Origin of the sequence: Streptomyces sp. NPDC093225, assembly GCF_044753805.1 — a bacterium.
In the GTDB taxonomy this organism is placed as follows: domain Bacteria; phylum Actinomycetota; class Actinomycetes; order Streptomycetales; family Streptomycetaceae; genus Streptomyces.
In genome coordinates this window covers 1-57,671 of record NZ_JBIVNX010000046.1, presented here as the reverse complement: position 1 = coordinate 57,671, position 57,671 = coordinate 1, and the positions used below count along the sequence as shown (strand labels likewise).

33 protein-coding genes and 1 pseudogene (1 of these 34 running past the window's edge) are annotated in these 57,671 nt (G+C 74.7%); 22 read left to right on the top strand and 12 right to left on the bottom strand.

The features are described 5' to 3' along the window. The 15 genes and pseudogenes from ACIQCH_RS30735 to ACIQCH_RS30665 form a co-directional block, all read left to right on the top strand. Positions 1-593: the 3' portion of a 4'-phosphopantetheinyl transferase family protein gene (locus ACIQCH_RS30735; protein WP_402586263.1), read on the top strand. It extends 238 nt beyond the left edge of the window; the window shows 593 of its 831 coding nt (coding positions 239-831); its start codon lies off the left edge, out of view; the stop codon is at positions 591-593. Further along, on the top strand, positions 557-1,489 hold the full coding sequence (locus ACIQCH_RS30730; RefSeq protein ID WP_402586261.1) for an ornithine carbamoyltransferase: 933 nt from the start codon (positions 557-559) through the stop codon (positions 1,487-1,489). The genes ACIQCH_RS30735 and ACIQCH_RS30730 overlap by 37 nt, the downstream gene beginning before the upstream one ends. Then, positions 1,486-2,775 (top strand): MFS transporter, encoded by a 1,290-nt coding sequence (locus tag ACIQCH_RS30725; protein WP_402586259.1) that lies wholly within the window; start codon positions 1,486-1,488, stop codon positions 2,773-2,775. Before ACIQCH_RS30730 ends, ACIQCH_RS30725 begins: the two co-directional genes overlap by 4 nt. A 47-nt stretch (positions 2,776-2,822) precedes the next feature. Next, positions 2,823-3,773: a TauD/TfdA family dioxygenase gene (locus tag ACIQCH_RS30720; protein ID WP_402586257.1), complete on the top strand. Its 951-nt coding sequence runs from the start codon at positions 2,823-2,825 to the stop codon at positions 3,771-3,773. 148 nt (positions 3,774-3,921) lie between these two features. Further along, positions 3,922-4,149 (top strand): MbtH family protein, encoded by a 228-nt coding sequence (locus tag ACIQCH_RS30715; protein ID WP_402586255.1) that lies wholly within the window; start codon positions 3,922-3,924, stop codon positions 4,147-4,149. Between the two features lie 57 nt (positions 4,150-4,206). After that, positions 4,207-9,324, top strand: coding sequence for an amino acid adenylation domain-containing protein (locus ACIQCH_RS30710; RefSeq protein WP_402586253.1), 5,118 nt, complete (start codon positions 4,207-4,209; stop codon positions 9,322-9,324). After that, entirely contained in the window at positions 9,321-20,006 is a 10,686-nt protein-coding gene (locus ACIQCH_RS30705) for an amino acid adenylation domain-containing protein (protein ID WP_402586251.1), read from the top strand. The genes ACIQCH_RS30710 and ACIQCH_RS30705 overlap by 4 nt, the downstream gene beginning before the upstream one ends. 138 nt (positions 20,007-20,144) lie before the next feature. Continuing rightward, the gene (locus tag ACIQCH_RS30700) at positions 20,145-21,134 is read left to right on the top strand and encodes a TauD/TfdA family dioxygenase (protein ID WP_402586249.1); all 990 of its coding nucleotides are present in this window, start codon (positions 20,145-20,147) and stop codon (positions 21,132-21,134) included. Continuing rightward, positions 21,131-21,883 carry a thioesterase II family protein gene (locus ACIQCH_RS30695; protein ID WP_402586247.1) on the top strand — a complete coding sequence of 251 codons (753 nt, stop codon included), beginning with the start codon at positions 21,131-21,133 and terminating at the stop codon, positions 21,881-21,883. The genes ACIQCH_RS30700 and ACIQCH_RS30695 overlap by 4 nt, the downstream gene beginning before the upstream one ends. Positions 21,884-21,915: 32 nt before the next feature. Continuing rightward, on the top strand, positions 21,916-22,140 hold the full coding sequence (locus ACIQCH_RS30690; protein WP_402586245.1) for an MbtH family protein: 225 nt from the start codon (positions 21,916-21,918) through the stop codon (positions 22,138-22,140). Next, entirely contained in the window at positions 22,133-31,348 is a 9,216-nt protein-coding gene (locus tag ACIQCH_RS30685) for an amino acid adenylation domain-containing protein (RefSeq protein WP_402586243.1), read from the top strand. The genes ACIQCH_RS30690 and ACIQCH_RS30685 overlap by 8 nt, the downstream gene beginning before the upstream one ends. 62 nt (positions 31,349-31,410) lie before the next feature. Then, the gene (locus ACIQCH_RS30680) at positions 31,411-32,208 is read left to right on the top strand and encodes an ABC transporter ATP-binding protein (protein WP_402586241.1); all 798 of its coding nucleotides are present in this window, start codon (positions 31,411-31,413) and stop codon (positions 32,206-32,208) included. After that, positions 32,208-34,169, top strand: coding sequence for an ABC transporter permease (locus ACIQCH_RS30675; protein WP_402586239.1), 1,962 nt, complete (start codon positions 32,208-32,210; stop codon positions 34,167-34,169). Before ACIQCH_RS30680 ends, ACIQCH_RS30675 begins: the two co-directional genes overlap by 1 nt. A gap of 188 nt (positions 34,170-34,357) precedes the next feature. After that, a pseudogene (locus ACIQCH_RS30670) lies at positions 34,358-35,374 on the top strand (hydroxyacid dehydrogenase); the annotation flags it as partial. Positions 35,375-35,513: 139 nt separating this feature from the next. Continuing rightward, entirely contained in the window at positions 35,514-35,888 is a 375-nt protein-coding gene (locus ACIQCH_RS30665; protein WP_402586237.1) for a chorismate mutase, read from the top strand. Positions 35,889-35,914: 26 nt separating this feature from the next. Here the strand turns inward: ACIQCH_RS30665 and ACIQCH_RS30660 are convergent, their stop codons facing one another. Further along, positions 35,915-37,969: a BTAD domain-containing putative transcriptional regulator gene (locus tag ACIQCH_RS30660; protein ID WP_402586235.1), complete on the bottom strand. Its 2,055-nt coding sequence runs from the start codon at positions 37,967-37,969 to the stop codon at positions 35,915-35,917. A 213-nt stretch (positions 37,970-38,182) separates the two neighbouring features. On the opposite strand from ACIQCH_RS30660, the gene ACIQCH_RS30655 reads away from it, so the two are divergent. Next, the gene (locus ACIQCH_RS30655; protein WP_402586233.1) at positions 38,183-38,566 is read left to right on the top strand and encodes a hypothetical protein; all 384 of its coding nucleotides are present in this window, start codon (positions 38,183-38,185) and stop codon (positions 38,564-38,566) included. 78 nt (positions 38,567-38,644) lie between these two features. Here ACIQCH_RS30655 and ACIQCH_RS30650 read toward each other — a convergent pair whose 3' ends face one another. After that, on the bottom strand, positions 38,645-41,680 hold the full coding sequence (locus ACIQCH_RS30650; RefSeq protein ID WP_402586231.1) for a BTAD domain-containing putative transcriptional regulator: 3,036 nt from the start codon (positions 41,678-41,680) through the stop codon (positions 38,645-38,647). A gap of 189 nt (positions 41,681-41,869) precedes the next feature. On the opposite strand from ACIQCH_RS30650, the gene ACIQCH_RS30645 reads away from it, so the two are divergent. Then, complete coding sequence (locus ACIQCH_RS30645; RefSeq protein WP_402586229.1) at positions 41,870-42,346, top strand: phospholipase; 477 nt, start codon at positions 41,870-41,872, stop codon at positions 42,344-42,346. A gap of 67 nt (positions 42,347-42,413) precedes the next feature. On the opposite strand, the gene ACIQCH_RS30640 is transcribed toward ACIQCH_RS30645, so the two are convergent. Both ACIQCH_RS30640 and ACIQCH_RS30635 read right to left on the bottom strand, forming a co-directional pair. Continuing rightward, on the bottom strand, positions 42,414-44,690 hold the full coding sequence (locus ACIQCH_RS30640) for a DPP IV N-terminal domain-containing protein (protein WP_402586227.1): 2,277 nt from the start codon (positions 44,688-44,690) through the stop codon (positions 42,414-42,416). An 86-nt stretch (positions 44,691-44,776) separates the two neighbouring features. Next, positions 44,777-45,448: a DUF4097 family beta strand repeat-containing protein gene (locus ACIQCH_RS30635; RefSeq protein ID WP_402586225.1), complete on the bottom strand. Its 672-nt coding sequence runs from the start codon at positions 45,446-45,448 to the stop codon at positions 44,777-44,779. Between the two features lie 244 nt (positions 45,449-45,692). On the opposite strand from ACIQCH_RS30635, the gene ACIQCH_RS30630 reads away from it, so the two are divergent. Further along, positions 45,693-46,460: a helix-turn-helix domain-containing protein gene (locus ACIQCH_RS30630; protein ID WP_402586223.1), complete on the top strand. Its 768-nt coding sequence runs from the start codon at positions 45,693-45,695 to the stop codon at positions 46,458-46,460. A gap of 11 nt (positions 46,461-46,471) precedes the next feature. Beyond that, positions 46,472-47,059 carry a histidine phosphatase family protein gene (locus tag ACIQCH_RS30625; RefSeq protein ID WP_402586222.1) on the top strand — a complete coding sequence of 196 codons (588 nt, stop codon included), beginning with the start codon at positions 46,472-46,474 and terminating at the stop codon, positions 47,057-47,059. Positions 47,060-47,280: 221 nt separating this feature from the next. On the opposite strand, the gene ACIQCH_RS30620 is transcribed toward ACIQCH_RS30625, so the two are convergent. Next, positions 47,281-47,874 carry a hypothetical protein gene (locus ACIQCH_RS30620; protein WP_402586220.1) on the bottom strand — a complete coding sequence of 198 codons (594 nt, stop codon included), beginning with the start codon at positions 47,872-47,874 and terminating at the stop codon, positions 47,281-47,283. Between the two features lie 142 nt (positions 47,875-48,016). Then, on the bottom strand, positions 48,017-48,517 hold the full coding sequence (locus tag ACIQCH_RS30615; RefSeq protein WP_402586218.1) for a hypothetical protein: 501 nt from the start codon (positions 48,515-48,517) through the stop codon (positions 48,017-48,019). 277 nt (positions 48,518-48,794) lie between these two features. Between ACIQCH_RS30615 and ACIQCH_RS30610 the strand changes: the two genes are divergently transcribed. Beyond that, the gene (locus tag ACIQCH_RS30610; protein ID WP_402586216.1) at positions 48,795-49,622 is read left to right on the top strand and encodes an alpha/beta fold hydrolase; all 828 of its coding nucleotides are present in this window, start codon (positions 48,795-48,797) and stop codon (positions 49,620-49,622) included. A 162-nt stretch (positions 49,623-49,784) separates the two neighbouring features. After that, positions 49,785-50,318 (top strand): carboxymuconolactone decarboxylase family protein, encoded by a 534-nt coding sequence (locus tag ACIQCH_RS30605; protein WP_402586269.1) that lies wholly within the window; start codon positions 49,785-49,787, stop codon positions 50,316-50,318. A 39-nt stretch (positions 50,319-50,357) separates the two neighbouring features. Here ACIQCH_RS30605 and ACIQCH_RS30600 read toward each other — a convergent pair whose 3' ends face one another. From ACIQCH_RS30600 to ACIQCH_RS30590, 3 genes are all read right to left on the bottom strand, one after another. After that, positions 50,358-50,774, bottom strand: a complete 417-nt coding sequence (locus ACIQCH_RS30600) for a hypothetical protein (RefSeq protein ID WP_402586214.1) — start codon at positions 50,772-50,774, stop codon at positions 50,358-50,360. 83 nt (positions 50,775-50,857) lie between these two features. Continuing rightward, complete coding sequence (locus tag ACIQCH_RS30595) at positions 50,858-51,418, bottom strand: HAAS signaling domain-containing protein (protein ID WP_402586212.1); 561 nt, start codon at positions 51,416-51,418, stop codon at positions 50,858-50,860. Next, entirely contained in the window at positions 51,415-51,789 is a 375-nt protein-coding gene (locus ACIQCH_RS30590) for a PadR family transcriptional regulator (protein WP_402586210.1), read from the bottom strand. Before ACIQCH_RS30590 ends, ACIQCH_RS30595 begins: the two co-directional genes overlap by 4 nt. 142 nt (positions 51,790-51,931) lie before the next feature. Here ACIQCH_RS30590 and ACIQCH_RS30585 point away from each other — a divergent pair, with 142 nt between their 5' ends. Then, positions 51,932-53,290: a cytochrome P450 gene (locus tag ACIQCH_RS30585; protein ID WP_402586208.1), complete on the top strand. Its 1,359-nt coding sequence runs from the start codon at positions 51,932-51,934 to the stop codon at positions 53,288-53,290. 92 nt (positions 53,291-53,382) lie between these two features. Here the strand turns inward: ACIQCH_RS30585 and ACIQCH_RS30580 are convergent, their stop codons facing one another. The 3 genes from ACIQCH_RS30580 to ACIQCH_RS30570 form a co-directional block, all read right to left on the bottom strand. Further along, entirely contained in the window at positions 53,383-55,212 is a 1,830-nt protein-coding gene (locus tag ACIQCH_RS30580) for an FG-GAP-like repeat-containing protein (protein ID WP_402586206.1), read from the bottom strand. A gap of 316 nt (positions 55,213-55,528) precedes the next feature. After that, entirely contained in the window at positions 55,529-56,638 is a 1,110-nt protein-coding gene (locus ACIQCH_RS30575) for a selina-4(15),7(11)-diene synthase (RefSeq protein WP_402586204.1), read from the bottom strand. Between the two features lie 247 nt (positions 56,639-56,885). Beyond that, entirely contained in the window at positions 56,886-57,317 is a 432-nt protein-coding gene (locus ACIQCH_RS30570) for a VOC family protein (RefSeq protein WP_402586202.1), read from the bottom strand. Positions 57,318-57,671 lie beyond the last annotated feature (354 nt).

The window sequence follows — 57,671 nt, the reverse complement described above, 5'->3', positions numbered from 1 at the left end:
TGCGCTGCCCGGAGTGCGGCGACGCGACGCACGGCGCCCCGTGCGTCGAGTGGCCGCAGACGGAGCTGAGCTACAGCCTGTCCCGCTCGGGGCCGCACTGGCTGCTCGGCGTGACCGGGGGCGGCCGTCGGATCGGCGTCGACCTGGAGCAGGTGCTGGGCTTCGACACCGAGTCGGTGGCGCCGCTGGTGCTCTCCGACCGGGAGCTGGCGCACCTGGGCCGGGAGTCGGAGTCGGCGGCCCGGCTGGCGGTCTTCCTCCGCTACTGGACCAGGAAGGAGGCGGTGCTGAAGGCCAGCGGGATCGGCCTGGTGGCCGACGCCCGGGAGGTGGAGGTGCACGGGCCGCCCGACGGGGGTCCGCTGATCGTCCGTCACTCGGCGGCCGCCGGCCCGGACACGTGGCTGGTGGAGGACCTCGCGGTCGGTCCCGGCCGGTACGCCGCCATCGCCCGCGAGGCGGCGGCGGCCGGGCCGCTGCGGCTGATCGAGAAGCCGCCGCCGGCCGCCGCGGAGCCCGCCGGGCCTCCGCCCACCGACACGAACAGGAGTACGCCGTGGCCGTCCGCCACCTTGTCTCTCTCGATGACCTGACCGACGACGACCTGCGCGGCATCGTGGCGCGGGGTGCGGAGCTGTCCTCCGGGCGGGCCGCGCCCGGCGGGTCGCTGGACGGGACGGTCGCGGGGATCTACTTCCGCCGCACCTCGACCCGTACCCGTACGGCGTTCTCCGCGGGGGCGCTGCGCCTGGGGGCGCGGCTCGTCACCTTCTCCGGCTCCGACCTGCAGACCAACACGGGCGAGACCAGCGAGGACACCGGCCGGGTCTTCTCCCGGATGCTGGACGTGCTGGTCGCGCGGACCGCGGACGACCCGGCCGAGCTGCGGGCCTGGGCCGGCCAGTCGCGGATGTCGGTGGTCAACGCCATGACGGCCGACGAGCACCCGACCCAGGGGCTGACCGACCTGACCACGCTGCTGCGGCACTTCGGCCGGATCGAGGGCCTGCGGGTCCTCTACCTGGGCGAGGGCAACAACACCGCGGCCGCGTTGGCCCTCGGGCTGTCGCGCTTCGCCGGCACGGAGCTGGAGCTGCGTACGCCCGAGGGGTACGGGCTGCGCGGGGACGTGGCCGTACGGGCCGCGGCGAGCGCGGCGGCCCACGGGTCGGCGGTCGTCGAACGGCACGACACGGACGACCTGCCGCAGGACGTCGACGTCGTGTACACCACGCGCTGGCAGACCACCGGCACCAGCAAGCCGGACCCCGACTGGCGCGCCCGGTTCGAGCCGTTCCGGGTGACGCGGGCGCTGTGGCGTCGGAGCCCGAAGGCCGTGTTCCTGCACGACCTGCCGGCGCACCGCGGGGAGGAGGTGACGGCCGAGGTCCTCGACGGGGACCGGAGCATCGCCTTCGACCAGGCGGAGAACAAGATGCACAGCGCGATGGCGGTGCTGGAGTGGTGCCGCGGCGGTGTCCGGCCATGAGCCTCCTGGACGAGCCGCGTGCGACGGCGGTCGCGGCGCCCCCGCCCCTGCGCCGCAACCGGGACTTCCTGCTGCTGTGGACCGGCGCGGGGCTGTCGGCGCTGGGGCTGCGGGCGAGTGTGACCGCCTACCCGCTGCTGATGATCTTCTTCGGGGGCGGGCCGGCCGGTGCCGGCGTGGTGGGGTTCGCCGCCCTGCTGCCCCAGTTGGTGGTCCAGTTGCCGGCGGGGGCACTGATCGACCGGTGGGACCGCAGGCGGCTGCTCGTCCTGTGCGACGTGGCCGGGCTGTCGGCCATGGCGGCGGTGACCGCGATGCTGCTGGCGGGTCGGCTGTGGCTGCCCCTGGTGGCGGCGGCGGCCTTCGTCGACGGCACCGCCGGGCTCTGCTACCGGCTGGCCGAACGGGCGGCGATCGCCCACGTGGTGCACCCCGCGCACCTGACGGCGGCGCTCGGGCAGAACGAGGCGCGCGGGCAGGCGGCCGGGCTGCTCGGCCAGCCCGCGGGCAGCGGGCTGTTCCAGTTCGGCCGCTGGCTGCCGTTCGCGTTCACCGCGCTCACCCACCTAGTGGCGCTGGTGACCCTGCTGCTGATCCGCCGGGACCTGCAGGGGGAGCGGGCCGCACCGGGCACGAGCCTGCGCTCGGACGTGGCCGAGGGGCTGCGCTGGGTGTGGCGGCAGCGCTTCATGCGGGTGGCCGTGGTGCTGCTGTCCGGCAGCAACCTGCTCTTTCAGGTGCTGACGCTGACCCTGGCCCTGGCCGTGAAGGAGAACGGCGGATCGCCGTGGGCCATCGGCATGATCGGCCTGGTCGCGGGCGTCGGCGGGATCGCGGGGGCGCTCGCCGGATCCCGGGCGGCGGGGCGGCTGGCACCGCGGACCGTGCTGACCGGGGCGCTCGCGCTCTGGGCGGTGCTGATGGCACCGGTGGCCCTCACCTCGGACCCGGTCGTGCTCGGCGCGCTGCTCGGCGGGATGAGCTTCGCCGGGGCCCTGATGAACGTGGTCGCCGGCGTGCACCAGGTCCGGATCACGCCGGAGCCCCTGCAGGGGCGGGTGACCAGCGTCTTCGCGCTGCTGGGCTCCGGTACGGCCTCGGCGGGCGCGCTGGCCGGCGGGTTCCTGCTCGCCGCGGTCGGCACGTACCGCACGGCGCTGGGCATCGCGGCCGGCATGGGGCTGCTGGCCCTGGCGGCGCTGGTGTCGCCCGCGCTGCGGCTCGACCCCGATCCGGAACCCCTCGCGCCGGAGATCGCGGATACCGCACGTACCGAAGAAATATAGGCCCGCCTCCGAAGGTGGGACCCGGTTTCGCAAGGAGGAGAGAACGCATGGACAGCGTGGCGAACGGCGGCCCCTGGGCCCCGGCCGAGGTGACGCCGGCGGAGACCGGGACCGAGGCGAGCGCCCGGGGACTGGCCGACCACCTCGGCTCGATCGAGGACCTCGGCGGTCTGCTGGCCCGGGAGAAGGCCCTGGTCTTCCGCGGGTTCGGCGTCGAGCCGGGCGAGCTGGACGAGGTGATGGACCTGCTGCTGCCGAACCGGCTCGCCTACGTGCACGGCAACTCGCCGCGCACGAAGGTCGGGTCGAACGTCTACACCTCGACCGAGTACCCGGCCGAGTTCAGCATCTCGATGCACAACGAGATGAGCTACGCCCACCAGTGGCCGGCCCGACTGCTCTTCTTCTGCGAGACCGCTCCGCTCGCCGGCGGGGCCACCCCGGTCATCGACGGGCGCCGCTGGCTCGCCTGCCTCGACCCCGAGGTGCGCGAGGCGTTCGCCGGCGGGGTGCGCTACGCGCAGAACCTGCACGGCGGTGTGGGCCTCGGCAAGAGCTGGCAGGCGACCTTCGAGACGGAGGAGGCCGACCGGGTCGAGGAGTTCCTCGCCGCGTCGGGCGCGGACTGGACGTGGCAGCCGGACGGCTCGCTGCGGGTGAGCCAGCTGCGACCCGCGATCACCACCCACCCGGTCACCGGGGACGAGGTCTGGTTCAACCAGGCCGACCAGTGGCACCCTGCCTCGCTCGGCGACGACACGGCCAAGGCGCTGGCGTCGATCATGCCGGCCGAGGAGCTGCCGCAGTCCGTCACCTTCGCCGACGGCTCGCCCATCCCCGACGAGTACGTCGTGCAGATCCGGGACAGGGGCCTCGACAACGCCGTGGACGTGGACTGGCACCGCGGGGACCTGCTGCTCATCGACAACGTGCTGGTGGGCCACGGCCGCCGGCCGTTCACCGGACCGCGCCGGGTGCTCGTCGCGATGTCCGACTGACCCGGCCGTTCCGGGCGACCGCCACGCCCTCCCCTCCGCCACACCCCCCACACCCCCCACACGCACCGCCTCCCCCACCCATCCCCACCCCCCACATCCCCACCCCCCACACCCATCCATCGCACCCATCAGGACTGAGGAGACGACCGTGTCCGCTGAGAACACCGCCGAGCAGGCCTCCGCGCCGACCCACCGCGTGGTGCTCAACCACGAGGAGCAGTACTCGATCTGGTGGCTCGACCGCCCGCTGCCCGTCGGCTGGTCCCCCGAGGGCACCGAGGGCAGCCGCGAGGAGTGCCTGGCCCGCATCGGCGAGGTCTGGACGGACATGCGTCCGCTCAGCCTGCGCCGCCGCATGGACTCCCTCGCGGGCTGACGCGCCCCGCGCCCACCAGACCGATCACGCCGATCATCAACGAGGAGCTTGAGACACATGAATCCCGAGTCGCGTACGGGCGCCTCCCCCAGCGAGCCCCTCCTGGCTCACGAACTCGTAGCGGGCCGCGCCGCGGCGGCTCCGGACGCGATCGCCGTGGTCGAGGGTGCCCGGGAGATCAGCTACGCCGAGCTCGACGCCCGCGCCGAGCTGATCGCCCGCCGGCTGCGCGCCCGGGGCGTCGGCCCGGGCGCGGTGGTCGGCGTCTGCCTGCCGCGTTCCGTCGAACTGGTGTCCGCCCTGCTGGGCGTGTGGCGGTCCGGGGCCGGCTACCTTCCGCTGGACCCCGAGCAGCCCGCCGCGCGTTCTTCCTGGATGCTGGGGGCCGCCGGGGCCGGCTTCGTCGTCACCGGGCCCGGATCGGCGGCGGTGGCCGCCGGTTCGGGCGCCGAGCCGCTGCTCGTGTCCGAGCTGGGCGCCCCGGCCGTCCCGGGCGAGGAGGCTTCCCCGGCAGCCGCCGGGGCCCCGCGGGCCGATGCGGGCCCGCTCGACATCGCGTACGTCATCTACACCTCCGGCTCCACCGGCACCCCCAAGGGCGTCGTGGTCAGCCACGAGGGCATATCGAACCGCATCGCCTGGGCCACCGGGACGCACGGCCTCTCGCCGGCCGACCGGGTCCTGCACAAGACGGCGATCACCTTCGACGCGCACGTCTGGGAGGTGTTCGCCCCCCTGGTCAGCGGCGGCACGCTGGTGCTCGCCCCCGCGGGCGCCGAGCGCGACCCGGCGGAGCTGCTGCGCACCGTCGCCGACCGGCGGGTGACGGTCCTTCAGGTGGTGCCCTCCGTCCTGCGGCTGCTCGCCGAGGAGACGGGCTGGGAGCGCTGCGACGCGCTGCGACTGCTGTTCTCGGCCGGTGAGCCCCTGCACGCCGAGCTCGCGCAGCGGGTGCTGCGCCGGATCGGCGAGCCGGCCGCGGACGGCCGCTTCGAGCTCTGGAACACCTACGGCCCCACCGAGTGCGCCATCGACGTGACCGCGCACCGCTTCGAGCCCGGTCAGGCCACCGGCGCGGTGCCGATCGGGCGCCCGATCGGCGGGATGCGGGTGCTGGTCGCGGACGCCGACGGCCGCCCCGTCGGAGTCGGTGAACCGGGCGAGCTGTACGCGGGGGGCGTGGGCGTGGCCCGCGGCTACCTGGGCAGCCCCGCGCAGACCGCCGACCGCTTCGTACCGGACCCCTTCGCCCAGGACGGCTCCCGCCTCTACCGCACCGGCGACCAGGTGCGCCGGCGCGAGGACGGGGTGCTGGAGTACCTCGGCCGCATCGACCACCAGGTCAAGGTCAACGGTGTCCGGATCGAGCCCGGCGAGGTGGAGAGCGCCCTGAGCGCCCACCCCCGGATCACGGGTGCCGTCGTCACCGCCTTCACCGGGCCGGACGGCGCCAAGCGGCTCGCGGCGCACGTCCTCGCGGAATCGGACGACGTGCTGGGCGGGCTGCGCGGCTTCCTGCAGGAGCGGCTGCCCGACACCCACGTGCCCGCGGTCTTCCTGCGCCTGGACGCCTTCCCGCTGACCGTCAACGGCAAGGTGGACCGGGCCGCGCTGCCCGCCCCCGAGCTCGCCGCCGCGCCGTCGCGGCCGGATCGCCGGGAGCCGGGCACCGAGGCCGAGCGGCTGGTCGCCGCCGCCTGGCGGGAGCTGCTCAAGACCGACGACATCGGCCTCGACGACGACTTCTTCGCGCTCGGCGGCACCTCGCTGCAGCTGGCCCGGCTCGCCGGCAAGCTCCGTACCGCGTCGGGACGCCGGATCCAGCTGCGCGGGCTGTTCGCCGCGACCACGGTCGAGGCGCAGGCCCGACTGCTGGCCCCGGAGGACGCCGCGGCCGACGGACCGGACGCGCCCGCCGCGCCCGGTGCCCCCACCACGGCCGGCGGTTCCGCCGGCCCGGTGGCGGCCGGAGACGCCGAGCCGGCCGTCACCGCCGTACCGCGCGACGCCGGACCGCTGCCGCTGTCCTTCGGCCAGCGGCGGCTGTGGTTCCTGGACCGGATGAACCCGGGCAGCTCCGAGTGGGTGGCCGGGCTGTTCCTGAAGGTGCCCGACGGCACCCACGTCGCGCACGTCCAGCGCGCCCTGAACGCCCTGGTGGAGCGGCACGAGGCGCTGCGCACCCGGTACGCGGTGGTCGACGGCGAGTCCGTACAGGTCGTCGCCGCCCCGCACCGGGTCGACCTGCGCCATCTGCACGCGGACCGGGCGGAGTTCACCGAGGTCCTCAAGGAGGAGTTCGGCCGGGGCTTCGACCTGGAGAACGGGCCGCTGCTGCGGGCCGCCCTGGTGCGGCTGCGCGGTGGCGACCACGTGGTCACGGTGGCGATGCACCACATCGCCACCGACGGCTGGTCCTCGAACGTGCTGGAACGGGAGTTCCACCAGCTGCTCGACGCCTACCGGGCGGGCCGCGTGGACGCGGGCCTGCCGGTCAAGGAGCTGGACTACGCCGACTACGCGGTGTGGCAGCGGGCCCGGCTGACCGACGAGGTGATCGCCGGGGAGCTGGACCACTGGCGCGGCGTCCTGGCCGGCTCCACGCCCGTGGAGCTGCCCGCCGACCGGCCGCGGGCGGCGGTGCGCGACGGGCGCGGCTCGGTCGTCCACTTCTCGGTCCCCGAGCCGGTCGTGAGCCGGCTGACCGAGCTGGGCCGACGGCACGGCGCCACCCCCTTCACCACGCTGGTCACCGCCTACGCGACGCTGCTGGCGGCGCACACCGGCCGCTGGGACGTGCCGGTGGGGACGCCGGTGGCCGGGCGCGAGCGCGCCGAGACCGAGGGGATGGTCGGGTTCTTCCTCAACAGCGTGGTGCTGCGCTGCGGGCTGGACGCCCGGCTGACCTTCCGCGAGGCGCTGGATCGGGTCAAGGAGACCGCCCGGGACGCCTTCGCCCACCAGGACCTGCCCTTCGAGCGGCTGGTGGAGGAGCTGGCGCCGGAGCGGGACCTGTCCCGCACGCCGCTCTACCAGGTCGCCTTCGACCTGCACGACGAGTCCTTCAACGGGGCCGTGGAGGACGCCGAGGACGTCCGGACCCTGCAGGAGATGTGGGGCGTGGCGCACACCGACCTCACCCTCTACATGCGCCGCCACGACGACGGGACGATGTTCGCGAGCCTGGAGTTCGCGACCGCGCTGTACGACGCGGCCACCGTGGAGCGGCTGGCCGAGCGCTTCCAGCGGCTGCTGGCCGCCGTCGCCGCCGACCCGGAGGTGCGCCTCGGCGAGGTGGAGCTGCTGCCCGCGGACGAGCGGGAGCGGCTCACCTCCCGGTGGGCCACCGCGCCGGTGGGACCCGTCACCGCGGCCGCGCACGAGGTGTTCGCCGCGCAGGCCGCGCGGACGCCGGACGCGGTCGCCGTGCAGGAGCGCGCCCGGTCCGTCGGCTACGCGGAGCTCGACGCCCGCGCCAACCGGCTGGCGCACCGCCTGCGGGCGCTCGGCGTCGGCCCCGAGACGCGGGTGGGAGTGCTGCTCGACCGCGGCGCCGAGCTGACCGCGACCCTGCTGGCCGTGTGGAAGGCCGGCGGCGCCTACGTGCCGATGGACCCGTCCTGGCCGGCCGAGCGGGTGGCCTCGATGGCCGGGGACGCCGGAGCCCGCGTGGTGGTGACGGCCACCGACCACGCGGGGCGGTTCGCCGGGTACACCGGTGCGCTGGCGCTGGTCGACGCGGACGCCGGCGAGGCGGCGCTGGCCGCGCTGCCGGCCACCGCGCCCGAGGTGCCGGCGGACCTGGAGCGGCTGGCGTACCTGATCTACACCTCGGGTTCCACCGGCCGCCCCAAGGGGGTCGCGGTGTCCCACCGCGGACTGGCCAACCACCTGCGGTGGGCGGTGGACGAGCTGGTCTCCCGGGGGACGGGCGGCAGCGCGGTCTTCTCCTCGACGGCCTTCGACCTGGCCGTGCCGAACGTGTGGGCGCCGCTGCTGGCCGGCCAGCGGGTGGTGATGCTGCCGCAGGACACCGACCTGACGGAGCTGGGGGCGCGGCTGCTGGAGTCCGGGCCGTACAGCTTCCTGAAGCTGACCCCCGGTCACCTGGACATCCTCACGGGGCAGCTGACGCCCGAGCAGGCCGTCGGTCTGGCCGGAGTGGTCGTGGTCGCCGGCGAGGCGCTGCCGGGTCCGCTGGCCCGCGAGTGGGCGGACCGGCTCGGCGCCGGCCGGCTGGTCAACGAGTACGGGCCGACCGAGGCCTCCGTGGGTACCTGCACCAGTCCGGTGCCCGCGGGCGCGCTGCCGCCGGTGGTGCCGATCGGCAGGCCGCTGCCCGGCATGGCGATGTACGTCCTGGACGAGGCGATGCGCCCGGTGCCGACCGGCTCCGTGGGCGAGCTGTACGTGGGCGGTACGGGCGTGGCCCGCGGCTACGCGGACCTGCCGGTGCCCACCGCCGAGAAGTTCGTGCCCGACCCGTTCGGGGAGCCGGGCGCGCGGCTGTACCGCACCGGGGACCTGGCGCGCTGGCTGGCGGACGGGCAGGTGGAGTTCCTGGGCCGCACCGACCACCAGGTCAAGATCCGCGGCTACCGGGTGGAGCCGGGTGAGGCGCAGGCGGTGCTCGCCGACCACCCGGGGGTGCGGGAGGCCGTCGTGGTCGCCCGGACCGACGCGGGCGGGGCGGTGCGCCTGGCGGGGTACTTCGTACCGGCCGTCAACCCGGTCGAGGGGGGCGAGCTGGCGGAGTACTGCGCCGAGTTGCTGCCGGACTACCTGGTGCCCTCCTCGTTCACGGCGCTGGAGGCGATCCCGCTGAACGCCAACGGCAAGCTGGACCGGGCCGCGCTGCCCGACCCGACCCCGGCGGCGGCCGGTGGCGGGGACGAGCCGGACGGCCCCCTGCAGGAACGTATTTCCGAGATCTGGGCCGAGCTGCTGGGGACCCGGATCGGGGTGCACGACAACTTCTTCCGCTCCGGCGGCAACTCGATCCTCGCGATCCGGCTCATCGCGGCGATCCAGACCGAGTTCGAGGTCGCGCTGCCGGTCCGCGACATCTTCGAGCATCCGACCGTCGCCGGTCTGGCGAACGCGGTCGAGTCCCGTATCCGCGCCGAGATCGAGCAGTTGTCGGACGTCGAGCTGCTGGAGGAGCAGAGCGCATGAGCATCCAGGAATCCGCGCCCGTCCAGCGGGCCGACCGCAAGCCGTCCACCGAGGAGCTGAGGGCCGAGCTGCTGCGCAGCCGCCTCGCGGGCCGTCGCGGCCCGCGGGGCGGGTCCCGCCCGCTCTCCCCCGCCCCGGCGGGCATTCCCCGTGCCGACCGCGGCGCGCCCCTGCCGCTGTCCGCGGGCCAGCAGCAGATGTGGTTCCTGAGCCGGCTCGAGCCGGACAGCCCCGAGTACCTGGTGCCGCTCGTGCTGCGACTGCGCGGCGCCCTCGACACCGCGGCGCTGGCCGCCGCCTGGCAGGCGGTCACCGACCGGCACGAGGTCCTGCGCACCCGGTACGGCCTCGACGGCGTCGAGCCCGTACAGCTGGTCGACGAGCCGTCCGCGGTCGTCCTGGAGCTGGACGACCTCACCGGGGAGGACCCCGACGAGCGGGAGGCGCTGGCCGCCCGGATCGTGGAGCGGGAGGTGTCCACCCCGTTCGACCTGGCCGAGCAGTGGCCCGCCCGGGCCCGGCTGGTCCGGCTGGCCGCGGACGAGCACGTGCTGGCGGTCACCTTCCACCACATCGCCTGCGACGCCTGGTCCACCCGGATCTTCGCCGACGAGCTGAGCACCCTGTACACCCGTCGGACCACCGGCGACGGCACCCCGCTCGCCCCGCTCGAGGTGCAGTACGCCGACTACGCGGCCTGGCAGCGCGAGCAGTCGTCCGGCCCCCTGCTGGAGCGGCGGCTGGCGTACTGGCGGGAGCGGCTGGCCGGCGCCCTGCCGGTGGAGCTGCCGACGGACCGGCCGCGTCCGGCGGTGCGCGACACCACCGGCTCCGACGTCCGCATCACGTTCCCCGAGGGGCTGGCCGGGCGGGTGCGCGAGCTGGCCGCGGCCCACGGCACGACCCCCTTCGCGGTGCTCCTGACCGCCTTCCAGGTGCTGGTGGCCCGCTACACCGGGCAGAGCGACGTGCCGGTCGGCACCGTGGTCTCCGGGCGCGGCCGCCCCGAGCTGCAGCGGCTCATCGGCTACGGCATCAACACGCTGGTGATGCGCGGCAGCTGGGCGGACGACCCGGGCTTCGGCGAGCTGCTGACCCGCACCCGCGCCACGGTGCTCGACGCGTTCGACCACCAGGAGGTGCCCTTCGCCCGGCTGGTGGACGAGCTGCAGCCGGAGCGCGACATGTCGCGCACCCCGCTGCACCAGGTCGCCTTCACGATGCACGAGCAGCGGCTGGACGCCTTCAGCCTGCCGGGCCTGACCGTCGAGCAGTACGCCCGCCAGGACCGGATCGCCAAGTACGAGCTGACCCTCCAGATCGAGGAGGCCGCCGACGGCGCGCTGGGCGGCGCCCTCAACTACGCCACCGCCCTCTTCGACCGGGCCACCGCGGAGCGGATGGCCGGCCACCTGCTGAACCTGCTGGACGCCGCCACCGCCGACCCGGAGCTGCCGGTGTCCCGGCTGCGGCTGCTCGGCGACGCCGAACTCGCCGTCGTCACCGGCGCGCTCAGCGGGCACCGGCCCGGTGCGCCGGTGGAGTCCTGCGTGCACGAGGCCTTCGAGCGGCAGGCCGCGGCGACCCCCGACGCGGTCGCCGTGACGGCCGGGGGCACCCACCTCACGTACCGGGAGCTCAACGAGCGCGCCAACCGGGTGGCCCACCAGCTGCGCGCCATGGGTGCCGGCCCCGAGCAGCTCGTCGGGCTCTGCCTGGAGCGCGGCGCCGACCTGCTGCCCGCCCTGCTCGGCATCCTCAAGTCGGGCGCCGGCTACCTGCCGCTCGACCCCGCCAACCCGGCCGACCGACTCGCCTACGTCCTGGCCGACGCCGGGGCCCGGATCGCCGTCGCCTCCGGGGCGACCCTGCCGGCCCTCGCCGACGCGCAGGGCGTCGAGACGCTGCTGCTGGACCGGGACGCGGACCTGGTCGACGCCCGGCCGGTCACGAACCCCGAGCCGCTCGCCGGTCCCGACTCGACCGTGTACGTCATCTACACCTCCGGCTCCACCGGCCGTCCCAAGGGCGTCGTGCTGGAGCACGGCAACGTGCTGCGCCTGCTGACCACCGCCCACGAGCACTACGCCTTCGGCCCGAGCGACGTGTGGACGATGTTCCACAGCTACGCCTTCGACGTGTCGGTGTTCGAGATGTGGGGCGCCCTGCTGTACGGCGGCCGGGTGGTCGTGGTCGGCCAGGACGTGACCCGTTCGCCGTCGGACTTCCTCGACCTGCTGGTCGCCGAACGGGCCACCGTGCTCTCCCAGACCCCGACCGCGTTCCGCTCGCTGGTCGCCGCCGCCGGCTCGGGCGACCCGCGCGTCGACCGGCTGTCCCTGCGCGCCGTGGTGTTCGCCGGCGAGAAGCTCGAGGTGCCCGAGCTGCGGCCGTGGCTGGACCGGGTCGGTCCGGACGGTCCGGCGCTGGTCAACATGTACGGCATCACCGAGACCACCGTGCACACCACGTACTACCGGATCGGGGAGGCCGACTTTGAACCGCTTGCGGGCAACCGGGTGGGCCATCCGCTCAGCGACCTTTCGGTGTATCTGCTGGACGCGGCCGGCCAGCCGGCGCCCGTCGGGGTCCCGGGCGAGATCTTCGTCGGCGGTCCGGGAGTCGCCCGCGGCTACCTGGGCCGCCCGGAGCTGACCGCGGAGCGGTTCGTCCCCGACCCGTTCGGCCCGCCCGGCGCCCGGCTGTACCGCTCCGGCGACGCCGCGCGCCGACTGCCGGACGGCAGCCTGGAGTTCATCGGCCGGATCGACAACCAGGTCAAGATCCGCGGCTACCGGGTGGAGCTGGGCGAGATAGCCCACGCGCTGCTGGAACACCCGGGCGTCGGTGAGGCCGTGGTGCAGGTGCGCACCGATTCCGGCGAGAAGCAGCTGGTGGGCTACCTCGTCGCACAGGAGCCGGGCGGCCTGCCCGACCCGGGTGAGCTGCGCACCCTGCTGCGCCGGACCCTGCCCGAGTACATGCTGCCGGCCGCGTTCGTCCCGCTGGAGCGCATCCCGCTCACCGTCAACGGCAAGCTCGACCACCGCGCGCTGCCGGCCCCCGACACCGCGACGCTGCGCGGCGCGGGAGCGTACACGGCCCCGCGCACCCCGGTCGAGGAGCGGGTCGCGGCGGTGTGGGCCGAGGTGCTCGGTGTGGAGCGGGTCGGTGTCGAGGACTCCTTCTTCGACCTCGGCGGGGACTCGATCCGGGCGATCGCCCTGGTCGGCGCGTTGCGCGCGGCCGGGTACGACATCTCGGTGCGCGACGTGTTCGACTTCCGTACGGTCGCCCAGCTGTGCGAGTCGATCACCGGGCGGCCGGCGCTCGCACCGGGTACCGAGACCGTCGCCCCGTTCGCCCTCGTCGACGAGGCCGACCGGGCCGCCGTCCCCGACGGCGTGACCGACGCCTACCCGCTGTCGCAGATGCAGCTCGGCATGGTCGTCGAGATGCTCGCCGACCCCAGCCGGAACCTCTACCACAACGTCTCCACCTTCCGGATCCGCGACGACCGGCCGTTCGACCCGGCGGCCTTCCGCGAGGCGGGGCGGATCGTCACCGCCCGCCACGAAGTGCTGCGCACCTCGATCGCGCTGACCGGCTTCTCCCGGCCCATGCAGCTGGTCCACGCCGAGGCCGTGATGCCGCTCGGCTGGCAGGACCTGAGCGGTCTGGACGCCGACGCGGTGGACGCGGAGCTGCGCGCCTTCACGGCCCTGGAGCGCACCCGGGTCTTCGACCTGGCCGTGCCCTCCCTGATGCGGTTCCACGCGCACCTGACCGGCGACGGCGCGGGCTGGTGGATATCGGTGACCGAGTGCCACCCGATCCTGGAGGGCTGGGGCCACCACTCGCTCCTCATGGAGCTGATCGAGGTCTACCGGGCGGTCCGCGACGGCCGCGAGCCGGAGCCCTTCGACGCCCCGGCCGTGCGCTTCGCGGACTTCGTGGCCGGGGAGCTGCGCGCCGTGGACTCGGCCGAGGACCGCGCGTACTGGCGGTCGGTCGTCTCCGAGCACGCGCCGCTGCGGCTCCCGCAGGGTTGGGGCGACGACCCCGCCCTGCCCCGCGAGACCGTGCAGGCGGGCATCGTGTGGACCGATCTGGAGGAGGGACTGCGGCGGCTGGCCGCCCGTGCCAAGACCTCCCTCAAGAGCGTGATGGTCGCCGCGCACCTGGCGGTGATGAGCCGGCTGACGGACGAGGCGGCCTTCCACACCGGCCTGGTGTGCGACGCCCGGCCCGAGCTCCTGGGCGCCGACCGGGTGCTGGGCATGTACCTCAACACCCTCCCGTTCGCCCACGACCGCTCCGCCCGCACCTGGACGGACCTGGTCCGCCAGGTCTTCGCCCGCGAGGTCGGGCTGTGGGGCCACCGCCGCTACCCGATGGCCGCGATGCAGCGCGAGTGGGGCGGTTCGCGCCGGCTGCTCGACGTGTACTTCAACTACCAGGACTTCCGCCAGGTCGACGCCGGCGTGGTGGACCACGAGGGCGGCATCGACGACAGCCCCTCGGAGTTCCCGCTGACGGTGTCCTCCCGGGTCGGCCACGTCATCGTGACCTGCGAGTCCCATGCGGTGAACCGGGAGCACGCCGAGCGGCTGGTGGCGATGTACCGCCGGGTGCTGGAGGCGATGGCCGCCGATCCGGACGGGGACGCCACCGTCGACCTGCTCGGGCCGCAGGAGCGCCGGGAGCTGCTGGTCGGGGTCGACGACACCGCCGTGCCGCGCGGCGCGGCCACGGCCCTGGACCTGTTCACGGCCCGGGCCGCCGCCGAGCCCGGCGCGGTCGCGCTGCTGCGGGACGGCCGGGAGTACTCGTACGGCTGGCTGCTGGAGCGCAGCGAGCGGTACGCGCGGGCGCTGCGCGCGCTGGGTGCCGGCCCCGAGTCGGTGGTCGGGCTGCTGCTGGACCGTACGCCGGAGCTGGTCGCGGCGATGCTGGGGGCCTGGCGGACGGGCGCGTCGTACGTGCCGCTGGACCCGGCGTTCCCCGCGGACCGGATCGGCTACGTGCTCGCCGACGCGGGCGCCGGTCCGGTGGTCACCGAAGCGGCGTACGCGGACGTCCTCGACGGGGTGCACGACGGGCCCCGTCTCGTCCACGACCTGCCCTGGCCCGAAGTCCCGCAGGACGGGGGGCTGCCGGCGGCGGCCGGGGCCGGCCAGCTCGCGTACACCCTGTACACCTCGGGCTCGACCGGCCGTCCCAAGGGCGTCGGCATCGAGCACGCCGCGCTGGCCAACCTGCTGCTGGCGATGGCCGAGCAGCTGGGCTCCGGCGCCGCCGACACCTGGCTCTCGCTGACCTCGGTGTCCTTCGACATCTCGGGCCTGGAGCTGTTCCTGCCGCTGGTCACCGGCGGTCGGCTGGTCCTGCCGGACCACCTGGACACCAAGGACGGCGCCGCGCTGGCCGCCCTGGTCGAGCGGCACGGCATCACCCACGTCCAGGCCACCCCGTCGGGCTGGAACCTGCTGCTGCGCTCCGGTCTCGACCGGGCCCGCGTCACGGCCCTGACCGGCGGCGAGGCGCTGCCGGCCGAGCTGGCCGGGGAGCTGTGCTCCCGGGTGGACCGGCTGGTCAACGTGTACGGGCCCACCGAGACGACCATCTGGTCGACGAGCTGGGAGGTCCCCGGGGACGGGGGCCCGGTCGCCATCGGCCGCCCGATCGCCAACACGTCGGTGTACGTGCTCGACCGGGCGCTGCGGCCGGTGCCGGCCGGCGTCCCCGGTGAGCTGTACATCGGTGGCGCGGGCCTGGCCCGTGGCTACCGCAATCTGCCGGCGCGGACGGCCGCGGCCTTCGGTCCGGACCCGTTCTCCGAGGTGCCCGGCGCCCGCATGTACCGGACCGGTGACGTGGTGCGGATGCGGCCCGACGGCGCGCTGGCGTACGTCGGCCGGGCCGACGACCAGGTGAAGATCCGCGGGGTGCGGATCGAGCCGGGCGAGGTCGAGGCCGCGCTGATGACGCTGCCGGGCGTCGCGCAGGCGGCGGTGACGGTCCGCGAGGACACCCCCGGCGACAAGCGCCTGGTCGGCTACGTCGTCCCGGCGGACGGCGACCCGGCCGAACCGGGCGCGCTGCGCCGGCTGCTGGCCGCCCTGCTGCCGGAGCCGATGCTGCCCTCCGCGTTCGTCGCGCTGGCGGCGCTGCCGCTGAACGCGGCGGGGAAGGTGGACCGCCGGGCGCTGCCGGCGCCCGAGGGCGACGCCCTGGCGACCGCCGACCACGTGGCGCCGCGCACCCCGGCGGAGGCGCGGATCGCCGCGCTGTGGGCCGAGGTGCTCGGCGCGGACCGGGTCGGTGTCGAGGACTCGTTCTTCGACCTCGGCGGGGATTCGCTGCGCGCCGTCAACCTGGTCGGGGCGCTGCGGGAGGCCGGCTACGACATCGCGGTCCGCGACGTCTTCGAGCAGCGGACCGTGGCCGGGCTCACCGGGGTGGCGTCGGCGCGGCCGCCGCTGGCCGGCGGGATCGCCGCGGTGGCGCCGTTCGCCCTGATCGGCGCCGAGGACCGGGCGCTGGTGCCGGCCGGGGTGGCGGACGCCTACCCGGCCTCGCAGCTGCAGCTCGGCATGCTGGTGGAGATGCTCGCCGACACCGGCGGCTCCACGTACCACCAGTGCGTGTCCATCCGGGTCACCGACGACCGGCCCTTCGAGGAGGCGGCGCTGCGCGCGGCCGTGGCCCGGGTGACCGCCCGCCACGACGTGCTGCGGACCTCGTTCGACCTGACCGGGTTCTCGCAGCCGATGCAGCTGGTGCACGCGGCGGTCGAGGTGCCGGTGCGCGTGCACGACCTGCGCGGGCGGGACGGGGCGGCTCAGGAGGCGGCGCTGTCGGCCTTCCTCGCCGCCGAGCGGGCCGACCGCTTCGACCCGGCCCGGACCCCGCTGCTGCGGGTCGCGGTCCACCTGGAGGACGACGCCGCCTGGCGGGTCACCTTCAGCCAGCCGCACGCGATCACCCAGGGCTGGGGCCAGTTCGCGCTGGTCACCGAACTCGTGGACGTCTACCGGGAGGTCCGCGACGGCGGCGGCGACGGCGCCCCGTACCAGGCGCCCCCGATCCGGTACGCGGACTTCGTGGCCGGCGAGCTGGAGTCGCTGGCCTCCGGCACGGACGGCGCGTACTGGAAGGGCGTCACCGGCGGGTACGCCCCGCTGCGGCTGCCGGCCGGCTGGGGCGAGGAGGGCGGGCGGCGCACCCACGTGGTGCCGGTCGACCTCACCGACCTGGAGCAGCCGCTGCGGGCGTTCGCCTCGCGCGGCCGGGTCTCGCTCAAGAGCGTGCTGCTGGCGGCGCACCTGAAGGTGATGAGCCAGCTGACCGAGGAGGCGGCCTTCCACACCGGGCTGGTCGTCGACGTCCGGCCCGAACTGCCGGGTGCCGACCGGGTGCTGGGCATGTACCTCAACACCCTGCCGTTCGCCCACGACCGTACGGCCCGCAGCTGGGACGAGCTGGTCCAGCAGGTGTTCGCCCGCGAGGTGGACCTGTGGGGCCACCGCCGCTACCCGATGGCCGCGATCCAGCGGGAGGCGCCGGGCGCGCAGCGGCAGATCGACGTCCTGTTCAACTACCACGACCTGCGCGTCTTCAACAGCGACCGGATCGACGCGGCGTCGAGCGTCGGCGAGACCACCACCGAGTTCGCGCTGAGCGTCGCCACCGGCGGCCGGGGCCTGAACCTCACCGCGGACTCCCGGGTGCTGAGCCGGGCGAACGGGGAGCGGGTGGCCCGCATGTACCGGGCGGTGCTCGCCGCCATGGCGGACTCCCCCGACGGCGATCCGCGCCTGACGTACCTCGGTGACGCGGAGGAGGAGCTGCTGCGCTCCTGGACGCGGACCGGTCGGGAACCGGCCTGGGTGGCGGTGGAGGAGGAGCTGGAGCGGACCGCGGCCGCGGACCCGGGGCGGCCGGCGCTGACCGCCGACGGGGTGGCGCTGAGCTACGCCGAGGTGGCGGCGGAGTCCAACCGGCTCGCGCACCACCTGCGGTCGCTCGGCGTCGGCCCGGACACGGTCGTCGCCCTGCACGCCCGCCGCTCCCCCGCCACGGTCATCGCCGTGCTGGCGGTGCTCAAGGCGGGCGGTGCCTACCTGCCGCTGGACCCGGCGCTGCCGGCGGAGCGGCTGGCGTACATGGCCGGGGACGCGCACGCCGTCCTGCTGCTGGGCGGGGCGCTCGCGCAGGCGCCGGACCTGCCGGCGGTCGCACTGGACCGGCCCGCCGCGTGGGCCCACCACCCGGCGACCGCGCCCGCGCCGGTCGCCGACGCCGACCACCTCGCGTACGTCATCTACACCTCGGGCTCGACCGGCCGCCCCAAGGGCGTGCAGGTCACCCGGCGGGGCATGGCCAACCACCTGCTCGCGAAGGTCGAGGACCTGGAGCTGACGGCCGCCGACGCGCTGGTGCAGAACGCCTCGATGTCCTTCGACATCTCGGTGTGGCAGATGCTGGCCGCGTTCGTGGTCGGCGGCCGGGTGCGGGTGGTCGACGAGGCGGTGGCGGTGGACCCGGCGGCCCTGTTCGGCCGGACCGCCGACGAGCGGATCACGGTGCTGGAGGTCGTGCCGTCGCTGCTGCGCGCCGCGCTCGACGCCCGCGACGCGGGCCTGCTCGCCTGCGAACTGCCGCACCTGCGGTGGCTGGTGGTGACCGGGGAGGCGCTGCCGCCGGACCTGTGCCGCCGCTGGGCCGACCGGTTCCCGCACGTGCCGCTGGTCAACGCGTACGGGCCGACCGAGTGCTCCGACGACGTCACGCACGCCGTCATCCGGGCCGGCGACCCGGTCGGCGAGGCCCGGGTCACCATCGGCCGCCCGGTGCGCAACACCCGGCTGTACGTCCTGGACGCGGCGATGTCGCCGGTGCCCGTGGGCGTCCCCGGGGAGCTGTACGCGGGCGGCACCGGGGTCTCGCGCGGTTACGGGGGGCGCCCGGCGCTCACCGCCGAGCGGTTCCTGCCCGACCCGTTCGGCCCGGCCGGCTCCCGGCTGTACCGGACCGGTGACGTGGCCGCCTGGAACGAGGACGGCACCATCGAGTTCCTCGGCCGGGTCGACCACCAGGTCAAGGTGCGGGGGGTGCGCATCGAGCTCGGTGAGATCGAGGCCGCCCTGACCGCCCTGGACGCGGTCGCGGACGCGGCCGTCGCGGTCCGCCGGGGGCCGCTCGGCCACGAGCAGCTCATCGGCTACGTGGTGACCGCCGACGGCACCGCCCCGGACGCGGCGGCGCTGCGCGAGGAGCTGGCCAGGTCGCTGCCCGAGGCGATGGTCCCGGCGGCCTACGTACCGCTGGCCGCCCTGCCGTTGACGCCCAACGGCAAGGTGGACCGGGCCGCCCTCCCGGAGCCGGCCGCCTGGTCGGCCGGGGACCGCCCGTACACCGAGCCGGCCACCGCGACCGAGCGGCGGATCGCGGCCATCTGGTCGAAGGAGCTGGGGATCGCCCGGATCGGGCGGGAGGACGGCTTCTTCCGGCTCGGCGGCGACTCGATCCTGGTGATCCGGGTGATCGCGGCCGGGCGCAAGGCGGGGCTGGACATCTCCCTGTTCCTGCTCTACCAGCACGACACGCTCGCCGCCCTGGCGGCCGCCGTGGACGCGGCGGCCGTGACGGCGGCGGCCGCGGCCGGATCGGCCGGGGCGGGCTCCGGGGCGGCCACCGAGCGGGTCCTGGACCCGGAGGCGGTGCGCGGGGCGCTCGCCGCGAGCGGGGTGCCGGGCGCCTCGCTGGCCGTGATCGAGGGCGGCGAACTGGTCGCCCTGGAGGCCATCGGACGGCTCGACGCGGACGGCGACGCACCCGTCACGACCGACACCGTCTTCCAGACCGGATCCTGGGGCAAGCACGTCACGGCCGTCGCCGTGCTGCGCCTGGTCGACCAGGGCGTACTGGACCTGGACGCGCCCGCCGACGCGTACCTGCGCGACTGGCGGCTGCCGGCGGCCCCCCGGCCCATCACGGTGCGCCACCTGCTCAGCCACCTCGGCGGGCTCGCGGAGACCCCGCGCCAGGCCGTGCGCAGGGGCGAGCCGGTACCGGCGCTGCTGGACCTGCTGCGCGCCACGGCGGTGCCGGAGCGGCCCGCCGGGTCGGGATTCCACAAGTCCAACGCCCACTACTCCGTGCTGGAACGGCTGCTGACCGACGTCACCGGGGAACCCTTCGAGGCCCTGATGCGGCGGCTGGTGCTCGATCCGCTGGGGATGGCGGGCAGCAGCTTCGACCGGTCCTTCCCCGAGTACTGCGGGCGGCCCGTGGCCCTGGGCCACGACGAGCGGGGCAGGCCGCTGGAGGGGGGCTGGCTGGTCCATCCCGAGCTCGCCGCCGCCGGCCTGTGGAGCACCGCGGCCGACATGGCCCGGTTCGAACTGGAGGTGCGGCGCAGCTTCCTGGGCCGTCCGCTGGCCCTGCTCTCGCCCGCGAGCGCCGGGCAGCTGCTCACCCCGCACAGCTCCGGCTTCTACGGCCTGGGCACCATCGTCGACGACGGCGGGGCGGAGCTGGAGTTCGGCCACGGCGGCTCGCCCGGCGGCTACCAGGCCGTCTCGATCAACCGGTTGCACCGCGGCAGCGGGCTGGTCGTCCTGACCAACGGCGAGTTCGACGAGGGGGTCCTCAAGGCGGTCGGCATCGACCGCTGACCGGCCCGCCGGCGTCGCCCGACGCCGGATCAGAAGCGGTATCGAAGATGTATAGCCCCCGGTCGGAGACTGCTCCGGCCGGGGGTTCTTCGCGAGTCCGTGCCGGCGGCACTACGGGTCGAGACGAGGAGATGGAAGATGACCGCGCAGAGCCTTGCCTTCGTCGTGGAGCGCGAGAGCGGCAGCCCCGGCATCGTCGAGCTGATCGGGAAGGAGTCGGCGCAGCTGCGCGAGCGGCTGCGCGCTCACGGCGCGCTGCTGCTGCGCGGCTTCGACGTGGGCGGCGTGGACGGCTTCGCCGAGGTCGTACGGGCCCTGTCCGGGGAGCCGCTGAAGTACTCCGAGCGGTCCTCGCCGCGGTCCACGATCAAGGGCAACGTCTACACCTCGACCGACTACCCGCCGGACGAGGAGATCTTCCTGCACACCGAGAACTCCTACCAGGCGGCGTGGCCGCAGCTGCTGTACTTCCACTGCGTGCGCGAGCCCGAGACGCTGGGCGCCACCCCGCTGGCCGACACCCGCGAGGTGCTGCGGCGCATCGACCCGGCCGTCGTGGCGGAGTTCGAGCGGCGCGGCTGGACGGCGGTGCGCAACTTCCACGAGGGCTTCGGCGTGGACTGGCGGCACGTGTTCAACACCGAGGACCGTGCCGAGGTCGAGGCCAACTGCCGGGCCAAGAAGCTGCAGTACGAGTGGACCGAGGACGGCGGCCTGCGCACCCGCGGCATCCGCCGGGCCGTGCACGTCCACCCGGTGACCGGTGAGCGCGTGTGGTTCAACCACATCACCTTCTTCCACAACAGCACGCTGGCCCCGGACGTGCGCGCGGGCATGCTCGAGCTGTTCGACGAGGCGGACCTGCCGAGCAACACCTTCTACGGCGACGGCGGCACCATCCCGGACGAGGTCACCGCCCACCTGCGGGACTGCTACCGGGCCGCGTCCACCCGCTTCGACTACCGCGCCGACGACGTCCTGGTCGTGGACAACATGCTCGCCGCGCACGGCCGGGAGCCCTTCACCGGCCCGCGCCGCATCGCCGTCGCGATGGCCGAGCCGTACACCCCGGGCGAGTCGTACGCCCCCGGCGAGCCGTACGCCCCGGCGGCGCGGGTGGCGTCATGAGCGCCTGGTTCCGCACCTTCGCGCCGCGCCCGGCAGCGGCCCTGCGGCTGATCTGCTTCCCGCACGCCGGGGGCGCCGCCAGCGCCTACCGCGGCTGGGCCGAGCTGCTGCCGCCGTCGATCGAGGTGACGGCCGTGCAGTACCCGGGCCGGCAGGACCGCATCATGGTCGACCCGCCGGCCGACATGGACACCCTGGTCCGCGAGATCACCGCGGAGATCGGGCCGCTCCTCGACCGGCCGGTGGCCTTCTTCGGGCACAGCATGGGCGGCACGGTCGGCTACGAGGTGGCCCGCGCCCTGCCCCGCGAACTGCGGCCCGCCCTGGTCCACTTCTTCCCCTCGGCCCGCAAGGCCCCGCACGACTGCGCCCCGCTCGCGCCCGAGTACCGGGGCGACGACGGCATCCTGCGCTACGTCGCGGGACTCGGCGGGAACGCCGGCCTGCTCGTCGCCCACGAGGAGCTGCGCGAGCTCGCCCTGTACGTGCTGCGCGCCGACTTCCACCTCATCGACACCTACGCCCACCGGCCCGGCGCCCCGCTGGCCTGCCCCGTCACCGCCGTCACCGGCTCCTACGACGCCGCCTGCACGAGCGCCGACGCCGCGGCCTGGGCGACGTACACCACCGGCGCGTTCGACCGGCGCGAACTGCCCGGGGGCCACTTCTACCTCGAGAGCGCCCCCGAGGAGCTGCTGGCGCTGCTCGCCGACGCCCTCCTGCCCGTCACCGCCTCCGCCGCCCGCTGACGTCCACCCGCTATTCCCAAGGAGCTCTCCCCATGGCGAACAATCCCTTCGACGACCAGGACGGGACCTTCCACGTCCTGGTCAACGGCGAGGAGCAGTACTCCCTCTGGCCGGCGTTCGCCGAGGTTCCCGAGGGCTGGACGGTGGCGCTCGCCGAGGCCGGGCGGGCCGCGTGCGTGGAGTACGTGACCACCCACTGGACGGACCTGCGGCCGCTGAGCCTGCGCGGGCCGGTGGCGGGGCAGAACCGTGGCTGAGTCCGGCGGCCGCCTGCCGCTCTCGGCCGCCCAGCGCGGCATCTGGTTCGCCCACGACCTCGACCCGTCGGGCCGCCGCTACAACGTCGCCGAGTACAAGGAGGTCCACGGCCCCCTCGACCGGGAGCTGCTCGCCGCCTCCTGGTACCGGCTGGCGACGGAGGCGGACATCCTGCGCGTGGCCCGCATCGAGCGGGACGACGACGGCCTGTGGCAGGTGCTGGACGCCACCGCCGGCGCCCGGGAGCTGCGGTTCGTCGACCTGAGCGGCGAGGCCGACCCGTCGGCCGCCGCCCGGGCCCTGATGGACGAGGACCTCGCCACCCCGGTGGACCTCGCGGCGGGCGGGCTGTACACCGTCGCCGTGTTCCGGCTGGCGCCCGACCACCACCTGTACTACCAGCGCTACCACCACATCATCCTCGACGGGATGTCCGCCGCCCTGCTGGACGCCCGGCTGACCGAGCTGTACGCGCAGGCGCTGGCCGGTGCCCCCTGGGAGCCCGGCCCGTTCGGCCACCTGGCGGAGGTCCTCGACGAGGACGCCGCCTACCGCGCCTCGCAGGCCGCCGCCGACGACGGCGCCTACTGGGCCGAGCGGCTGGCCGGGCTCGGGGAGACCCCCCGGCTGGCCGAAGCCGCGGGCGTGCGCCCGGGTTCCGGCGACGTGCCGTTCGTACGGCGCAGCGTCCGCCTCGCCCCGGCCGAGGCCCAGCGGGTGCGCGAGGTGGCCCGGACCGCCCGGGCGCCCTGGTCGATGCTGATGATCTCGCTGGTCGCCGCGTACGTGCACCGGATCTCCGGGAAGGACGAGCTGGTGCTCGGCCTGCCGGTGACCGGTCGCACCACCGAACTGACCCGCCGTACGCCCGCCATGACCTCCAACATCGTGCCGCTGCGGCTCGCCGTGCGTCCGGGGCTGGCCCTCGCCGACCTGGTCGCCGCGGTGCGCGGCGAGGTGCGGGCCGCGCTGGCGCACCAGCTGCCGCGCTACGAGGACCTGTGCCGCGACCTGTCCGCGGGGTCTGCGGGGGAGTCCGCCCGCCGGATCGCCGCCCCCATGGTCAACATCATGGCGTTCGCGCCGGGCCTGGGGTTCCTGGGCCGGCCGGGCGTCCAGCACAACCTGAGCAACGGGCCCGTCGACGACCTGTCCATCGGCATCTACGACCTGGGCGAGGAGCACGGGCTGCGGATCGACTTCGACGCCGCGCCCGACGCGTGCGACATCGAGGCGGCCGCCGTCCACCAGGACCGCTTCCTGACCTTCGTGCACTCCGCCCTGCGCACGCCCGAGCTGCCGATCGGCCGGCTGGAGCTGCTGACCGCGCAGGAGCGCGCCCTGCTGCTCTCCGGCTTCGGCGCGCCCGACGCCGAGGTCCCCGTCGAGGACCGCACGCTCGCGGCGCTGTTCGAGGAGCAGGCCGCCCGGCACCCGGACCGGACGGCCGTCACCCACGACGGCACGTCGCTGACGTACGCGCAGTTGGAGGAGCGGGCCAACCGCCTGGCCCGGCTGCTCGCCGCCCGCGGCGCCGGCCCGGAGGGCTACGTGGCGGTCGCCCTGGAGCGCTCCGCCGACCTGGTGACCGCACTGCTGGCCGTCGTCAAGTCGGGCGCCGGCTACCTGCCGCTGGACCCGCACTACCCGGCCGACCGGCTCGCCTACATGCTGGGCGACGCCGCGCCCGTCCTGGTCGTGACCACCGGGGCGGACCGGGCCGGCCTGCCCGACACCGAGGTGCCGCTGCTCGTCCTCGACGACCCCGGTACGGTCGCGGCGCTCGCCGCCGCCGATCCGCGGCCGCTCACCGACGCCGACCGGACCGCCGCGCTGGCGCCCGCGAACCCGGCGTACGTGATCTACACGTCCGGTTCCACCGGCCGCCCCAAGGGGGTGGTGATCCCGCACCGCAACGTGGTCCGGCTGTTCACCGCGACCCGGCACTGGTTCGACTTCGGGCCCGCGGACGTGTGGACCCTCTTCCACAGCTACGCCTTCGACTTCTCGGTCTGGGAGCTGTGGGGTCCGCTGCTGTACGGGGGCCGGCTGGTCGTCGTCCCGCACGCGGTGAGCCGCTCGCCGCAGGAGTTCCTGGCCCTGCTCGCCGAGGAGCGGGTCACCGTCCTCAACCAGACCCCGTCGGCCTTCTACCAGCTGATGCGGGCCGACGCCGAGGCGCCCGTGGGCGAACTGGCCCTGCGCAGGGTGGTGTTCGGCGGCGAGGCCCTGGACCTGGGCCGGCTCGGCCCCTGGCAGCAGGCCCATCCCGAGGCCGTGCTGGTCAACATGTACGGCATCACCGAGACGACCGTGCACGTCAGCCACGTGGAGCTGGACCGGGCGGCGACGGCGGGCCAGACCCGCAGCCTCATCGGCCGTGCCATCCCCGACCTGCGGATCCACGTGCTGGACTCGGCGCTGCGCCCGACCCCGGTCGGCGAGCGCGGCGAGATGTACGTGGCGGGCGCCGGACTGGCCCGCGGCTACCTCGGCCGTCCCGACCTGTCCGCCGACCGGTTCGTGGCCGACCCGTTCGGGGAGCCGGGCTCGCGCATGTACCGCACCGGCGACCTCGCCCGGTGGCAGGCCGACGGCGGCCTGGAGTACCTGGGCCGCGCCGACCACCAGGTGAAGATCCGCGGCTTCCGCATCGAGCTCGGCGAGATCGAGAGCGTCCTGCTGGCCCTGGCGGAGGTGGCGGGCGGCGCCGTCGTCGTCCGCGAGGACCGTCCCGGCGACAAGCGCCTGGTCGCCTACGTCGTCCCCGCGCCCGGCGCCCCGTTCTCCGACGGGGAGCTGCGCGGCGCGCTCGGGGCGGCACTGCCGGCGCACATGGTGCCGGCCGCGTTCGTGCCGCTGGACGCCCTGCCGCTGACCGCCAACGGCAAGCTCGACACCCGGGCGCTGCCCGCGCCGTCCGTCACCGGGTCGGGGTCCGGTCGGGCCCCGGCCACCGCGCGCGAGGAACTGCTGTGCGCGCTGTTCGCCGAGGTCCTCGGGGTCGCGGGGACGGGCGCCGACGACTCGTTCTTCGACCTGGGCGGCGACAGCATCATGGCCATCCAGCTGGTGTCGCAGGCCCGCCGCGCGGGGCTGCTCATCAGCCCGCGCGAGGTGTTCCGGCTGCGCACCCCCGCCGCCCTCGCCGAGGCCGCGACCGAGGTGGGGACCGAACCGGTGGAGGCCGCGGACGCGGGCCTGGGCGAGCTGCCGCTGACGCCGGTGATGCGCTGGGCCGACGAGCGCGGCGGCCCGTCGGACGGCTACAACCAGTCGATGGTCCTGCGGGTCCCCGGCGGGCTGACGCTGCCCGGCCTGGTGGACACCCTGGGCGCGGTGCTCGACCGGCACGACGCGCTGCGCGCCCGCCGCACCGACCGGTCGCTGGTCGTCGGACCCGCCGGGTCCGTGGACGCGGCCGGCTGCGTGCGCCGGGTCGAGGCCGCCGGGCTGGACGGGGCGGCGCTGGACGCGCTGGCCGACGCCGAGGGCCGGATCGCGCTCGCCGCGCTCGCACCGCGCGAGCCCGGGGGCATGGTGCGCGTCGTCTGGTGCGACCGCGGTCCCGACCGGTCGGGCCTGCTGGTCCTGGTCATCCACCACCTGGTCGTCGACGGCGTGTCCTGGCGGGTGCTGGCCCCGGACCTGGAGCGGGCCTGGGCGGCCGTGGCACGGGGCGCCGGCCCGCTGCTCGACCCGGTGGGCACCTCGCTGCGCACCTGGTCCCGGGGGCTCGCCGAGGCCGCCCTGTCACCGGAGCGGGAGGCGGAGTTCCCGTACTGGAGCGAGGTCCTGGCCGGCGGCGGCGCGCCGCTGGGGGCGCGCGCCCTCGACCCGCGTACGGACACCCTGGGGACGGCCGGCCGGCTGACCCTGCGGCTGCCGGCCGAGGTGACCCGGGACCTGCTCACGGTCGTGCCCGCCGCGTTCCACGCCGAGGTCGACGACGTCCTGCTCACCGCGTTCGCGCTGGCGTACCGCCGCTGGCGGGGCGACGGGCCGGTGCTGCTCGACCTGGAGGGCCACGGCCGCGAGGAGTCGGCGGTGCCCGGCGCCGACCTGTCGCGCACCGTCGGCTGGTTCACCAGCGTGTACCCGGTACGCCTGGACGCCGGCCCGGCCGGCGGCCCCGACGCCGACCCGGGCGCCGCGCTGAAGTCCGTCAAGGAGCAGCTGCGCGCCGTCCCCGGCAAGGGCATCGGCTACGGCATGCTGCGCCACCTGCACCCGCGGGGCGCCGAACGGCTCGCCCCGCTGGGCGCGCCGCAGATCGGCTTCAACTACCTGGGCCGGTTCGCCGCGCCCGGCGGGTCCGCCGACTGGGCGGTCGTCCCGCGCCTGGGCACCGGCATCCCCGGCGGCTCCCCCGGCATGCCGCTGGCCCACTCCCTGGAGCTCGACGCCCTCACCCAGGACGGCCCGGACGGTCCGGAGCTGGTCGCGCGCTGGACGTGGGCGACGGGCGTCCTCGCCGAGCCCGAGGTGGCCGAGTTGGCCGCGTACTGGTTCGACGCGCTGCGGGACCTGGCCCGCCACTGCTCCCGGCCGGGCGCCGGCGGACGCTCCCCCTCGGACGTCGCCCCGGCCGGGCTCACCCAGTCCGAGATCGAGCTGCTGGAGCGGCGCCGGCCCGGACTGGCCGACCTCCTGCCGCTCTCCCCGCTGCAGGAGGGCCTGCTGTTCCACAGCCTCCAGGCGGGCGACGGCGACGTGTACACCGCCCAGCTGTGGCTCGACGTGACCGGGCCGCTCGAGGCGGGGCGGCTGCACGCGGCCGCCCGCGCCCTGCTGGAGCGCCACCCGCACCTCGGCGCCGAGTTCCACCACGAGGGCCTGCGGCGGCCGGTGCAGGTCGTGCCCGGCCGGGTGGAGCCGCCCTGGTACGAGGTGGATCTCACCGACCTGCCGGAGGAGGAGCGGCTGCCCGGGGCGGAGGCGCTGGCCGCCGCCGAGCGCACCGTCGCCTTCGCGCCGGACGCCGGGCCGCTGTTCCGGTTCACGCTGGTGCGCACCGGGCCGGACCGCCACCGGCTGCTGCTGACCAACCACCACCTGCTGCTCGACGGCTGGTCGATGCCGGTGCTGGTGCGCGAGCTGCTGGCCCTGTACGCGGCGGACGCGGACCGGTCGGCGCTCCCCCGGGTCCGTCCGTACCGCGAGTTCCTGACCCATCTGGCCGTCACCGACCGGCAGGCGGCCCGGGCCGCCTGGGGCGAGGCGCTGGCCGGGGTCGAGGAGCCCACGCTGGTGCGCCCGGCGGATCCCGGGCGCACGCCCCGGGTGCCCGAGCGGCTGGAGTTCACCCTGCCGGCGCCGGCCGCGGCCGCGCTCGCCGGGTGGGCCCGGTCGGCCGGGCTCACCATGAACACGGTGCTGCAGGGCGCCTGGGCGGTGGTCCTGGCCCGGCTCACCGGCCGCGACGACGTCGTCTTCGGCGCGACCGTCTCGGGCCGCCCGGCGGAGCTGCCCGGTGTGGAGTCCATGGTCGGCCTGTTCATCAACACCGTCCCGGTGCGGCTGCGGCTGGACGGCGGCGAATCCCTCGGGGCGCTGCTGGAGCGGATGCAGCGCGAGCAGTCCGCACTCCTGGGCCACCAGCACCTGGGGCTGGCCGAGATCCAGCAGCTCACCGGTGTGGGCGCGCTGTTCGACACCGCGATGGTGTTCGAGAACTACCCGCTGGACGTGGCCGCGCTGGCCGCCGCCACCGCCGGGTCGGGGCTCGTCCTGGACGGGGTGGACGGGCACGACGCCGTCCACTACACCCTCGGCCTGGTCGCCCGGCCCGGTGCCGCCGGCGGGCTGGACTTCCGACTGGACCACCAGGGCGACCTGCTGGACGCGGGGCAGGCCCGCGGCGTCGCGGAACGGCTGCTGGCCGTGCTCGGCGCCCTCGCCGAGCACCCGGACACCCCCGTCGGCCGGCTCGGGGTGCTGCCCCCGGCCGAGAGGGCGCGGCTGCTGACCGAGTGGAACGACAGCGACCTGCCCGGGGCGGCCCGCGACTTCACGATCCCCGGGCTGTTCGAGGCCCAGGTGGCGCGGACGCCCGACGCCGTCGCACTCGTGCACGGCGGCACGGAGCTGACGTACCGGGAGCTGAACACCCGCGCCAACCGGCTCGCGAGGCTGCTGGTGCGGCGCGGGGCCGGGCCCGAGCGGTTCGTGGCCATCGCGCTCCACCGGTCGGTGGAGCTGGTGGTGACGCAGCTGGCCGTGCTCAAGGCGGGGGCCGCGTTCGTGCCCCTGGACCCGGGCTACCCGGCCGACCGCCTCGCGTACATGCTCCGGGACTCCGATCCGGCGCTCGTCGTCACCAGCAGTGCGGTCGTGGCGGGCGGGCTGCCGGCCACCGGCACCCCGCTCCTGCTGATCGACCGTACGGACTGGGGCCGTTGCTCGGGCCGGGGGCTGGCGGTGGCCCGCGCGGCGGACCGCCCGGCCTACGTCATCTACACCTCGGGATCCACCGGGCGGCCCAAGGGCGTGGTCGTCACCCACCGCGGCATCGCCTCGATGGTCGCCGGGCAGCGGGCCGGTCTGGGCGTCACCCCGGAGAGCCGGGTGCTGCTCTTCGCCTCGCCGAGCTTCGACGCGGCGGTGTGGGAGCTGTGCATGGCGCTGCTCACGGGTGCCCGGGCCGTCCTGGGCGACGCGGAGCAGCTGATGCCGGGGCCGACCCTGGCCGCGCTGATCGCCGACCACGGGGTCACCCACGCGACGCTGCCGCCGTCGGCACTGCCGGTGCTGCCGGAGGACGGCCTGCCGCCGGGCGCCACCCTGGTGGTGGCGGGCGAGGCCACCGCCCCCGACCTGGTGGAGCGCTGGTCCCGCGGGCGCCGGATGGTCAACGCGTACGGGCCCACCGAGTCCACGGTCTGCGCCACCATGAGCGAACCGCTGTCCGGTCCCGTGCTCGCGCCGATCGGCCGCCCCGTCCCCAACACGCGGCTGTACGTGCTGGACCCGCACCTCCAGCCGGTCCCGGCCGGGGTGCCGGGCGAGCTGTACCTGGCCGGAGCGGGGCTGGCCCGCGGCTACCTGGGCCGCCCCGACCTGACGGCGGACCGGTTCGTGGCCAACCCCTTCGGGGCGCCCGGCTCGCGGATGTACCGCACCGGGGACCTCGCCCGGTGGCGGGACGACGGCACCCTCGACTACCTCGGGCGCACCGACCACCAGGTCAAGGTCCGCGGCTTCCGGATCGAGCCCGGCGAGATCGAGTCGGCGCTCACCGCCCACCCCGGCATCGAGCGGGCCTCCGTGGTGGTCCGCGAGGACGGCCCGGGCGGCAGGCGGCTGGTGGCGTACGTGGTCGGCGAGGACCTGGGGGCCCCGGCGCTGCGCGCGTTCCTCGGCGCCTCGCTGCCGGAGCACATGGTGCCCGCGGCGTTCGTGGTCCTGCCCGAACTCCCGCTGACCGCCAACGGGAAGGTGGACCGCAAGGCCCTGCCCGCTCCCCGGGCCGTGGCGGCGCAGGGCGGCGGCCGGGCTCCGGCCACCCCCCGCGAGGCGGTCCTGTGCGCCCTGTTCTCCGAGGTGCTGCGGATCCCGGAGACGGGGGCGGACGACTCGTTCTTCGACCTGGGCGGTGACAGCATCACCGCCGTCCAGCTGGTGTCCCGGGCCCGGGCGGCCGGGCTCGCGCTGGGCGTGCGGGACGTGTTCGTGCAGCGTACGCCCGCCGCGCTGGCGTGCGTGGCCGCGGAGGTCGACACGGAGCTGCGGCCGGCGGACACCCCGTACCTCGACGGGCCGTTCCCCGGCCTGGAGGAGGAGACGGAGCTGCTGATGCGGTCCGACCCCGACCTCATCGACGTCCTGCCGCTCACCCCGCTCCAGGAGGGCTTCCTCTTCCACGCGCTGCTGACCGGCGACGACGGGGACGGCCCGGACGTGTACACCACGCAGCTCGCCCTCGACCTGGAGGGGCCGCTGGACGCGGACGCCCTGCGGGCCGCGGCCGAACGGCTGGTGGCCCGGCAGCCGGCGCTGCGGGCCGCGTTCCGGTACGACACCGAGCACCCGGTCCAGGTGGTGCACGCGAAGGTGGCGCTGCCCTGGCTGCAGGTCGACCTGAGCGGGGCCGCGGACGCCGCCGACGCCGGGGGACGGGCCCGCGAACTGGCCCGTGCCGAGCGCCGGCGCGCCTTCGACCTGGCGGTCCCGCCGCTGCTGCGGGTCCTGCTGGTCGCCCTGCCGGGCGGCCGGCACCGGCTGGTCCTGACGGCCCACCACATCCTGTGGGACGGCTGGTCGGTACCGGTCCTGGTCGAGGAGCTGTTCACGCTCTACGCCGAACGCGGCGCGCAGGGCACCTCGCTGCCCGAACCCCCGCCGCTGCGCGCCTACCTCGCCTGGCTGGCCGGGCGGGACGCCGACGCTGCGCGGGCCGCCTGGCGGGACGCGCTGGCGGGGCCGGTGGCACCCACCCTGGTCTCCCCCGGGGTGGCCGAACAGGAGCCGCAGGCGCAGGAGTCGGTGCGCGTCGAGCTCTCCGCGGAGCTGACCGGCCGCCTCCACGCCGGGCTGCGGGAGGCCGGGCTGACGCTGGCCACCGCGGTCCAGGCGGCCTGGGCGCTGGTCCTGGCCGGGCACACCGGCCGCCGGGACGTGGTGTTCGGCTCGACGGTGTCCGGGCGCAGCCCGGAGGTCGAGGGCATCGAACGGATGGTCGGCAACTTCATCAACACCCTGCCGGTGCGCGTACGGCTGAACCCGCTGGAACCGCTCGGCGCCCTGCTCGCCCGCGTCCAGGAGGAGCAGGCGGCCCTGCTGCCCCACCACCACCTGGGGCTGGGCGAGGTCCAGCGGCTGACGGGCGGCGGGCCGCTGTTCGACACCACCACCGTGGTCAAGAACACCCCGCTGGACGCGGCCGCCCTGCTCGGCCGGGCCGCCGCGGCGGAGGGGCTGCGGCTGGCCGGCGGCGACAGCGAGGACGCCACGCACTACCCGCTGCGCATGCAGGCGGTGCCCGGTCTGGACGCCGACCGGCTGCAGCTGCACCTCGGCTACCTCCCCGACGTCTACCGGCAGGAGCAGGCACAGGAGCTGCTGGACCGGACGGCGGAGATCCTGCGGGCGGTCGCCGACGCACGCGAGACCCCGGTGGGCGGCCTCGGACGGCCGCCCGTCGAGGATGGACTCCGGAGGACCCGGACCGGTCAGCAGGACCTGCCGGCCTTCCGCGGTGGGTACTGATCCGGCTCGACACGATGTCGGCACGACCCGCCAGTACACGATCGATTCGATGGGTGTTGAGGATGCAGGACAACCAGTTAGTCAGGCTCGAACAGGTCAGCCGGTGCTACGCCGCCGGATCGGCGGCGCAGGTGCGCGCCCTCGACGGCATCACCGTCGGCTTCGCACCCGGAACCTTCACCGCGGTGATGGGCCCCTCCGGCTCCGGGAAGAGCACCCTGCTGCAGTGCGCGGCCGGCCTCGACCGCCCCGACTCGGGGCGGGTCGTGGTCGACGGCGTGGAACTCGGCCCGCTCGGCGAGAAGGCGCTCACCGAACTGCGCCGGGACCGGATCGGCTTCGTGTTCCAGGCGTTCAACCTGCTCGGCGCGCTCACCGCCGAGCAGAACGTGGGCCTGCCGCTGCGGCTGGCCGGCCGCCGGCCGGACCCCGCGCAGGTGCGGGCCGCGCTGGCGCAGGTGGGGCTGGGGGAACGCACCGGGCACCTGCCCTCGCAGATGTCCGGCGGCCAGCAGCAACGCGTGGCCATCGCCCGGGCCCTGATCACCCGTCCGAAGGTGCTGTTCGCGGACGAGCCGACCGGCGCGCTGGACAGCAGCTCCAGCCGGACCGTCCTGGCGCTGTTGCGCGGCCTGGTCGACGACCAGGGGCAGACCACCGTCATGGTCACCCACGATCCGGTGGCCGCCTCCTACGCGGACCGGGTGGTCTTCCTCGTCGACGGCCGGGTCACCGACGAGATGCACCGGCCGACCGCGCAGCGGGTCGCCGAGCACATGGCCCGGCTCGAAGCCGAGCCGGAGCCCGACCCCGACTCCCGGCCCGTGGCGGGGGCCCTGCGGACCGACGGGGGCCGGTGATGGGCACCGCGCTGCTGCTGCCCGTGGCCGTGGCCACCCTGCGCAAGCGGTGGCTCGGCTTCGTCGGCTCCTTCGTCGCCCTCGCCCTGGGCGTCGCCCTGATCTCCGCGACGGGGCTGCTGGTGAGCACCTCGGCCGGGCTGGAGAACGCCGATCCGTCGGCGCCGTCCCTGAAGAAGCTGCTCACGTTCATGGCCGGCATGTCCGGTTTCGTCTCGGTGTTCGTCGTCGCCTCGACGTTCGCGTTCGCGGTCGCGGGGCGGCGCCGGGAGACCGCCCTGCTGCGGGCGGTCGGCGCGACCCCCCGCCAGGTGCGGCTGCTGATCCTCGGTGAGGCGGCCGTCGTCTCGCTGGCCGCCTCCGGGTGCGGGGCGCTGCTCGGCCTGGTCGCGGCACAGCCGTTCGCGGACTGGCTGGTGGCGCGCGGCGCCGCCCCCGAGGGCTTCACCGTGGAACTCGGCCCCGGGCCGCTGCTGGTCGCGGCGGGCGTCGAGGTGGCGGTGGCGGTGGTCGGCGCCTACGCGGCGGCCCGCCGGGCCGGCCGGGTGCGGCCGGTGGAGGCCCTCGCGGACGCGGCCGTCGACCGCCGGGTGATGACCGCGGGGCGTTGGGTGTGGGCCCTGGGCTACCTCGCGGTGTTCGGGGCCGTGCTGGCCCTGTTCACCACCATGCCGCCCGGTACGGACGACCCGCAGCTGCGCGACCCGCAGAACCTGCCGGTCTGGTCGCTGCTGATCGACGTCATGGCCATCATGGCGGTCGCGCTGTTCGCACCGCTGCTGGTGCCCCCGCTGGTGCGGCTGCTGACGCTGCCGGTGCCGCTGGCGACCGGTGCGGTGGGCCTGCTGGCCCGGCAGAACGCGCTGGCGTCGGTGCGGCGCACGGTGTCCACCGCGACCCCGATGTTCCTGGTGATCGGGCTGACCGGCACCGTGGTCGGTTCGACGCTGACCTTCGGGGACGCCCGTACCGTCCAGTCGCGGGAGGCGCTCGGCGCACGGTACGTCGTCGAGCCCGCGGGCGGCTCCGCCCTCCCGCCCGGCACCGTGGAGCGGCTGCGCGCGCTGCCCGGCATCGGCACCACCACCGTCCGCACCACCTGGCTGGACGGCCTCGGCGGCGGGGCGGACGCCTCCTCGGCGACCGCCGGGACCATCGCCGCGACCGCCGTGGACGGGGACGCAGCCGCCACGTGGCGGCTGCCCGCCCGGGAGGGCTCGCTGACGGCCCTGCGCGGCGCCACCACGGCCGTCTCCGCCTCGCTGGCCGAGGCCAACGGCTGGCGGGTCGGGGACCGGCTGAGCACCGTGCTGGCCGACGGGACCCCCGTCGACCTCACCGTGGTCGCGGTGGTCGACACCCCGCTGAGCCTGGCCGAGGTCCTGCTCCCGTACTCCGTCGTGGCCGGGCACCTGACCGGCGACGCCGGGCCGTCCGCGGCCTTCCTGACCGCACCCCGGGCGGTGCCGGCACCGGCCGCGGACTCCGGGGTGAGGATCACCCCGGCGCACGCCTGGGGCGGGGACGGCGACGCGCGCTCCCGCTCGGACCGGATCGCGATGGTGGCCATCCTGGGGCCGGCCCTGCTCTACGCCCTGATCGCGATCGTCAACACGATGATGATGTCCACCGGCGACCGGCTGCGGGACTTCTCCACGCTCCGGCTCACCGGGGGCAACGACCGCCAGGTGCTCTCCATGGTGGGGGTCGAGGCGCTGCTGACCGCGGCGACGGCCACCGTACTGGCGCTGCTGGTCACCACCGGCACCCAGGCCGCCACCCTGATGCTCGTCGGGCACCGGATCCTGCGCTCCGGTCCCGAACTGCCGCTGAGCCTGCCCTGGTCGGCGATCGCCACCGCCGCGGTCGCGGGCCTCGGCCTCGCCCTCGTCTCCAGCCTCGTGCCGGCCCGGCTCGCGCTGCGCGCCCGGGCGCTGGACCTCGCCTCCGCCCGGCAGTGAGGCGGCTGCGGCGCCGTGCGCACCACCGCGCACGGCGCCGCGGGCGACAGGCGTCCCGTCTTCCCGACTTCTCGACTTCTCGACTTCTCTTCTTCTCTTCCTCTCCTCCTCTCGTCTTCTCGTCTTCTCGTCTTTCTGACGTCCCGTCTTCCCGTCCGCCCCCGGCCAGCCCCGAAAGAGGACCGACCATGAGCTCCGCCGTGCTCGCCCCGTCCGTCATCACCTCCGCAGCCACCTCCGCACCCGTCCCCGGCGCGCCCGCCGGCGTCCGGAGAGCCACCGTCCTGCTGGCCGAGGAGCTGTCCCCGGCCACCGTCGCCGTGCTCGGCGACGACGTCGACGTCCGCCGCTGCGACGGCACCGACCGGCCGGCGCTGCTCGCCGCGCTGGGCGACGCCGACGCGGTGATCGTCCGCTCCGCGACCACCATGGACGCCGAGGCCATCGCGGCGGCGCCGCGGCTGAAGGTGATCGCCCGGGCCGGCATCGGCCTGGACAACGTGGACGTACCGGCGGCCACCGCCGCCGGAGTCCTCGTCGTCAACGCGCCCACCTCGAACATCGTCAGCGCCGCGGAGCACGCGATCGCGCTCCTCCTCGCCGTCGCCCGGAACGTGGCCCCCGCCGACGCCTCGCTGCGGGCGGGCCGCTGGCAGCGGGCGCGCTTCACGGGCGTGGAGCTGTCCGAGAAGGTCCTCGGGATCGTCGGCCTCGGCCGGATCGGGTCCCTGGTCGCCTCCCGCATGGCCGCGTTCGGCATGGAGATCGTCGCGTACGACCCGTACGCGGACGCCGCGTCGGCGGCGCGCGCGGGGGTCCGGCTGGTGCCCCTCGAGACCCTGCTCGCGCTCAGCGACTTCGTCACGATCCACCTGCCGCGGACGGCCGAGACCCTGGGCCTGATCGACGCCGCCGCCATCGCCCGGACGAAGCCCGGCGTGCGGATCGTGAACGCCGCGCGCGGCGGCATCGTCGACGAGCGGGCGCTGTACGAGGCCCTCGTGGCGGGCCGGGTCGCGGGTGCCGGTCTCGACGTCTTCGCCACCGAACCCTGCACCGACTCGCCCCTGTTCGGACTGGAGAACGTGGTGGCGACCCCGCACCTGGGGGCCGGCACCGCCGAGGCCCAGGAGAAGGCGGGCGTGTCGGTCGCCGCCTCCGTGCTGCTCGCGCTGGCCGGTGAGCCGGTGCCGGACGCGGTCAACGGCTGACGTGCCGCGGCGCGCGCGTCGTCACCCGTCCGCACCCGGACGATCGTCCGTCGATACGCCCGTATGCCTGCATGCCCGTACGCCTGTATGCCAGTAGGCCCGTACGCCCGTACGCATTTATGTCGGTAAGTCCATGTGTCCGTACGTCCATACGTCGATACGTCCGTGCAGCCACGGACCGACCACGAACCGGGAGAACGCCGTGACCCCACAGCCCCTCGCCGCGCCCGCGCCCGCCGACGCGGAGACCGCCATCGACGGACTGCGCCGCTCCATCGACCACCTCGACGAGGAGGTCCTGCTCCTGCTCGAACGGCGCCGGGAGCTCTCCGAGGCCGTCCAGCACGCCCGGATCGAAGCGGGCGGCCGTCGCACGGAACTGAGCCGCGAGAACGTGGTCATCAAGCGCTACGCCGACCGGCTCGGCCGGCCGGGCGGAACGATGGCCATGGCCCTGCTGGAACTGTGCCGCGGCTCGCTGTACCGCCCGGCCGGCTCCCCGCGCTGACGGATCCGCGCGGAGAGCCGCCACGGTCAGCCGGCCGGTGCCAGGACGGCCCGTACGGGGCGCTGCACGGGCAGCGCCTGGACGTGCAGCAGCACCAGCGGGTGGAAGCGGAAGCTGCCCCCCGCCGGCGCTCCCACCGCCCCGGGCCCGCGCACCGGCTCCAGCAGGGAGCCGTCGACCAGTCGTTCCACCAGGTCCTCGGCCCGCCGCACCGGCAGGCCGAGGACCGTCGCCGCGGCGGCCGCGGTGAACGGCCGCCCGCCCAGGACGGACAGGCGGGTGAGCAGTTCCCGCTCCTCGGTGCCGGTGCGGCGCAGCCAGTCGGCGAGCGATCCGGCCACGTCCAGCTCGCCGAAGACCAGTTCCGCCAGCCGGGTCGGCTCGTCCGCGAGCCGCTGGGCCAGTCGGGCCACCGACCAGTGCGGGCGGGAGGCCAGTCGGGCTCCCGCGATGCGCAGCGCGAGCGCCATCCCGGCGCAGTGGTCCACGATCCGTTCGGCGGCGGCCGGTTCGGCGGCCGTGCGCGCCCGGCCCGCGGCCGCGGTGAGCAGGTCGAGGGACTCGGTGCGGTTCATCGGGCCCAGGGCGAGCGTGAAGGGGCCGGTGGCCACGGCGAGGTGGACGTGTCCGACGACCAGCGTCGCGCCGTGCGGCCCGGCCGGGAGCAGCGGGGCCAGCTCCGTGCCCCGGCCCGCGTTGTCGAGCAGGACCACGAGCCGGCGGCCCGCGGTACGGGTGCGGTAGATCCGCACGAGCTCCTCCAGGTCGGTCCGAGCGGACTCGGGCGGCTCCTGGCCGAGCGCGCGCAGGAAGCGGACCAGCACGCTCCGCGGGTCCTTCGGCGACCCGTCCGGCGCGGTCAGGTCGGCGTACAGCTGCCCGTCGGGGAAGTCCTCCCGGGCGGCGTGCACCGCGTGCACGGCGAGGGCCGTCTTGCCGACGCCCGCCATGCCGGTGATCAGCCCCCGGCGCGGTTCGCCGGCGGATCCCCGGCCCGGTGCGCGGAGCAGGCCGCGCAGCGCCGCCAGTTCGCGGCCGCGGCCGGTGAAGGCGGCGACGTCGGGCGGCAGCATGAAGGGCGAGGCCTCCGACGCGGTGGCCGGACCTGCGGTGGCCGGACCTGCGGTGGCCGCACCGGCGCCGGCCGGGGCCGTGCCGGCGGTCGCGGGCCGCGGTCCGCTCCCTGCCGGGCGCGGCCGGGGCGTGCCCCCGGACGACCGGCCGGGGACGCGCTCGCCCACCGGCCTGCGGGCGGCCGGGATGGCCACCGCGGGCGCCGGCTCGGCGGCCCGGGCCGGGGCGGAGGGCGCGGCGGCGGGGGCCGCCACGGGCGCACCCGGCGCCTCCAGGTCCAAGGTGGCGCACAGCAGGGCCTGGTGGGCGGCCTTCAGGCCGCTGCCGGGGTCGACGCCCAGCTCGTCGGCCAGGACCGTGCGGCCCTCGTGGAACACGTGGAGGGCGTCGGCCTGGCGTCCGCACCGGTACAGGGCGGTCATCAGCTGGGCGCGCATCCGCTCGCGCAGCGGGAAGTCGGCCACCAGGCGGGTCAGTTCGGCGACGATCTGCTGGTGTCTGCCGAGGGCGAGATCCGCCTCGATGCGGTTTTCCAATGTGGCGGCGCGCCCCTCCTCCCATTGCGGAATTTCTTCCTCCGCGAGGAATTCGGTGACATTCACCAACATGGGGCCCTGCCACAAATCCAGCGCGTCGCGCAGCAGAGTGCCCGCTTCCGCATAGCGGTGTTCCTGGAGCGCCTCCCGGCCGAGCCGGTCGAGCCTCTCGTATTCGACGATGTCGACGCGGCTGTCCCCGGTTTTGATGGCATATCCCGGAGAGCGCCGTTCCAGGACGACTTCGGGTTCCAGGAGCTTGCGCAGCCGGGAGACGTACGTGTAGATCTGCGCGCTCATCGTGGCGGGCGGGTCGGCGCCCCACAGCAGGCGGCTGAGCCGCGTGTCCGGAACCACCCGTCCCCGGGCGAGCAGGAGGGCGGCGAGGAGGGTGTGCATCTTCGTGCCCGAGAGCGCGACGCGCGCGCCCTCGCGGCTGGCCTCGACCGGGCCAAGCAGCTGAAGGTCCATGGTGTCCTGTCGACGTCGGTCTGGGTGGCGGCTGTGGCCGCCACCATCGCCGATGCCGCTGTCCCGCCGATGTCGGATCGATTTCGGCCTACCGGACCGGCCCGCTCCGGCGGCGAAATAGGAGCAACATCGGCCCGACAGCGCTGCTTCGTAGCGTCCTTCCCGTCGCCCCGGCCAGGAGGCGACGACCTGGACTCGACGAGGAGACCACGCATGCGTAGCACCCGCACCGTTCTCGCCGGCATCCTCTGCTCCGTGGCCGCGGCCGTGGCACTGACGGCAGGGTCGACCGGTCAGGCGGCGGCGAGCGAGCTGCCCGCGGCACCGGCCGTCGTGAACGGCCTGGCGGACGAGGTCCCGTGGACCCCGCCGCACCCGGCCCCGCAGGGCGCGGAGGGCGCGAACGGCACGACCGCCACGAACGGTACGGACGACGAGGTCCCGTGGACCCCGCCGCACCCGGCTCCCCAGGGCGCCGACAGCGCGAACGGCACGACCGCCACGAACGGTACGAACGGCACGGACGACGAGGTCCCGTGGACCCCGCCGCACCCCGCCCCGAGCGGCACCGACGGCGACGTCGCCGCCAGGCCCTGAGGGACGTCCCCGGCGCCGGCCGGGAACACGGTGGGGAGGCCCGGACCGCGTACGGCGGGTCCGGGCCTCCCGGCGTCGTCAGGACTCCAGGACGCGGACCAGGTCCGGCGGCGCGACCGGGCCGGCCGCCGCCGTGACGACCAGCAGGGCGCGGTCCAGCCGGTCCCGCCAGACCGGGGCCCGCAGTTCGTCGAAGACCGCGCGGGCGGACCCCAGCCGGAGCGCGGCCTCGGGCCCACCCCGTACGGCGAGGGCGAACCCGAGGTCGGACTCGATCCGGGCCCGCAGGAACCGGTCCGAGACCTCCTCCGCCAGCCCCAGCGCCTCCAGCAGCACCGTCTCGGCCCCCGGCCAGTCGCCCCGGCGCCAGCGGGCCTCGCCGATCCCGCGCAGGGCGTGGGCCTCGCCGAGCCGGTCGCCGTCCTCGCGGGTCAGCTCCAGCACCGTGAGGCAGTTGCGCTCCGCGCCCTCGGGGTCGCCGAGGCGCAACAGCGCCTCGGCCAGCCGGTAGGTGTTCTGGGTCTCGCCGCGGACGCTGCCCGCCGCCCGGCTCTTGGCGATGGCCTCGTCGCACAGCGCGATGCCCTCGGAGAGGTTGCCGCGCTCGAGCTCGAGCTGGGCGAGCAGCCCGAGCGCGTGGGACTCGCCCGCGGTGTCGCCCACCGCCCGGAAGCCCTCGAGGGCCTCGCGGGCGTCGCGGGTCGCCTCGTCCAGGTCGCCGGAGAAGCGGGCGCACAGGGCCAGGTTGCGCAGGGTGACGGCGCGGCCGTGCACCTCCCCGACCGTGTCGAAGAGCGTCAGGCTGCGCAGCAGCAGGGGGCGCGCCTGCGGGTAGCGGCGCTGGTAGATGGCCAGGGTGGCCAGGGAGCGCGTCATCGACGCCTCGCCGAGCGTGTCGCCCGTACGCGCGGCCGCGGCCAGCGCCTGCTCGGCACAGGTACGCCAGTCCTCCAGGTAGTTGTGGGCCTCGAAGAGGGTGGTGCTGTTGAGGGTCAGCCCCCAGGCGTAGCCGGCGGAGCCGTCGCAGGCCGCCGCCTGGGTGACGACGTCGACGAGGGCGGCCCGCTCGGACTCGAACCAGTCCATCGGGTCGGCGAGGAGCTCGTCGACGAGGTCGGCCGGCAGCGGGACCTGGCTCACCCGGCCGTAGGTCACCGCGTGGGAGCCGCCGTACGTGCGTTCGCGCGCCGCGTCGGCCAGGTGCAGCCAGCCGCCGTACGCCCGTTCCAGGGCGGCCATGCGCTCGTCCTCGTCGTCCTCCGCCTGGGCGCGTTCCCACGCGAAGAGCCGCAGCAGGTCCTGGAAGCGGTACCGGGGGGCGGGGCCGGCAGCGGCCGACACCTCGAGGAGCTGGGCGTCGACGAGCTGCTCGATGAGGTCCTCTGCGTCGACCGGCTCCGCGTCGATGAGGGCCGCACCGACCCAGGCCGCGAAGTCGGACACGTTGAGCAGGCCGAGCCGGCGGTAGAGCTGCCGGGCGGCCGGGGACAGGTCGCGGTAGCTGAGCCGGAACCCGGCCCGTACCCCGCCCTCGCCGGGGCTCAGTTCGTCCAGCCGCCGGCGCTGGTTCTCGAGCCGGGTGACGAGGTTGCGCACGGACCAGTGGGGTTTGGCGGCGAGGCGCGCGCCGGCGATGCGCAGGGCCAGCGGCAGCCGGTCGCAGAGCTCGCCCAGCCGTTCGGTGGCGGCGGGGTTCGCGGCGATCCGGTCGGCGCCGGCGACCTCGGCGAGCAGGACGGTGGCCTCCTGGCCGGTCATCGTGTTCAGCGCGATGCGCAGCACGGCGTAGTCGCCGATCAGGTCGTCCATGAGGTCGCGGCCGGTGATGACCACGCAGCAGCGGCCGTTGCCGGGCAGCAGGGGCCGGATCTGCCGGAACGAACGGGCGTTGTCGAGGACGATCAGGACCCGCTTGCCGCCGAGCACGCTGCGGTAGAGGGCGGCGCGGTCGCCGGGGTCGGCCGGGATCTGCGGGGCCGGCACGCCGAGGTCGCGCAGGAACCGGTCCAGGGTGATGGCCGGCGCCACGGGCTCGTAGGTCTCGTCGTAACCGCGCAGGTCGGTGTAGAGCTGGCCGTCGGGGAAGCGGGCGGCGATCTGGTTGGCCCACTGGAGGGCGAGGGCGGTCTTGCCGACGCCCCCTATGCCGCTGATGGCGGCCATGGTCAGCGGCGACTGCCCCAGGCGTTCGTCCAGCATCCGGTCGAGGGCGCTGAGTTCCTGGGCGCGGCCGGTGAAGGAGGCGGACGCGGCCGGCAACTGGGCGGCGATGTGGGGGGCGGGCGCCGGTGCGGGGTCGGCGGGCGGCTGCGTCAGCTCCGGCGAGTCGCTGAGCACGAGGTCGTGCAGGCTCTGCAGGACGGGTCCGGGCTCGATGCCCAGTTCCTCGGACAGCAGCCGGCGTCCCTCGCGGTAGAGGGCGAGGGCGTCGGCGCGGCGGCCGGAGCGGTAGTGGGCGAGCATCAGGTGGGCGCGGGCCTGCTCGCGCAGCGGGTGCTCCTTGACCAGGGCGTGGAGCTCGGGGATGAGGACGCGGTGCCGGCCGAGCTGGAGCCGCAGTCCGGCGTACTCCTCGTGGACGTCCAGGCGCAGCTCCTCCAGCCGGGCCGCCTCCTGTTCGACGCGGGGGCCGGTGACCCCTTCCAGGGCGCGGCCGCGCCACAGGGAGAGGGCCTCGGCGTACGCGTCGCAGGCCTCGGGGTTCTTGCCGCTGCGGGCCAGCTCGCGAGCCTGGCGCACGGCCTCGTCGAACGCGGCGGCGTCGATGCGGTGTTCCAGGGGGTGCAGGACGTACCCCGGGTGCGCGGTGCTGATCAGCGAGCCGGCGTCCTTGAAGGCCTTGCGCAGGCCCGCGACGCAGATGGCGATCTGGTTGCGGGCCGTGGTCGGCGCCCCGGCGGGCCAGACGGCGTCGATGAGGCTGTCGACGGACACGATCCGGCCGGGCGCCAGCAGGAGCATGGTCAGGACGGTCCGCTGGCGCGCTCCGCCCAAATGGACCGACGTTCCGTCAATGTGTACGTCCAGTGGTCCTAAGAGCCTGAATACGACCTCTCGCACCGTTGCGATCCCCCCGTGTATGCGTGTGCGTCCTCCCCCGACGCACCCGCCCATGTGACCAGTTACCGGTCAGTAGATCCACTGGAGCGATCTCGCGCGACTTTGCCGGTTCCTCGTCCGGAGAACGTCCGGGACGCAAGAAGATTCCGTATAGCCGCATAAGGGTTCGGTAATATTTGGGCCTTCCAGTCTGGGCGCATCGGCGCGGGGGCCCTCCCGGCGCCACCCGTTGGAGGGATCCTGATGCGCCGTCGACTCACCGCCGTCTCCGCCACCCTCGTGGCCGGCATCGTCGCTCTCGCCACCCCGGCCTCCGCGGCCCCGGCCGACAAGCCCCAGGTGCTGAGCAGTTGGACGCAGACCAGCGCGGCCAGCTACAACGCCTGGGCGACGGCCCGCGCCCACCAGGGCGACTGGTCCGCCTACGGGTTCGACTGGTCGACCGACTACTGCTCGTCCTCCCCGGACAACCCGTTCGGGTTCCCCTTCCAGACGTCCTGCGCCCGCCACGACTTCGGGTACCGCAACTACAAGGCGGCCGGCTCCTTCAGCGCGAACAAGGCGCGGCTCGACGACGCCCTCTACGCCGACCTCAAGCGGGTCTGCGCCGCGTACTCGGGCGTGAAGAAGGCCTCGTGCGACTCGACCGCCTGGACCTACTACCAGGCCGTGAAGGCCTTCGGGAACACGGCGGCCGTGGACGGCGGCGCCGTCGCCTGACCGCGACGTGCCGCGGCCCCCGCAGCCCCCGGTGTTCCGGGGCGGCGGGGGCTGCGGCACGTGTCGGTCAGGAGAACAGCTCGGCGAGCAGCTCGGGGCCGACGGGGATGGGGGCGGGACGGTGGGCGGGGGGCCGTACGCCCGCCAGTTCCCGAACGAGGAAGTCCCAGCAGCGCGTGCGGACGTAGGCGATGTGGTCGATGAAGGTGTGCTCGGCACCGGGGACGACCAGGAGCTCGAAGTCCTTGCCGGCGGCGATCAGGCGGTCGGCCAGGCGCAGCGTCTGGTCCGGGTGGACCTGGTCGTCCATCTCTCCGTGCACGAGGAGCAGTCTGCCGGCCAGGCGGTCGGCGAGGTCGAGGTTGGAGGTGCGGGCCCAGGCCTCGGGCCGGTCCGCGCCGTCGTAGGCCTCCACGAAGCCGAGGCTGAAGCGGGGGGCGTCGTGCGAGCCGGAGAGGGCGACCCCGACCTTGAAGACCTCGGGGTGGTCGAGCATCGCGCGGGCGGCGGCGTAGCCGCCTCCGGAGTGGCCGAGGACGCCCGTCCGGTCCAGGTCCATCCACGGTCGGGTCCGCGCCAGTTGGCGGAGGGCCGCGACGTGGTCGGCGAGGTTGCCGGCGTCGGCGAGTCGGCCGTAGGAGGCGTCGTGGAAGGCCTTGTCCCGGCCCGGGGTGCCGCGGCCGTCGAGGGCCACGACCACGAAGCCGAGCGCGGCGAGGGGTTCGGCGTCCAGGCCCATCCCGCCGGGGTCGAAGGACGGGGCGACCCGGTTGACCTGCGGGCCGGGGTAGACGTTGTCCACCACCGGGTAGCGCCGGTCGGGGTCGAAGCCGCGCGGCTTGTAGAGCACGCCGTAGACGTCCGTGACGCCGTCGGCGGCCTTGACGCGGAAGCGCTCGGGCGCGGTCCAGCCGGTGGCGACCAGTGCGGTGACGTCGGCGCGTTCGAGCTCGACCAGCACGCGACCGGTGCGGTCGCGGACCGTCGTCACGGGCGGGGTGTCGACGGTGGAGGCGGAGTCGACGAAGTACGCCCCGCCGGGCGCCGTGGTCACCACGTGGTCCAGGTCGTCGTCCGTGAGCCGCGCGAAGCCGGTTCCGTCCAGGCCGACCCGGCAGACCGTGCGCCGGTAGGGGTCCTCCTCGACCAGCCCGGACGCCGTGAAGTACAGCACCCGCTCGGCCTCGTCGACGTGCAGGATCCGGCGGACCGCCCAGGGCCCCGAGGTGACCTGTCCGAGGAGGGCGCCGGTGTGCAGGTCGTAGCGGTAGAGGTGGCCCCAGCCGTCGCGCTGCGAGTACCACAGCACCTCGTCGGCCAGCACCTGCACGATCGGCTGCTCGTACGCGAACTGGTTGGGCTCCACCCGCGTGGGCCCGCTCTCGGCGAGCACGGCGGCGACCTCGCCGGTGGCCGGGTCCATCCGGTGCAGGGTGAGGGTGCGCAGGTCGCGCGGCCGAGCGAGGTAGTACACCGCCGAACCGTCCTGCGCCCACCACGCCCATCCGAGGGTGATCGGTGACATCACGGGCATGAGCAGCGGTTCGGCCTGGGCGCGGACCGTCCCGGCCGCGGCGACGTCCAGGACGACCAGCTCGGCCTGCGGCACGTGCGCGTCGCCCGGGTGGGCGAACCGCTGGGTGTGCAGGCGGGGTGCGCCTCCGTCGGCGGGTCGGGCCTCGGTGAGGTGGGTCTCGCGGACGGCGCGCTCGTCGGTCCGGTGGGCCAGCACCTTCGTCGAGTCGGGCGACCAGGCCACCGCGGGCGGCAGGTGCGGCAGGCCGAACTTCCGCAGCAGGGTGCCGTTGGCCGTGCACTCCGGGCCGTAGCCGTAGCCGTGACCGGGCGCGCCGTCGGTGGTCAGGGCCCACTCGCGGCCGTCGGCGAGCGAACGCACCCACAGGTCGTGACCCCGCCGCGACACGGCCAGCTTGCCGTCGGGGGACGGCACTTCCAGCGGGCTGCCCGGCGGCGTGGCCTCGGCGGGCTCGCAGGCGTAGTCGACCAGACCGCAGCGCCAGTACGCGCCGAACGCCGCGAACTCCACGGCGTCGGCGGCGAACACGACGGCCGCGAACGGCAGGGCCTCGGGGTCGACCGGCCGGCCGGAGGCGGCCGCGAGCGCGGCGGCCAGCCGGGGGTGGTCGAAGGCCGGCTCGCGGGTGCCGGCCGCCGGGTCGGCGCGTACGAAGCGCTTGCCGGTAGGGGTGCTCACCGCGTACCAGAAGCGGGCGCCGGCGTCGGTCCACTGCGGCCTGACCCGGTCGCCGACCACGAGCTCGCCGGGGCGGGCGGGGCGGCGCAGCAGCAGCTCGGCGGCCTGGTAGTCCTCGGTGGTGCTCATCGCGTTCGTCCGTCCTCGGTTTCGGTGGTGGGTGTGGTGGCGCGGCGCCGAGGCGGCGCCGTCGCGTCGGGGGGCGGGGCCGCTGCTCAGAGGCTGCGGGCGGTGATGTCGCCGTAGGAGGTGGTGGCGTGGATGTTCAGGGCGGCGTCGGTGCCGTGGGTGTTGTTGAGGGTGTTGTGGATGCGGCCGTAGGCGGTGCCGGCGTCGAGGGTGGCGGAGACGCCGCGGGCGGCGCCGACCTCGATGCGGCCGTGTTCGGTGCGCAGGGTGACCGTGCCGGCGACGGCCTCGGTGATGCGCAGGTCGCCCTTCTGCGTGGTGATGTCGGCCGGGCCGGCGAGGCGGCCGACGGTGACGTCGCCGGCCTGCAGGGCGAGGCGGGCGCCGGCGGTCTCGTCGAGCTTGACGGTGGCCTGCGCGGCCCGGAAGGCCACGTCGCCCAGCCGTCCGACGCCGCGGAGTTCGGCGGCGGCCGCCGTCGCCTCGACGTGGGAGCCGGCCGGCAGCTGCACCGTCACCTCGACCGCACCCGAGTTGCCCAGCACCCGGTTCCCGCCCTCGGCGGCCACGATCCGCAGGACGCCGTCGGCGTAGCGGACCTCGACCTGCTCGGCCGCCTTCACGTCCCGGCCCTTCGCGGCGTCCGCGGGCAGGACCTCCACCACGGTGTCCACGCGGTCGGCGGCGATGAACCGGATACGACCGGCCGGGACGTCGACGACGGCGGAGACCGGGGCGGCGGTGGCGAACTTCTGCATGACGTTTCTCCTTCTCCAGCGGCGGGGGCCTTGTTGCCCTCGCCGTTTCTGATGAGCGAAAAGCTACGTTGCATTCAAGGATCGAGCAACATACTCGTTGCATGAAATCAGAATCTATGCAGGTCAGAGCCACATTTTCATTGCAACGACCCTGACGACTAACGCAACAACCTGCCACCTGACGTTGCAATGAGATGAAGCTGAAGGCTAAGCTCGGCCCACCACGCAGCACGAAGGAGACCCGATGCCGGGAGGCAGACTCACCCAGCAGGAACGCCAGCAGATCGCGCTGGGGCTGGCCGACGGCCTCGCCTACGCGGAGATCGCCAGGCGCCTCGACCGCCCGACCTCGACCGTCACGCGCGAGGTGATGCGCAACGGCGGCCCCACCGGCTACCGGGCCGACCTCGCCCACCGCGCCACCGAACACCGCGCCCAGCGCCGCAGGCAGGCCGCGCCCCGGGAGCCGGGCACGCCCCCGCGGGCCGACGGACGCGACGCCGCCGAGGTGCGGGCGTACGAGGAGGTGTTCACCACCGTCCTCATGGCGTCCGGCGTACCCAAGATGATGGCCCGAGTGCTGGCCTGTCTCTGCACCACGGACTCGGGCAGCCTCACCGCCTCCGAACTCGTCCAGCGCCTCCAGGTGAGCCCGGCGTCCATCTCCAAGGCGGTCGCGTTCCTCGAGGAACAGGGCCTGGTCCGCCGGGAACGCGACGAGCGCCGCCGCGACCGGTACGTCGTGGACGACGACATCTGGTACCGGTCGATGATGGCCAGCGCCCGCTCCACGGCCCAACTCGTCGAGACCGCACGGCAGGGCGCCGGCGTCCTCGGCCACGGCACCCCGGCCGGCACCCGCTTCGAGAACATCGCCCGCTTCCTCGACTTCGTCTCCGAGAGCATCGTGCGCGCCGCCGAACAGGCCCGCGACGTCCTCTCCGCGAAGCCCGGGACCGACGCCGAAGGGCCGCACGGAGCGGGCACCCCCGACGGGCGACCGATCGGGTAGCGTGCGCGGGCATGGGTGAGCTCGTAGTGATCAGGCACGGCCAGACGGAGTGGAGCCTGTCGGGCCGGCACGCCGGCCGGACCGACGTGGGGCTGACCGACGCGGGTGAGGCGGCGGCCAGGGCCCTGGCCCCGAGGCTGGCCGACCGCCCGCTGGCCGCCGTGTTCAGCAGTCCGCTGAGCCGCGCCGTGCGGACGGCGGAGCTGGCCGGTCTGACCGGCGCCGAGCCCAATCCGGACCTGCTGGAATGGGACTACGGGGGCTACGAGGGACTGACCGCCGAGCAGATCAGGGAGTCGAGGCCGGGCTGGGACCTGTGGCGGGACGGCGTCGTTCCCGGCGACGACGACCATCCCGGCGAGCAGCTCCAGCAGGTGGCCGCGCGCACGGACGCGGTGCTCGACCGCGTCCGTCCGCTGCTGGCCGAGGGGGATGTCGCCGTCGTCGCGCACGGCCACCTCGCCCGCGTGCTCACCGTCCGCTGGCTCGGCCTCGACGCGTCCGCGAGCCGACTGCTGGGACACCCGCATCCGGGCACCCTCAGCTTCCTGGCCACCGAAGACGGCCAACCGGTCATCTCCGCCTGGAACGTCCCGTAGCCCGAGCCCGCCGCGGGTCCGCGCCCGGGCGTGGCGGACCGTCGCGAGTGGTTCCGGCTGCCGTACGGGCGTGAGGAGCACCGGAACAAGACCGAGCCAGCGCACGGCCCTCCGGCGGGCCGTCTTCGACGAGCGCGCCCATGAGGGCGACGTACTCGGTCGGCTCGTCCGGGAGTACCTCGCCGGCCGCGAGCGTGACCGCGACCACGACGCCGCGCCGCTCAGCCGTCGAAGTGGAGCCCGGGTCGGGTCCAGAGGGTGAGGTCGCTGCTGGTGGCGACCGCCAGGGTCAGGCCGGAGGGGGAGAAACCGGCGGCGCGGAGTTCCGAGCACTCGGAGTGGAAGACGTGCCACCACGTGCCTCCCGCCGGGCCCTTGTGGGACCCGCCGTCGGCGGAGAGGATGACGCGGTCGTGGGGCCACTCGGGGCTGACGACGTCCAGGGTCCAGCCGTCCGGTGTGGTGCGGTGCAGGCCGCCGCCGAAGAGCCCGGCGATCCGCACCGGCGTGCCCTCGATCGGGCCGAGACCGGGACAGGTGAGCTCCGGCGACGCGTCCGGAGTGCTGGTGTCGGGGTCCGGATCGCGGTCGCGGGCGACCCGTTCGCCGGTGACCGCGTCGAAGAGTCCGTAGCCGGTGCTGGACACGGCCATGACGAGGTCGTGCCCGCTGCCGGGATGGACGGCGAAGCCGACGCCGAGCAGACCCCCGACGGCGATGCCGTGGTCCGGCACCGGCCGCCACGGCTCCGGGGCCGGCATGACGGTGGCCGCGATGTAGCGCTCGCGCAGTCGCTGCTGGTACTCGGTGATCAACTCGTCTCCCGAATGCCGTCCGCGTCGAGGGTCCGGACCACCAACGATCTCAGGGTGACGGGTCCGGCCTTACCCCAGGGGTAACGGGGCCGCTCCGCTCCGGTCGGTGCCGATATCCACGCCGTATCCCTGGCTTCGTGATTCAGAGCCCCGCTACCACTTCACCGCAGGTCGGGTCATGTGGCTGGCGGTCCTGAAGCGCGACCAGGACCGCTCGTGCGACCCGGCTGAATCGCTCGAGAGCGAGTGCTGCCTGTTCTTCTCCCGAGCGGATGAGAACAGTGACGACATTCTTAAGGACCTCGTCGGTCCCACTCCCGATGGGCTCTGGTAGCCCCGCGAGGAGTTCATACTTGGGCCACCTCTCGATCCGTGCTGCGAGAACCGAGAGACGCACATCGGCGATACGTGATCCTGCTGTCTTCCCAGGACCTGTCTCAGCTTCCCGTGCCTCGGCAAACAACCCCAGGGCCACCAGCGTGTGCAGAGAACCTTCACCCATGGGTTCTGAGACGTTCCAAGTCGCAAATCGCCGCTCGCGGTCAGCGCGGCCGTCAGGCAACTGATCGTGGGCGCTGATCAGCTTGCGGGCCGCGATCCGCGCCGAGGTCCATAAGGCGCTGTCAGCCTGTCCAGTGGTCATGGCCCCGATTGTGCCTCCTCGCAGGATGGACGACCTTTTCCGTGCGGGCCCGAGCGTCCCGGTGGAAGGTGAACGGAAGGCCTGATGACGGCCGGTGGCTCCCTGTTTGGCTCCCTCCGGACGCAACAAGCTGTCCGGAAGGGCGCTGAACTGCGCTTTCCGCACCTCGGACGCGGCTGTGGAGTTACCCCAGGGGTAATCGACCCGTTGGCCGGTGGCCGGCCAGAGTGGTCACGCGACGACGACGGGTCGGTCGGCCACCAGGGAGGGATCGCTCATGCCGTACTTCGAGGGACACGACGGGACGCAGCTCTTCTCCACCGACTGGGGCCGGGGCGAGCCGGTGGTGTTCGTGTCCGGGGCGTGGCTCGGCAGCAGCGCCTGGGAGTTCCAGATGCTCCCGCTGTCCGAGCGGGGACTGCGCTGCATCGCGTTCGACAAGCGCGGGCACGGCCGCTCGGACTGGGTGGGGCACGGCTACGACTACGACACCCTCGCCGACGACCTGGCGGCCCTGCTCGACCACCTCAACCTGCGCGGGGTGACGCTCGTCGCGCACTCGATGGGCGGCGGGGAGGTCATCCGGTACCTGTCCCGGCACGGCTACGACCGGGTGGCCCGGGTGGCGCTGGTCTCGGCCACCGCGCCGCTGATGGCCCGGACCGCGGACAACCCGGACGGGATCGACGCGAAGCTCTTCGAGGCCGTGACACCGGAGCGGACCGCGGACCGGCCGCGGTGGATGGCCCAGAACGCGCAGGCCTTCTTCGCGACGCACCTGGGCAACCGGGTCTCCTCCGAACTCGTGGCGTGGACGGTGCAGAAGTGCCTCGACTGCTCGGCGAAGGCCGCCCTGGAGGTGGTCAGGACCGGGTTCGCCACCGACCTGCGCGAGGAGGCCGCCGCGCTGCGGGTGCCGACGCTGATCGTCCACGGGGCCGCCGACGCGTCCGCGCCCGTCGAGCTGTGCGGACGGCGGCTCGCGGCGCTGGTGCCGGACAACGTCTACAAGGAGTACCCCCTGGCGGGCCACGGCATCTGCATCAGCCACGCCGAGCAGGTCAACCAGGACCTGCTCGAGTTCATCGGCGACGGTCCGGCCTGACCGGGTGCAGGGCACGGGGGCGGACCCCGGCGGCCCCGGCCGTCCGTCCTCCTCGGAGAGTGGCTTCGACATCTCCTCCGCACGGCCGTCACATCGGCGGGGCGGGGTCCGTCAGTGGGGTGAGAGCAGGACGCAGAGCCCGGAGGAAACGAGATGAGCGACATGACCGACGTCACGCAGACCACCGCCACCACCACCCGCGCCGCGGCCACCACCCGCGCCGCCGCCGAGTCGCGGCTGCCGAACCCGGCGCGCCTCGTGCCCGAGCTGGGGGCCGTGGCCGGGGCGCTGTACAAGGCCGTGACCAACGGTTCGGTCGCCAAGACGACCATCGACCTCATGCAGCTGCGGGCCGGGCAGATCGTCGGCAACACCTACCTGACCGTGATGCACACCGACAGCCTCCGCAAGGACGGCGTCACCGAGGAACGCATCACCGCGGTCGCCTCGTGGCGGGACGCGCCGTACTTCAGCGAGGCCGAAGCGGTCGCGCTGGAGCTGGTCGAGGCGGTGCTGGTGGGCGGCGACCGCGGCGAGCGGGTGCCGGACGCGCTGTACGAGCGGGCCGCGGCGGTCTACGACGAGACCGCGCTCACCACGCTGGCGCTGGCCATCGGCCAGGTCAACTTCTTCGTCCCGCTGGCCGTGATCGGCAAGCCCCTCCCCGGCCTGAAGCCCTCCGAGCAGTGGCGCTGAGGCGAGCGGCCCGCACCGGCGCGGGAGCACCCGCCCGGGTCACGGTGCGGGTGCGGGCTGCGGGGCTTCGCGGGACAGGACCCGGCGCAGGCCCTTGAACAGGGGCTCGCGCGGGGCCGGGGCCTGCTCGGACCGGTGCATGAGGCGGGCCGGGTGGATGCGCAGGACGGCGGTCCGGCCGCCGCGGTCCTGGTCGAGGGTGACCAGCCAGGTGCCGTCGGTGGTGAGGTACGCGGTGCGGGCCGGGGCGTCGCCCGGGCGACCGGCGGCGGCCATCCAGTCGGGGACGAACGTGCGGGCCAGTTCCTCGGCGAGCTCGGCCGCGCCCTCCCGGCCGCCGTCGACGGGGTCGCTGAAGTAGAGGGACATGTGGGTGGATGCCACCGTCCGCGTGTCGACGAGGTAGGTCTCGTTGCGGCGTTCCTCGACGAGGACGTGCCAGTTCGTGCCGGTCATGGCGCGACCGTATGCGGGAAGACCGTCCGGGACAACGGACTTGAGCTTCTTCTGCGGTGGCCCGGGCTCCGGCCCCCGCCCGGTCAGGGGCGGGCGGCCCGCAGCAGGGCGGCGGCGCCCAGGACCGGCACGAGCAGCGAGGTCGCGGCGATCACGAGGAGTTCCACCGCGCCGAGGCGGCCGACGGCGAGCAGGAACGCCCCCAGGAGCAGGGCGACGGGGACGGCCGCGCAGGCGGCGGTGGCGACCAGCTTGGGTCGGGTGCCCCACTGACCGGAGGTCCACAGCAGGACCAGACCGGCGATCAGGGCCAGGGTGCCGACGTAGGAGTTGAGCAGGACCAGGATGCCGGCGCCGGCGAGCAGGCCGACAGTCAGGCGGGTGCGCGTGCCGTTCTCGGCGGGGGCCGCCGGGGCGGTGGCGGGGACGGGCTCCTCGGCGAGGGCGGAGGCGGCGACCGTGCGGGGGTCGCCGAGCTCGGCGAGCACCTGGCGCAGGCGCTCGTCGTCGTCGGTGTCGCTGACCTCGATGTGCTCGCGCAGGTCGGCGAGGAGCTCGGCGCGGCGGTCGACGGGCAGGACGGCCGTCTCGCGCTCGACGGCGGCGAGGTAGGCGGTCACCAGCGGGTTCTCGATGGCGTTCATGCGGAATCCCCCTGCGGGTCGTGGAGAAAGTGGTCGACGGCGTCCCGGAACAGCGGCCACGCCTGGGTGAACTCGGCGAGGGCCGCCCGGCCCACGGCCGTGAGGGTGTAGTACCGGCGCGGCGGGCCGCTGGGGGACTCGCGCAGCTCGGTGTCGACGTACCCCTCGCGGCGCAGCCGCGACAGCAGGGGGTAGATCGTGCCCTGACTGGTGGTCATGACGCTGACCGCGGAGAGCTCGGTGAGGAGCTCCACCCCGTAGCGCGGCCCGTCCCTCATGAGTGCGAGGACGCAGTACTCCAGCACCCCCTTGCGGAGCTGGCTGGGGACCCGGCCGCCCTCCGCCTCGTTCTTTGCGATACCAGGAACCATGCAATGCAAGATAGCTGGGCGCCGCGACCCCTGCAAGACCGTCAGGCGCGCGCCGGGGGCGGGAAACCGGGCCGCCGCCCGGTACCGGGGCCGACCGGGGGATCATGTTCGACGCAACCCCCACGGGAAGGAACCGATCCGCATGACCCACGTCGCCGGGCCGCGGCCCCACACCTCCGTCCCCCGCGCACCGGGCGGCCTTCCGCTGCTGGGCCACGCGCTGGCCCTGTGGCGCGACCCGCTGGGCTTCCTGTCGTCGCTGCGCCGGCACGGTGACCTGGTGCGCGTGGACTTGGGGACGCTGCCGATGTACGTGGCGACCACACCGGAACTGGTCCATGAAGTGACGGTTCGCCAGGCGGGTTCGTTCGAGAAGGGACGTTTCTTCGACCGGCTGCGGCCCCTGGCCGGGAACGGCCTGGCCAACTCCGACGGCGAGCTGCACCGCAAGCACCGGCGCATGATCCAGCCGATGTTCTCCCGCGACCGCATCGCGGGGTACTCGGAGACGATGAGCGCCAACGCACAGGCGCTGGCGGACTCCTGGTCCCCGGGGGACGTGGTCGACCTGGAGCAGGTCATGGCGGGGTACGCCGTCGAGACGCTGGCCCGGACCCTGTTCTCCACCGACATCGGCCTGCCGGCCGTCGAGGCGGTGCGCACGAACCTGCCGGTCCTGCTGGCCAACCTCCTCATACGCGCCGCCTCCCCCGCGGCGCTGGACCGGCTGCCGATCCCCGCGAACCGCCGCTTCGACCGGGCGGCGGCCGGCCTGCGCGCGGTCATCGACGAGGTGGTGGCCACCTCGCGCGCGGCCGGACCCACCGGCCACGACGACCTGCTGTCCCTGCTGCTGGCCGCCAACGACCCGGAGGGCGGTGCCGGGCTGACGGACGTGCAGGTGCGCGACGAGCTGGCGACCCTCCTGTTCGCCGGCGCGGAGACCACCGCCGCGACGCTCGCCTGGACCTTCCACGAGCTGGGCGCCCGCCCCGACGTCGAGGCGGAACTGGTCGCCGAGATCGGGCGCGTGGTCGGCGACGGCCCGGTGACCGCCGCGCACGTGCCGGAACTGCAGGGCGTCCGGCGCGTGATCGACGAGGTGCTCCGGCTGCACGGCGTCACGCTCCTGATGCGGCGCACGACCGAGCCGGTGACGCTGGGCGGCACCGCGCTGCCGACCGGCACCGAGGTGGCCTTCAGCCTGTACGCCCTGCACCGCGATCCGGAGCTGTACGAGAACGCCGACCGGTTCGACCCGGACCGGTGGCTGCCGGATCGGCAGGCGGCGGGGCCCGGCCGGCAGGCGTACGTCCCGTTCGGGGCGGGCAACCGCAAGTGCATCGGCGACCTGTTCGTCTGGACCGAGGCCACCATCGCGATCGCCACGATCCTGCGCCGGTGGCGGCTGGAGCCCGTGCCCGGTCAGACGCCGCGGGAGGTCGCCTCGGCCGTCGCGCACGCCGACCGCGTCCCGATGACCGTCGTCGCCCGGACCTGAGCCGACCCCTTCGGATCCCCCCGGTCAGGCACGTGCCCGAGCCCCCCAGCTCCTGCTGGGGGGCTCGGGCAGAGGCCGCCCTCGTTCCGTGTCTAGAGGCAGCCCGGGCCGACGGCGGGGTTGCTGCACGTGTTGCGGCCGGGGCCGCCGTTGTTGGTGTTGGTGCCGACGCCGCCGTCGAGGCGGTCGTTGCCCGCTTCGCCGAAGAGGGCGTCGTTCCCGGCGTTGCCGTTGATGGTGTCGTTGTTGTCGCCGCCGAGCAGGGTGTCGTTGTTGTCGTTGCCCATGATCAGGTCGTTGCCGGAGCCGCCTTCGACGCGGTCGTCGCCCGTGCCGCCGGAGACGGTGTCGTTGCCCGGCCCGGCGCAGACGAGGTCGTCACCGCCGAGGCCACTGACCGTGTCGTTGCCCCGGAGCGCGAAGATCACGTCGTTGCCGGGGGTACCGACGAGGTTGTCCGCACGGTCCGTCCCGACGATGGTCGGAGTGGCGTTGGCACAGGTCAGGGGGTTCACGACCTGGTTCACGGTGTTGCTGGTGGAGGGTGCGTAGGTGCCGTTCCCGCCGTACACAGCGGTGATGGCGTGGGTCCCGACCGTGAGGGCGGACGTGGTGAGGGCCGCCGTGCCCATGGCGTCGAGGGTGTCGGTGCCGATCGTGGTGGCGCCGTCCTTGAAGGTGACGGTGCCGGTGGGGGTGCCCTCGGCCCCGGTCACCGTGGCGGTGAAGGTCACGGGCTGCCCGACGGTGGACGGGTTGAGCGAGGAGACCAGCGCGGTGGTCGAGGCGGCCCTGACCGCCAGCAGGACCGACACGTCGTTGCCGTTGGCGTTCGCGGTGGCCAGGTCGGGGCGGGCGTCACCGTTGAGGTCGGCCACCGCCATTCCGGTCGGGGCGTCGCCCGCGGCGTGGTCGTCGGCCGTGCCGAAGGTGCCGGAGCCGTTGTTCGGCAGCACCGACACGCTGTCGCCGCCCTCGTTCGTCACGGCGAGGTCCAGATCGCCGTCGCCGTCGAGGTCGGCCATGGCCACGGTGAACGGCGCGTCGCCGACCGGGTAGGGCGTGGCGGTGCCGAACGTCCCGGAGCCGGTGTTCAGCAGGACCGACACGGTGTCGGCGTCGAGGTTCGCGGTGGCCAGGTCGGGGCGGCCGTCGCCGTTGACGTCGCCCACGGCCACCGAGAACGGGTTGTCGCCCACGGGGTAGTCCACGGCCGTGGCGAACGTACCCGAACCCGTGTTCAGCAGCACCGACGCGGTGTCGCTGCCCGAGTTCGCCACGGCGAGGTCCAGATCGCCGTCGCCGTCGAGGTCCCCCGTCGCCACCCAGAAGGGGGTCTGGCTCACGGGGTAGTTCACGGCCGTGTCGAACGTGCCGTTCCCGTTGCCCAGCAGCACCGACACGTCGTTGCCGCCGGCGTTCGCGACGGCCAGGTCGAGGTTGCCGTCGTCGTCGAGGTCGCCCACCGCCACCGAGACGGGCACGTCGCCCGCGGGGAAGTCCGTCGGCGTGCCGAACCCACCGGTCCCGTTGCCCAACAGCACCGAGACGTCGTCGTCCACCGCGTTCGCGACGACGAGGTCGGCGTCGCCGTCGCCGTCCACGTCCGCCACCGCCACCGAGACCGGCAGGGCGCCCACGTCGAAGTTCGTGGCGGTGCCGAACGTCCCCGCACCCGTGTTCAGGAGGACCGACACGTCGTCGCTGCCGGGGTTCGCGGTGACGAGGTCGAGAGCGCCGTCGCCGTTGAAGTCGCCCGTGGCGACCGACTGCGGCGCGTTGCCCACCGGGTAGTTGACCGGCGGGGCGAAGTCCTGGGCGTACGCCGCGGGGGCCCCGAGCACCCCGGTGAGGAACAGCGCGACGGTCGTGCCGGCCAGGAGGCGGCCGCCGTCGAGCGGCGGGTCCTCCGCCCCGGGCACGGCCCACGGTGTGAGGGGTAGCGCGGCAGACGGGCTGGTTCATCACGCGGCACCTTCGCATTCACGGCCCGGAAGCCGGACGGAACGGAGCGGACGGACCACCCCGAGGACCCGGCACGTGGACATCGACGGCACGGGCTCCTCGAAGACACCGGCGGGCGGACCCCGCCGGGGCTCACGCCGCCCGGCCGGGCAGCACTCTGGCACCGCCGGGCGGCCACGCGGCCGCCGCCGCCCCGCCCGGGCCCGGAAACCACCCGGAAGGCGCCCCGACGCCGTCCGTGCGGTCCTCGGCGCCCTCCTGTCCGGCCGCGCCTCACCGGACCCGGACGAGTCCGCCGCGGCGCGGGCGCTGGGTCGGCAGGAGCGCGGCCCGGGACGGTGCGCCCGGCAGGACGTCCCACCACCAGGCGATCGTGTCGATGCCCAGCGGCTCGGGACGGTCGTCGGTGGGGCTGTCGCAGAACCCGGTCGGCAGGCCCGCCGGGTCGTCGGGGGTGGTGTAGCGGACCGAGCTGATGCCCCAGTCCTGCGAACCCCGCACGAAGGAGCGCAGGCCCGCCATGTACTCGCGCAGCTGCGGACTGCCGGTCTCGGCGAGGTGGTCGGCCACGCGGACGAAGTGGGACAGCACCCGGTCCCGTTGGGCGACGGCGGTGGTCATGGCCTGCTCGTGGTCGAGCCCCTGGGCCTCCAGGACCCGCAGCACGTTGAGGTAGTAGCCGCGCGCGGTCCGGCGCTCCTTGTGGTCGGAGAGGATGTCGTTGTCCCAGGTGATGACGAACGAGGCCATCTCCTCGGCGGCGCGGACGGCGCGGTGGTCGCGCTCGTGCGGCTGGAGTTCGTACCCGTGGGCCATCTCCAGCAGGGGGAACACGACGGTGGTCGCCCCGTCGTAGAGGCGCATCAGGGTGTAGTCGGAAAGGCTGGGCACCGTGCCCGCGCTGCGGTGCGAGGCCTCCCAGACCACGGAGAAGGCGTACTCGCGCAGGCAGGCGACCCAGCGCGCCGCCTGGCCCGCCGTGCCCTGGCGGTCGATCCGGGTGCGCAGGTCGCGCAGGGCGCCGGCGAGTGGATCGTCGGGCAGGAGCGGCGCGTCCGGGGCCTGCGCCACGCGCAGCAACCGGTGCAGGATCCCGGTCAGTTCACCCGGGCTGCGGCCGAGGTCACTCTCCTCGCAGACCCCGTCGTCCAGGCCGAACAGCCACATCACGAAGTCGGCCAGCGTCTGCACCACGTCCCTGCGGCCGCAGGGGACGACGCGCGCGGCGAAGGTGCCGATCCCGTGCCGTACGAGCCGGCGGCGCAGCTCGTCCGACCCGATCCGGTGGGCCTCGGCCCAGTCGGCCGTCCGCAGGTCGATGGCGGCGTGCTCGGGGTGGATCGCCGGAGGTATGGGGGAGAAGAGCGGCGGAACAGCGGTCACGGGCGGGCCTCCTCTGTCAGGGCACCCGGCCGGCGCCGATGCGGCGTGAACCGGATGCACCTGTTCCTGCACATCGACTCGTGATCATCCGACATGCACATGGCCAATTCCAGTAGGACGATCCGCCCATACACCGCACTCGCATACGTTGTGCCGCCGCGAATCCGTACGGCCACCCGCATCGAGGGCGGAGCCCGGCCCGCCCCGGCGGCCCGCACCCGGGGCCGGATCGGGCCCGACCCCTCGCTCAGGCGGGGAGGTTGAGCTGCCAGGAGACGCCGAAGCGGTCGTTGACCCAGGCGAACCTGGGGCTGAAACCGTACGAGTCGGGGGGCATCAGGGTCGCGCCGCCGCCCTCGGTGAGGGCGGCGTAGAGCCGGTCGAGCTCCGCCTCCGAGTCACACCGGACGAAGAGGGAGACGGCCGGGGTGAAGCCGAACTCGTGGTGGGCGGGGCTGTCGATGCACATGAACTGCTGGCCGGCCAGGGCGAAGGTGGCGTGCTGGACGGTGCCCTCCTTGCCGTGGCCGGGAGTGTCCGGGCCGTACCGGGCCATGTGGAGGACCTCGGCGTCGTCGAAGAGCGAGAGGTAGAAGGTCATGGCCTCTTCGGCCTGCCCCTCGAACATCAGGAAGGTGGTGACCTTCTGAGGGGTGAATTCCGGGGTGCTGGACGTCATCTTCGTGAGCGTAGGGCGCCGCCGCCGGACGACGGGCACGACACGGGCACGACCCTGACGCCCCCTGCCCGCCCCCCACGAACCCACACCCGCCGAACCGACCGGAGGGGCGTAGCGATCGCAGCCGGCCCACCCCCCACCCACCCGCACCCGCCACCCGAACCAGTAGGGCGTAGCGATCGTGGGCGGCCTATGTAAGACCCCCACCCACCCGCACCCGCCACCCGAACCGGAGGGGCGTAGCGATCCGAGGCGCTGACCGGGTCGAGGGACTCAGCAGACCGAAGTCTTCACACCCGCCCCGGGCGTCTTTCCGGGGCCTGTCCGCCGAGGTCTTGCCCTTCCGGGCCGGGT

Bases quoted from the DNA above. Each gene is read 5' to 3' on its own strand.
- ACIQCH_RS30680 (WP_402586241.1), top strand. From the start codon at position 31,411: ATGCAGGACAACCAGTTAGTCAGGCTCGAACAGGTCAGCCGGTGCTAC.
- ACIQCH_RS30675 (WP_402586239.1), top strand. From the start codon at position 32,208: ATGGGCACCGCGCTGCTGCTGCCCGTGGCCGTGGCCACCCTGCGCAAG.
- ACIQCH_RS30640 (WP_402586227.1), bottom strand. From the start codon at position 44,690: ATGAGCACCACCGAGGACTACCAGGCCGCCGAGCTGCTGCTGCGCCGC.
- ACIQCH_RS30720 (WP_402586257.1), top strand. From the start codon at position 2,823: ATGGACAGCGTGGCGAACGGCGGCCCCTGGGCCCCGGCCGAGGTGACG.
- ACIQCH_RS30695 (WP_402586247.1), top strand. From the start codon at position 21,131: ATGAGCGCCTGGTTCCGCACCTTCGCGCCGCGCCCGGCAGCGGCCCTG.
- ACIQCH_RS30625 (WP_402586222.1), top strand. From the start codon at position 46,472: ATGGGTGAGCTCGTAGTGATCAGGCACGGCCAGACGGAGTGGAGCCTG.
- ACIQCH_RS30660 (WP_402586235.1), bottom strand. From the start codon at position 37,969: ATGGACCTTCAGCTGCTTGGCCCGGTCGAGGCCAGCCGCGAGGGCGCG.
- ACIQCH_RS30615 (WP_402586218.1), bottom strand. From the start codon at position 48,517: ATGACCACTGGACAGGCTGACAGCGCCTTATGGACCTCGGCGCGGATC.
- ACIQCH_RS30595 (WP_402586212.1), bottom strand. From the start codon at position 51,418: ATGAACGCCATCGAGAACCCGCTGGTGACCGCCTACCTCGCCGCCGTC.
- ACIQCH_RS30650 (WP_402586231.1), bottom strand. From the start codon at position 41,680: ATGGGCGGGTGCGTCGGGGGAGGACGCACACGCATACACGGGGGGATC.
- ACIQCH_RS30705 (WP_402586251.1), top strand. From the start codon at position 9,321: ATGAGCATCCAGGAATCCGCGCCCGTCCAGCGGGCCGACCGCAAGCCG.
- ACIQCH_RS30600 (WP_402586214.1), bottom strand. From the start codon at position 50,774: ATGACCGGCACGAACTGGCACGTCCTCGTCGAGGAACGCCGCAACGAG.
- ACIQCH_RS30610 (WP_402586216.1), top strand. From the start codon at position 48,795: ATGCCGTACTTCGAGGGACACGACGGGACGCAGCTCTTCTCCACCGAC.
- ACIQCH_RS30655 (WP_402586233.1), top strand. From the start codon at position 38,183: ATGCGTAGCACCCGCACCGTTCTCGCCGGCATCCTCTGCTCCGTGGCC.
- ACIQCH_RS30585 (WP_402586208.1), top strand. From the start codon at position 51,932: ATGACCCACGTCGCCGGGCCGCGGCCCCACACCTCCGTCCCCCGCGCA.
- ACIQCH_RS30605 (WP_402586269.1), top strand. From the start codon at position 49,785: ATGACCGACGTCACGCAGACCACCGCCACCACCACCCGCGCCGCGGCC.
- ACIQCH_RS30690 (WP_402586245.1), top strand. From the start codon at position 21,916: ATGGCGAACAATCCCTTCGACGACCAGGACGGGACCTTCCACGTCCTG.
- ACIQCH_RS30630 (WP_402586223.1), top strand. From the start codon at position 45,693: ATGCCGGGAGGCAGACTCACCCAGCAGGAACGCCAGCAGATCGCGCTG.
- ACIQCH_RS30635 (WP_402586225.1), bottom strand. From the start codon at position 45,448: ATGCAGAAGTTCGCCACCGCCGCCCCGGTCTCCGCCGTCGTCGACGTC.
- ACIQCH_RS30570 (WP_402586202.1), bottom strand. From the start codon at position 57,317: ATGACGTCCAGCACCCCGGAATTCACCCCTCAGAAGGTCACCACCTTC.
- ACIQCH_RS30590 (WP_402586210.1), bottom strand. From the start codon at position 51,789: ATGGTTCCTGGTATCGCAAAGAACGAGGCGGAGGGCGGCCGGGTCCCC.
- ACIQCH_RS30700 (WP_402586249.1), top strand. From the start codon at position 20,145: ATGACCGCGCAGAGCCTTGCCTTCGTCGTGGAGCGCGAGAGCGGCAGC.
- ACIQCH_RS30725 (WP_402586259.1), top strand. From the start codon at position 1,486: ATGAGCCTCCTGGACGAGCCGCGTGCGACGGCGGTCGCGGCGCCCCCG.
- ACIQCH_RS30710 (WP_402586253.1), top strand. From the start codon at position 4,207: ATGAATCCCGAGTCGCGTACGGGCGCCTCCCCCAGCGAGCCCCTCCTG.
- ACIQCH_RS30665 (WP_402586237.1), top strand. From the start codon at position 35,514: ATGTGTCCGTACGTCCATACGTCGATACGTCCGTGCAGCCACGGACCG.
- ACIQCH_RS30645 (WP_402586229.1), top strand. From the start codon at position 41,870: ATGCGCCGTCGACTCACCGCCGTCTCCGCCACCCTCGTGGCCGGCATC.